General features: G+C 65.2%; 60 protein-coding genes, 2 tRNA genes and 1 pseudogene (2 of these 63 running past the window's edge). 41 read left to right on the forward strand and 22 right to left on the reverse strand.

What is annotated here, in order from left to right; genetic code table 11:
• From ATE67_RS09340 to mtgA, 4 genes are all read left to right on the forward strand, one after another.
• Positions 1–290 carry the final stretch of an RluA family pseudouridine synthase gene (locus ATE67_RS09340; RefSeq protein WP_058816488.1) on the forward strand. 667 nt of this gene lie to the left of the window's left edge, so 290 of the gene's 957 nt are visible here — the last part of the coding sequence; its start codon lies off the left edge, out of view; it ends in the stop codon at positions 288–290.
• A gap of 80 nt (positions 291–370) precedes the next feature.
• Positions 371–1,273, forward strand: a complete 903-nt coding sequence (gene rpoH, locus ATE67_RS09345; protein ID WP_058816489.1) for an RNA polymerase sigma factor RpoH — start codon at positions 371–373, stop codon at positions 1,271–1,273.
• Positions 1,274–1,372: 99 nt separating this feature from the next.
• Positions 1,373–1,756 (forward strand): cupredoxin domain-containing protein, encoded by a 384-nt coding sequence (locus ATE67_RS09350; protein WP_058816490.1) that lies wholly within the window; start codon positions 1,373–1,375, stop codon positions 1,754–1,756.
• Positions 1,757–1,822: 66 nt separating this feature from the next.
• Positions 1,823–2,530 (forward strand): monofunctional biosynthetic peptidoglycan transglycosylase, encoded by a 708-nt coding sequence (mtgA, locus tag ATE67_RS09355; RefSeq protein WP_058816491.1) that lies wholly within the window; start codon positions 1,823–1,825, stop codon positions 2,528–2,530.
• A gap of 184 nt (positions 2,531–2,714) precedes the next feature.
• Here mtgA and pth read toward each other — a convergent pair whose 3' ends face one another.
• Together pth and ATE67_RS09365 are read right to left on the reverse strand one after the other, a co-directional pair.
• Complete coding sequence (gene pth, locus ATE67_RS09360) at positions 2,715–3,284, reverse strand: aminoacyl-tRNA hydrolase (RefSeq protein WP_058816492.1); 570 nt, start codon at positions 3,282–3,284, stop codon at positions 2,715–2,717.
• Positions 3,285–3,350: 66 nt separating this feature from the next.
• The gene (locus tag ATE67_RS09365; RefSeq protein ID WP_058816493.1) at positions 3,351–3,980 is read right to left on the reverse strand and encodes a 50S ribosomal protein L25/general stress protein Ctc; all 630 of its coding nucleotides are present in this window, start codon (positions 3,978–3,980) and stop codon (positions 3,351–3,353) included.
• Between the two features lie 347 nt (positions 3,981–4,327).
• Between ATE67_RS09365 and ATE67_RS09370 the strand changes: the two genes are divergently transcribed.
• From ATE67_RS09370 to ATE67_RS09400, 7 genes are all read left to right on the forward strand, one after another.
• Positions 4,328–5,176, forward strand: a complete 849-nt coding sequence (locus ATE67_RS09370; protein ID WP_058816494.1) for a helix-turn-helix domain-containing protein — start codon at positions 4,328–4,330, stop codon at positions 5,174–5,176.
• Positions 5,177–5,329: 153 nt separating this feature from the next.
• Positions 5,330–6,265, forward strand: a complete 936-nt coding sequence (locus ATE67_RS09375; RefSeq protein ID WP_058816733.1) for a YbgF trimerization domain-containing protein — start codon at positions 5,330–5,332, stop codon at positions 6,263–6,265.
• On the forward strand, positions 6,219–7,217 hold the full coding sequence (tilS, locus tag ATE67_RS09380; protein WP_082660289.1) for a tRNA lysidine(34) synthetase TilS: 999 nt from the start codon (positions 6,219–6,221) through the stop codon (positions 7,215–7,217). Before ATE67_RS09375 ends, tilS begins: the two co-directional genes overlap by 47 nt.
• Positions 7,218–7,305: 88 nt before the next feature.
• Positions 7,306–9,249 (forward strand): ATP-dependent zinc metalloprotease FtsH, encoded by a 1,944-nt coding sequence (gene ftsH / locus ATE67_RS09385; RefSeq protein WP_058816495.1) that lies wholly within the window; start codon positions 7,306–7,308, stop codon positions 9,247–9,249.
• An 82-nt stretch (positions 9,250–9,331) separates the two neighbouring features.
• On the forward strand, positions 9,332–9,688 hold the full coding sequence (locus tag ATE67_RS09390; RefSeq protein ID WP_231728096.1) for a hypothetical protein: 357 nt from the start codon (positions 9,332–9,334) through the stop codon (positions 9,686–9,688).
• A gap of 31 nt (positions 9,689–9,719) precedes the next feature.
• On the forward strand, positions 9,720–10,196 hold the full coding sequence (locus ATE67_RS09395; protein ID WP_058816497.1) for a DUF11 domain-containing protein: 477 nt from the start codon (positions 9,720–9,722) through the stop codon (positions 10,194–10,196).
• Positions 10,197–10,215: 19 nt separating this feature from the next.
• On the forward strand, positions 10,216–10,821 hold the full coding sequence (locus tag ATE67_RS09400; RefSeq protein ID WP_058816498.1) for a DUF3800 domain-containing protein: 606 nt from the start codon (positions 10,216–10,218) through the stop codon (positions 10,819–10,821).
• A gap of 58 nt (positions 10,822–10,879) precedes the next feature.
• Here the strand turns inward: ATE67_RS09400 and rpoZ are convergent, their stop codons facing one another.
• Positions 10,880–11,224 (reverse strand): DNA-directed RNA polymerase subunit omega, encoded by a 345-nt coding sequence (rpoZ, locus tag ATE67_RS09405; RefSeq protein WP_058816499.1) that lies wholly within the window; start codon positions 11,222–11,224, stop codon positions 10,880–10,882.
• 76 nt (positions 11,225–11,300) lie between these two features.
• Between rpoZ and ATE67_RS09410 the strand changes: the two genes are divergently transcribed.
• Positions 11,301–12,554 (forward strand): phospholipase D-like domain-containing protein, encoded by a 1,254-nt coding sequence (locus ATE67_RS09410; protein ID WP_231728097.1) that lies wholly within the window; start codon positions 11,301–11,303, stop codon positions 12,552–12,554.
• Here ATE67_RS09410 and ATE67_RS09415 read toward each other — a convergent pair.
• On the reverse strand, positions 12,551–13,186 hold the full coding sequence (locus tag ATE67_RS09415) for a class I SAM-dependent methyltransferase (RefSeq protein WP_082660318.1): 636 nt from the start codon (positions 13,184–13,186) through the stop codon (positions 12,551–12,553). The two genes, ATE67_RS09410 and ATE67_RS09415, sit on opposite strands and share 4 nt — an antisense overlap.
• A gap of 150 nt (positions 13,187–13,336) precedes the next feature.
• Between ATE67_RS09415 and ATE67_RS09420 the strand changes: the two genes are divergently transcribed.
• Complete coding sequence (locus tag ATE67_RS09420; protein WP_058816500.1) at positions 13,337–14,638, forward strand: MFS transporter; 1,302 nt, start codon at positions 13,337–13,339, stop codon at positions 14,636–14,638.
• Here the strand turns inward: ATE67_RS09420 and ATE67_RS09425 are convergent.
• Complete coding sequence (locus ATE67_RS09425) at positions 14,635–16,965, reverse strand: CDC48 family AAA ATPase (protein ID WP_058816501.1); 2,331 nt, start codon at positions 16,963–16,965, stop codon at positions 14,635–14,637. The two genes, ATE67_RS09420 and ATE67_RS09425, sit on opposite strands and share 4 nt — an antisense overlap.
• 153 nt (positions 16,966–17,118) lie before the next feature.
• Here ATE67_RS09425 and ATE67_RS09430 point away from each other — a divergent pair, with 153 nt between their 5' ends.
• Entirely contained in the window at positions 17,119–17,997 is an 879-nt protein-coding gene (locus tag ATE67_RS09430; protein ID WP_058816502.1) for a LysR substrate-binding domain-containing protein, read from the forward strand.
• Positions 17,998–18,098: 101 nt separating this feature from the next.
• On the opposite strand, the gene ATE67_RS09435 is transcribed toward ATE67_RS09430, so the two are convergent.
• Positions 18,099–18,173: transfer RNA gene (locus ATE67_RS09435), tRNA-Thr, on the reverse strand.
• A 116-nt stretch (positions 18,174–18,289) separates the two neighbouring features.
• Here ATE67_RS09435 and ATE67_RS21995 point away from each other — a divergent pair.
• Positions 18,290–18,418 carry a hypothetical protein gene (locus ATE67_RS21995; RefSeq protein WP_269433445.1) on the forward strand — a complete coding sequence of 43 codons (129 nt, stop codon included), beginning with the start codon at positions 18,290–18,292 and terminating at the stop codon, positions 18,416–18,418.
• Here ATE67_RS21995 and ATE67_RS09440 read toward each other — a convergent pair.
• Both ATE67_RS09440 and ATE67_RS09445 read right to left on the reverse strand, forming a co-directional pair.
• Positions 18,408–18,722: a DUF1905 domain-containing protein gene (locus tag ATE67_RS09440; RefSeq protein ID WP_058816503.1), complete on the reverse strand. Its 315-nt coding sequence runs from the start codon at positions 18,720–18,722 to the stop codon at positions 18,408–18,410. The two genes, ATE67_RS21995 and ATE67_RS09440, sit on opposite strands and share 11 nt — an antisense overlap.
• Positions 18,723–19,658, reverse strand: a complete 936-nt coding sequence (locus tag ATE67_RS09445; RefSeq protein ID WP_058816504.1) for a peptidylprolyl isomerase — start codon at positions 19,656–19,658, stop codon at positions 18,723–18,725.
• Positions 19,659–19,732: 74 nt separating this feature from the next.
• Here ATE67_RS09445 and ATE67_RS09450 point away from each other — a divergent pair.
• A tRNA-Ser gene (locus ATE67_RS09450) sits at positions 19,733–19,823 on the forward strand.
• Between the two features lie 573 nt (positions 19,824–20,396).
• Here the strand turns inward: ATE67_RS09450 and ATE67_RS21830 are convergent.
• The 4 genes and pseudogenes from ATE67_RS21830 to ATE67_RS09470 all read right to left on the reverse strand — a co-directional run.
• Positions 20,397–21,422, reverse strand: a pseudogene (locus ATE67_RS21830) (recombinase family protein); the annotation flags it as partial.
• 18 nt (positions 21,423–21,440) lie between these two features.
• Positions 21,441–21,695: a hypothetical protein gene (locus ATE67_RS09460; protein WP_021691168.1), complete on the reverse strand. Its 255-nt coding sequence runs from the start codon at positions 21,693–21,695 to the stop codon at positions 21,441–21,443.
• Positions 21,696–21,810: 115 nt separating this feature from the next.
• Positions 21,811–22,104, reverse strand: coding sequence for a type II toxin-antitoxin system RelE/ParE family toxin (locus ATE67_RS09465; RefSeq protein ID WP_021691169.1), 294 nt, complete (start codon positions 22,102–22,104; stop codon positions 21,811–21,813).
• Positions 22,101–22,352, reverse strand: coding sequence for a CopG family ribbon-helix-helix protein (locus ATE67_RS09470; RefSeq protein WP_231728118.1), 252 nt, complete (start codon positions 22,350–22,352; stop codon positions 22,101–22,103). Before ATE67_RS09470 ends, ATE67_RS09465 begins: the two co-directional genes overlap by 4 nt.
• A gap of 481 nt (positions 22,353–22,833) precedes the next feature.
• On the opposite strand from ATE67_RS09470, the gene ATE67_RS09475 reads away from it, so the two are divergent.
• From ATE67_RS09475 to ATE67_RS22095, 6 genes are all read left to right on the forward strand, one after another.
• Positions 22,834–24,888 carry a ParB/RepB/Spo0J family partition protein gene (locus ATE67_RS09475; protein WP_021691171.1) on the forward strand — a complete coding sequence of 685 codons (2,055 nt, stop codon included), beginning with the start codon at positions 22,834–22,836 and terminating at the stop codon, positions 24,886–24,888.
• 668 nt (positions 24,889–25,556) lie between these two features.
• Complete coding sequence (locus ATE67_RS09480; protein ID WP_021691172.1) at positions 25,557–25,856, forward strand: DUF736 domain-containing protein; 300 nt, start codon at positions 25,557–25,559, stop codon at positions 25,854–25,856.
• Positions 25,857–26,143: 287 nt separating this feature from the next.
• Complete coding sequence (locus ATE67_RS09485; RefSeq protein WP_021691173.1) at positions 26,144–26,983, forward strand: DUF932 domain-containing protein; 840 nt, start codon at positions 26,144–26,146, stop codon at positions 26,981–26,983.
• Positions 26,984–27,499: 516 nt separating this feature from the next.
• Positions 27,500–27,772, forward strand: a complete 273-nt coding sequence (locus ATE67_RS09490) for a DNA -binding domain-containing protein (protein WP_021691174.1) — start codon at positions 27,500–27,502, stop codon at positions 27,770–27,772.
• Between the two features lie 147 nt (positions 27,773–27,919).
• The gene (locus ATE67_RS09495) at positions 27,920–28,141 is read left to right on the forward strand and encodes a transcriptional regulator domain-containing protein (RefSeq protein ID WP_021691175.1); all 222 of its coding nucleotides are present in this window, start codon (positions 27,920–27,922) and stop codon (positions 28,139–28,141) included.
• A 49-nt stretch (positions 28,142–28,190) separates the two neighbouring features.
• A complete protein-coding gene (locus tag ATE67_RS22095) occupies positions 28,191–28,703 on the forward strand; it encodes a DUF2285 domain-containing protein (protein WP_429860915.1) in 513 nt (170 codons plus the stop codon).
• Positions 28,704–28,809: 106 nt separating this feature from the next.
• On the opposite strand, the gene ATE67_RS09510 is transcribed toward ATE67_RS22095, so the two are convergent.
• The 3 genes from ATE67_RS09510 to ATE67_RS09520 are packed head-to-tail and all read right to left on the reverse strand — an operon-like array spanning position 28,810 to position 30,468.
• Positions 28,810–29,091 (reverse strand): hypothetical protein, encoded by a 282-nt coding sequence (locus ATE67_RS09510; protein ID WP_021691178.1) that lies wholly within the window; start codon positions 29,089–29,091, stop codon positions 28,810–28,812.
• A gap of 3 nt (positions 29,092–29,094) precedes the next feature.
• Entirely contained in the window at positions 29,095–30,084 is a 990-nt protein-coding gene (locus ATE67_RS09515; protein ID WP_021691179.1) for a caspase family protein, read from the reverse strand.
• Positions 30,085–30,096: 12 nt separating this feature from the next.
• A complete protein-coding gene (locus tag ATE67_RS09520) occupies positions 30,097–30,468 on the reverse strand; it encodes a TIR domain-containing protein (RefSeq protein WP_021691180.1) in 372 nt (123 codons plus the stop codon).
• A gap of 215 nt (positions 30,469–30,683) precedes the next feature.
• Between ATE67_RS09520 and ATE67_RS09525 the strand changes: the two genes are divergently transcribed.
• The 19 genes from ATE67_RS09525 (at position 30,684) to ATE67_RS09615 (ending at position 47,476) form a co-directional block, all read left to right on the forward strand.
• Positions 30,684–30,950, forward strand: coding sequence for a helix-turn-helix transcriptional regulator (locus tag ATE67_RS09525; protein ID WP_021691181.1), 267 nt, complete (start codon positions 30,684–30,686; stop codon positions 30,948–30,950).
• Positions 30,947–31,453 (forward strand): DUF2840 domain-containing protein, encoded by a 507-nt coding sequence (locus ATE67_RS09530; protein WP_021691182.1) that lies wholly within the window; start codon positions 30,947–30,949, stop codon positions 31,451–31,453. The genes ATE67_RS09525 and ATE67_RS09530 overlap by 4 nt, the downstream gene beginning before the upstream one ends.
• On the forward strand, positions 31,450–31,995 hold the full coding sequence (locus tag ATE67_RS09535) for a S26 family signal peptidase (RefSeq protein WP_021691183.1): 546 nt from the start codon (positions 31,450–31,452) through the stop codon (positions 31,993–31,995). The genes ATE67_RS09530 and ATE67_RS09535 overlap by 4 nt, the downstream gene beginning before the upstream one ends.
• A gap of 36 nt (positions 31,996–32,031) precedes the next feature.
• The gene (locus ATE67_RS09540) at positions 32,032–32,367 is read left to right on the forward strand and encodes a DUF736 domain-containing protein (protein ID WP_021691184.1); all 336 of its coding nucleotides are present in this window, start codon (positions 32,032–32,034) and stop codon (positions 32,365–32,367) included.
• A 187-nt stretch (positions 32,368–32,554) separates the two neighbouring features.
• Positions 32,555–33,283, forward strand: coding sequence for a lytic transglycosylase domain-containing protein (locus ATE67_RS09545; protein ID WP_021691185.1), 729 nt, complete (start codon positions 32,555–32,557; stop codon positions 33,281–33,283).
• A gap of 238 nt (positions 33,284–33,521) precedes the next feature.
• Positions 33,522–35,279: a relaxase/mobilization nuclease domain-containing protein gene (locus tag ATE67_RS09550; RefSeq protein ID WP_021691186.1), complete on the forward strand. Its 1,758-nt coding sequence runs from the start codon at positions 33,522–33,524 to the stop codon at positions 35,277–35,279.
• Positions 35,280–35,298: 19 nt separating this feature from the next.
• On the forward strand, positions 35,299–37,272 hold the full coding sequence (locus ATE67_RS09555) for a conjugal transfer protein TraG (RefSeq protein ID WP_021691187.1): 1,974 nt from the start codon (positions 35,299–35,301) through the stop codon (positions 37,270–37,272).
• A 9-nt stretch (positions 37,273–37,281) separates the two neighbouring features.
• Positions 37,282–37,710, forward strand: a complete 429-nt coding sequence (locus ATE67_RS09560; RefSeq protein WP_021691188.1) for a CopG family transcriptional regulator — start codon at positions 37,282–37,284, stop codon at positions 37,708–37,710.
• A 173-nt stretch (positions 37,711–37,883) separates the two neighbouring features.
• Entirely contained in the window at positions 37,884–38,870 is a 987-nt protein-coding gene (trbB, locus tag ATE67_RS09565; protein ID WP_040716716.1) for a P-type conjugative transfer ATPase TrbB, read from the forward strand.
• The gene (locus tag ATE67_RS09570; RefSeq protein ID WP_021691190.1) at positions 38,867–39,199 is read left to right on the forward strand and encodes a TrbC/VirB2 family protein; all 333 of its coding nucleotides are present in this window, start codon (positions 38,867–38,869) and stop codon (positions 39,197–39,199) included. Before trbB ends, ATE67_RS09570 begins: the two co-directional genes overlap by 4 nt.
• Positions 39,199–39,471 (forward strand): VirB3 family type IV secretion system protein, encoded by a 273-nt coding sequence (locus tag ATE67_RS09575; RefSeq protein ID WP_021691191.1) that lies wholly within the window; start codon positions 39,199–39,201, stop codon positions 39,469–39,471. Before ATE67_RS09570 ends, ATE67_RS09575 begins: the two co-directional genes overlap by 1 nt.
• Entirely contained in the window at positions 39,468–41,957 is a 2,490-nt protein-coding gene (gene trbE / locus ATE67_RS09580) for a conjugal transfer protein TrbE (RefSeq protein ID WP_040716717.1), read from the forward strand. The genes ATE67_RS09575 and trbE overlap by 4 nt, the downstream gene beginning before the upstream one ends.
• A complete protein-coding gene (trbJ, locus tag ATE67_RS09585; protein WP_021691193.1) occupies positions 41,954–42,712 on the forward strand; it encodes a P-type conjugative transfer protein TrbJ in 759 nt (252 codons plus the stop codon). Before trbE ends, trbJ begins: the two co-directional genes overlap by 4 nt.
• Before the next feature lie 5 nt (positions 42,713–42,717).
• Positions 42,718–43,020, forward strand: a complete 303-nt coding sequence (gene trbK-alt, locus ATE67_RS09590; protein WP_021691194.1) for a putative entry exclusion protein TrbK-alt — start codon at positions 42,718–42,720, stop codon at positions 43,018–43,020.
• Position 43,021: 1 nt separating this feature from the next.
• The gene (trbL, locus tag ATE67_RS09595; RefSeq protein ID WP_021691195.1) at positions 43,022–44,332 is read left to right on the forward strand and encodes a P-type conjugative transfer protein TrbL; all 1,311 of its coding nucleotides are present in this window, start codon (positions 43,022–43,024) and stop codon (positions 44,330–44,332) included.
• A gap of 3 nt (positions 44,333–44,335) precedes the next feature.
• On the forward strand, positions 44,336–45,019 hold the full coding sequence (trbF, locus tag ATE67_RS09600; RefSeq protein WP_021691196.1) for a conjugal transfer protein TrbF: 684 nt from the start codon (positions 44,336–44,338) through the stop codon (positions 45,017–45,019).
• A complete protein-coding gene (gene trbG / locus ATE67_RS09605) occupies positions 45,016–46,032 on the forward strand; it encodes a P-type conjugative transfer protein TrbG (RefSeq protein WP_021691197.1) in 1,017 nt (338 codons plus the stop codon). Before trbF ends, trbG begins: the two co-directional genes overlap by 4 nt.
• Positions 46,029–47,255 carry a TrbI/VirB10 family protein gene (locus ATE67_RS09610; protein ID WP_021691198.1) on the forward strand — a complete coding sequence of 409 codons (1,227 nt, stop codon included), beginning with the start codon at positions 46,029–46,031 and terminating at the stop codon, positions 47,253–47,255. Before trbG ends, ATE67_RS09610 begins: the two co-directional genes overlap by 4 nt.
• Complete coding sequence (locus ATE67_RS09615) at positions 47,252–47,476, forward strand: DUF2274 domain-containing protein (protein WP_021691199.1); 225 nt, start codon at positions 47,252–47,254, stop codon at positions 47,474–47,476. Before ATE67_RS09610 ends, ATE67_RS09615 begins: the two co-directional genes overlap by 4 nt.
• Positions 47,477–47,490: 14 nt before the next feature.
• Here the strand turns inward: ATE67_RS09615 and ATE67_RS09620 are convergent, their stop codons facing one another.
• The 7 genes from ATE67_RS09620 to ATE67_RS09640 form a co-directional block, all read right to left on the reverse strand.
• A complete protein-coding gene (locus ATE67_RS09620) occupies positions 47,491–47,799 on the reverse strand; it encodes a hypothetical protein (protein WP_021691200.1) in 309 nt (102 codons plus the stop codon).
• Between the two features lie 30 nt (positions 47,800–47,829).
• Positions 47,830–48,753, reverse strand: coding sequence for a LysR family transcriptional regulator (locus ATE67_RS20995; protein ID WP_021691201.1), 924 nt, complete (start codon positions 48,751–48,753; stop codon positions 47,830–47,832).
• A gap of 1 nt (position 48,754) precedes the next feature.
• A complete protein-coding gene (locus tag ATE67_RS09625; RefSeq protein WP_021691202.1) occupies positions 48,755–49,096 on the reverse strand; it encodes a DMT family transporter in 342 nt (113 codons plus the stop codon).
• Positions 49,097–49,166: 70 nt separating this feature from the next.
• The gene (locus ATE67_RS21000; RefSeq protein ID WP_021691203.1) at positions 49,167–50,567 is read right to left on the reverse strand and encodes an efflux transporter outer membrane subunit; all 1,401 of its coding nucleotides are present in this window, start codon (positions 50,565–50,567) and stop codon (positions 49,167–49,169) included.
• Complete coding sequence (locus ATE67_RS09630) at positions 50,564–53,632, reverse strand: efflux RND transporter permease subunit (RefSeq protein WP_021691204.1); 3,069 nt, start codon at positions 53,630–53,632, stop codon at positions 50,564–50,566. Before ATE67_RS09630 ends, ATE67_RS21000 begins: the two co-directional genes overlap by 4 nt.
• A gap of 14 nt (positions 53,633–53,646) precedes the next feature.
• Positions 53,647–54,765 carry an efflux RND transporter periplasmic adaptor subunit gene (locus ATE67_RS21005; protein ID WP_082660293.1) on the reverse strand — a complete coding sequence of 373 codons (1,119 nt, stop codon included), beginning with the start codon at positions 54,763–54,765 and terminating at the stop codon, positions 53,647–53,649.
• A gap of 17 nt (positions 54,766–54,782) precedes the next feature.
• Positions 54,783–55,327, reverse strand: the 3' portion of a protein-coding gene (locus ATE67_RS09640) for a TetR/AcrR family transcriptional regulator (RefSeq protein ID WP_021691207.1). Its footprint extends 79 nt past the window's final position; 545 of the gene's 624 nt are visible here — the last part of the coding sequence; the start codon falls outside the window, past its right edge; its stop codon occupies positions 54,783–54,785.

Raw genomic sequence — 55,327 nt, forward strand, 5'->3', positions numbered from 1 at the left:
CGATCGAGCCGCTCAACGGCGCGACGCTGGTCGAATGCCGGCTCGAAACCGGGCGGACGCATCAGGTCCGCGTCCATATGGCGCATATCGGCCATCCGCTGGTCGGCGACCCGGTCTATGGCCGCGCCAAAAAGCCGCTGGCGGACACATTAAAAGCGCGTAATTTCGTACGTCAGGCGTTGCACGCGGCCCATTTGGGCTTTATTCATCCGGTGACCGGTAACAGCATCGCGCTCGACAGCGAACTCCCCCAGGACATGCGGGAACTGATCGATGAACTGCGCGTTTAGGTTTCGAATGAAAATCTATTTCGACCGCGGGCGCCAACCGCGGCATAGTCTCCTCTTGAAAATAAGGGAAAACTCGAAAAATGGCTAACAGAAGCAATGTTCCGGCAGTGGTGCCCGCGCTCGGCGGTGAGGCGAGCCTGAACCGCTATTTGGCCGAGATCCGCAAATTCCCCCTGCTCACCCCCGAGCAGGAATATATGCTCGCCAAACGCTTTCAGGAGCATGGCGACAATGAAGCCGCCGCGCAGCTCGTCACCAGCCACCTCCGCCTCGTCGCGAAGATCGCTATGGGCTATCGCGGCTATGGCCTGCCCGTCAGCGAGTTGATCAGCGAAGGCAATATCGGCCTGATGCAGGGCGTGAAGAAATTCGACCCCGAACGCGGCTTCCGCCTCGCGACCTATGCGATGTGGTGGATCCGCGCCTCGATCCAGGAATTCATCCTGCGCTCGTGGAGCCTCGTGAAAATGGGGACCACCGCGGCGCAGAAGAAACTGTTCTTCAACCTGCGCCGGATGAAGAACAACCTCGAAGCCTTCGAGGACGGCGATCTCAGCCCCGAGCATGTCGCGAAGATCGCCACCGATCTGGGCGTCACCGAGGACGAGGTGGTCAGCATGAACCGCCGCATGGCGATGGGCGGCGACACCTCGCTGAACGTCCCGATGGGCGAGGATGGCGACAGCCAGTGGCAGGACCTGCTCGGCGACGAGGGGCCGCTGCAGGACGAACGCGTGGCCGAGGCGCAGGAGCGCGACGTGCGCCATTCGCTGCTCAGCGAGGCGCTGGAAACGCTGAACGAGCGCGAACGCCACATCCTGACCGAACGGCGTTTGACCGACGATCCGAAGACGCTCGAGGATCTGAGCCAGATTTACGACGTCAGCCGCGAACGTGTGCGCCAGATCGAGGTGCGCGCTTTCGAGAAGTTGCAGAAGGCGATGCTCAAGCTGGCGGGCGACCGGCGGCTGGTCGGCGCCTGACGCGATTCCGCGCGAAGCGGGACTTGGGGCCTGCTCGCGGCGGATAAATCAGGGGCGGACCTCTGCCGGGATTTTACGCGCGCAAAAGGAGTCTGTGCCATGCGTTTCCTGCCCCTCGCGATCGCGGCCTTTGCCCTCTCCGTCCCTGTCACCGCCGCCGAATTGCCGGCGAAGGTGACGGTGACGATGGAGAATTTCAGCTACACGCCCGCGGCGCTCCGCCTCCACTCGGGGCATGCGGTGACGCTCCATTTCGTCAACGACGGATCGGGCGGTCATGATTTCACCGCGCCGGCCTTCTTCGCCGCCGCGACGATGGACGCCGCCAACCGCGCCCGTGTCGGCCCGAAGGGCCGTGTGTCGCTCGGCAAGGGCGAGAGTGCGGACGTGACGCTGATTCCGAAAGCCGGCACCTACAAGATGCATTGCTCGCACTTCGGCCATTCGGCGCTGGGCATGACGGGCGAGATCATCGTCGACTGAGGCCGTTTTTCCTTATTCGTCACCCTGCCCGCTTGTCACCTTCGCATCAGCGGCTAGTTTGCCCGCATGACAACCCGACCCCGCGCGACCAAGCGCAAGCTCCCCTGGTATCTGCGGCCGTTCAAATGGCTGCTGTGGTTCATCGCGATCTCGGTCGTGTGGGTGCTGATCTACGCGGTCGTGCCGCCGCCGGTAACGATCACCATGCTGACGGACGGCAACGGCATCACCAAGGATTGGACGAGCCTGTCCAACATCGACCGCAACATGGTGCGCGCCGCGATCGCCGCCGAGGACGGCAAATTCTGCAGTCACGACGGCTTCGACCGCGAAGCGATCGAACAGGCGATCGAGCGCAACGCGAAAGGCAAGCGGATGCGCGGCGGGTCGACGATCAGCCAGCAGACCGCGAAGAATGTCTTCCTGTGGCAGGGCAGCGGCTGGACGCGCTATATCCGCAAGGTGCCCGAGGTATGGTTCACCTTCCTGATCGAGAAAATCTGGGGGAAACGGCGGATCATGGAGGTGTACCTCAACGTCGCCGAAACGGGCCTCGGCACCTATGGGGTCGAGGCGGGGGCGCAGCGCTATTTCAAACACGGCGCCAGCAAACTGACCCCGCAGGAGGCGGCGCGCATCGCGGCGATCCTGCCGCTACCCAAGAAGCGCGAGGCCATCAGCCCGTCGGGCTTCACGCGGCGGTACGGGAACTCGATCCGGGCGCGGATCGGGGTGGTTGGCCGGGATGGATTGGACGGGTGCATTTACAAGTAGCGGCGGCTTTGGGGTGCGGGAGTGCACCTTGAACCTCATCATGCTGAACCTGTTTCAGCATCCATGGACTAAGCCAGAGTTCGACGCGGTGACGAAGGAAACGGCGGGCCATGAATCCCGAACAAGTTCGGGCTGACGATGCTGGGAATGTCGTGGTCCGATCGAAATCGGGCGACGTCCCGCCTCAGCCGTTCAATCGCAGCGCCAGGTCGTTCTGAAACCGCACGTCGTCGCCATCGGCCAGCCATTTCGACTCGGCAGCGATTGCGCCGAGCAGGTCGGTTAGCGGTTCGATCTCGCTCTTGTGATAATTGCCGAGGACATGGCCGGTGACGCGGTCCTTGTGCCCCGGATGGCCGATGCCGATGCGCACGCGGCGGAAATCCTCGCCGATGTGCTGGATCATGCTGCGGATGCCGTTGTGGCCCGCGGCGCCGCCGCCCCGCTTCACCTTCACCTGCATCGGGACGAGGTCGAGCTCGTCGTAGAAGACGGTGACGTCCTGCGGCGTCAGCTTGTAGAAATCGAGCGCCGCGCGCACGCTGCGGCCGCTTTCGTTCATGAAGGTGCCGGGTTTGAGCAGCAGGATGCGCTGCGATCCGATGCGACCTTCCTGGACCCATCCCTGGAATTTCTTCGCCGGAGGCGGGAAACCGTGGATGTCGGCAATGACGTCGGCGGCCATGAAGCCGACATTGTGACGGTGCATCGCATATTGGGGCCCGGGATTGCCGAGGCCGACCCAGAGCTGCATGGCGGTGCCTTTCCCGGGTCCAGGTGGAACGCCCCTCTCCGCATGGAGAGGGGCGGCCCGAAATGCTTAGGCTTCGCCTTCGGCGGCTTCGCCCTCGTCCTTCGTCGTGTCGCCGTCGCTCGACTTGAGCGCCGACGGGGCGACGATGGTGGCGATGGTGAAGTCGCGATCGGTGATCGCGCTTTCGACGCCCTTGGGCAGGGTGACGGCGCTGATATGGATCGAATCGCCCACATCGAAACCGGTGACGTCAATCGCGATCTCGTCGGGGATCTTGTCCGCGTCGCAGACGAGTTCCAGATCGTGACGGACGATGTTCAGCACGCCGCCGCGCTTCAGGCCCGGCGAGGCGTCTTCGTTTGCGAACACGACGGGCACTGCGACATGGACCTTGGCGTCCTTGGTAATGCGCAGGAAATCGGCGTGGATCGGACGATCCTTCACGGGATGGAAGGCGACGTCCTTGGGCAGGGTGCGGATCTGCTTGCCGCCGACTTCGATCATCACGACCGAGTTCATGAAGTGACCCGTCATCAGCTGCTTCATCAGCAGCTTCTCTTCGACGTGGATCATCAGGGGTTCTTCCTTGCCGCCATAGACGACGGCGGGGACACGGCCTTCACGACGCAGACCACGCGAGGCTCCCTTGCCTCCGCGTTCGCGCGTCTCGGCCGTCAGCGTCAGCTGATCGCTCATTATTTTTCTCCGAGTACGGTTACACAGTTCCGCCACGCCTCCAGGGATGACCATGGACGGAAGCGCGGGCGCATAGCGGGGAAGCGGCGGAAATGCAAGCACGGAGGGCGGCGGGTTGGTGTCGATCGGACCGCGACATGCAGGACGGGCCTTGAGGGGCGCCTCCGCACCGCAAAGCCGACTTCTGCCCGGTAAGGACGGTTGCCGATCGATGCCCCGTCCAACGATCCCAAATCCGCATCTTTTCAACCGGCCGTTCGCCGAACTTCATTTGACTTTCGCGCGTCGTCAATGCGATGAACGCTGCGACACGGCTTATGGGTCACGCGGCCGGCACGGAGACACTGATGGCAGACGAGGAAACCGCCCCGCAGCAGGGTGAGTTGGCGATCACGCGCACCGGCGACAAGCTGCGGCTGGCGCGCGAGGCCGCGGGTCTGTCGTTGGCCGATATCGCGACGCGGACGCGCATTACCCAAAGACACCTTGAAGCGATTGAGAAGTCCGACTTTTCCGGACTTCCGGGCCGCACATATGTCACCGGCTTCGCGCGCGCCTACGCCCGCGCCGTCGATGTGCCGGAGGCCGAGGTCGCGGCCTCGGTGCGCCGCGAACTCGAAGAGGATGCCTATGGCAGCCGCCCACTGTACGAAGCCTATGAGCCGACCGATCCCGCTCGCCTGCCGACCGCGCGCCTGACCTGGACGCTGGTCATCGTCGCGCTGCTGCTCGTCTCGGCCTATGGCGTCTGGCGTTTCCTGTCGGTCGAACCCGACGAAGCGCTGATCGCGGCCCAGAATCAGGCGGCCGAAGCGTCGGAAGCCCCCGCAGCCGCGACGCCCGCCGCAAAGGCCGGCCCCGCGGTCGCCGCTGACGCCCCCGTCGTGCTGACCGGCATTTCGGAGGTTTGGATCGGCTTCGACGACGCCGCCGGCAAGACCGAAAACTGGCGCACCCTCGATCCGGGCGAAACATATCAGGTGCCGGCCGACTATATCGAGAAGTTCACGCTGCGCACAAGCATCCCGCAGGCCCTGAAGGTCACCGTCGGCGGCCGCGACGTGGGGTCGATCGGCCCTGCCGACACGCTGACCAAAGGCGTCTCGCTGAAACCCGCCGACCTGATCGCGCGCGCCGAGGGCAACGCCGGAACGACGCCGGGAGCGGCAACGCCGGCACCCAAGACCAAGGGCTGATCGCCTCGTTCCGGCGACGGCAAGCGGCGGCGCGCCGAAATGGGTTTGCGCGCGCGCCCTTTGCGGCGTTATGAAGGCCGGCACAAAATTGGTTAATATGCGGGGGCCTATCGGCACATGATGAAGCAAGTCACCCTTTTGGGCGCGGCTGCGATGGCAATCGCCGCCGCCGCGCCGGTTCAGGCGCAGGACGCCACCGTCGCCAAGCGCGTCGATCGCCTCGAAAAGGAAATGCGCGCGGTTCAGCGTCAGGTCTTTCCTGGCGGCGCCCCGGCCTTTTTCGAAGGCGAAATCGCCCCCGACAACACCCCCGGCGAACGCGTGGGCAGCAGCAGCGCGCCGGTCGCCGACCTGACCGCGCGCGTCGATGCGCTGGAATCGCAGTTGCAGACGCTGACCGGCCAGACCGAGCAGAACGCCTATCAGCTGCGCGAGCTCGAGAAGCAGTTCGCGGCTTATAAGGCCGAAATCGACAAGCGCCTCGCGCCGCCTGCGGTCGATCCCGTCGCCACCCCGGCAAGCCTGCCGGCCGTCGCGACGACGAAGCCCGCCCCGACGCCGACGCCGACGCCGACGCCAACGCCCGCTGTGGCGGCAGCATCGACGACGAAAAAGCCGACGACGACCCCGGCGGCGGCCGCCGGCAAGCCCGACGCAGCCCGGCTGGCGCTCGTCAAGAAGGTCGAGATCCCGTCGAGCGGCAACGAACAGCAAGACGCCTATGACTATGGCTTCCGCCTTTGGTCGGCCAAACTCTATCCCGAGGCGCAGACCCAGCTGAAACAGGTCGTCACCAAATGGCCGAAGAGCAATCAGGCGAGCTATGCGCAGAATCTTCTCGGCCGCGCCTATCTCGACGAGGGCAAGCCCAGCCTCGCGGCGGTCGCCTTCTACAATAATTACAAGGATCGCCCCAGCGGCCCGCGGGCGCCGCAGAGCCTGATGTATATGGGCGTCGCGCTCGACAAGCTCGGCCGCAAGGCCGACGCCTGCAAGGCGTTCCGCGAACTCGAAGAAGTCTATGGTGACAAGGCCCCACAGGATGTCCGCGCCGATGCAGCCGCCGCCAAAACAAAAGCAGGTTGTTGATACCGACGCCGTAGAACGGCTGGGGCGCGATCTCGCCGCCCTGGCCGGCGCGGACTGGCAGCGGCGCCATTATGGCGTCGCGGTGTCGGGCGGGCCCGACAGCATGGCATTGCTATGGTTGATGGCGACGCTGCTGCCCGGGCAGGTGCGCGCGGCGACGGTCGACCATGGTCTGCGCAAGGGCTCCGACGAGGAAGCGCGCATGGTGGCGAGCTATTGCGCGCGCGAGCATATTCCGCACGTCATCCTGACGCCGCCGACGCCGATCAAGGGATCGCAGCAGGCCGCGGCGCGCGCCGAGCGATATCGGCTGCTCGAGGCCTGGCGGCAGGAGGGCGAGCTTGCCCATATCCTGACCGCGCATCACGCCGACGACCAGCTCGAAACGATCGTGATGCGCCTCAACCGCAGCAGCGGCGTCGGCGGGCTCGCGGCGATCCGGGCAAAGAATCGCGCGATCCTGCGTCCGCTCCTGTCCTGGCGCCGGGACGATCTCGTCAAGCTCGCGCTCGACCGCGATCTCCCCTTTGTCGACGATCCCTCGAACGACGATCATCGTTTCGACCGTGCCCGGCTGCGGCACGCGCTCCAGTCGCAGACGATCCTCGACGTCGAGGCGGCGGCGAAATCGGCGGGCTGGCTTGCCGAGGCCGACGATGCGATCGATTGGGCGGTCGAGCGGCTGATCGCCGCGTGGCCCGACGCTTCGGACATCGCGGTGATCCGCGACGAAGGCTATCCCCCTGAAATCTTTCGCCGAGTGGTCGCGCAGCGCCTCTCCGCCAACGACGGCCAGCTCCGCATCCGCGGCGTCTCGCTCGACGGGGTGATCGCGGCGATGAAGGGCGGCCGCCGCGCGATGGTGGGCGCGCTGCTGATCGACGCGGTGCCGGGCCTCGAGGGCACGATCTGGCGCATTTCGCCCGCGCCGCGCCGAAAAGCGGCAAAATAGGACAATCTGGCTCATTGTCATTTAACCCAAATATCCTACATTGTCGGGATTGATCCGCGCGATATGCGCGAAATTTGGAAAGATTCCGATGCAGGACGACAAGGAACCGCAGGGCAACCCCTGGATGAAGAGCGTGATGATCTGGAGCGGCATCCTGCTCGCCATGCTCCTCGTCGCCTCGATGTTCGGCGGCGCGGCCCAGCCGACCGGGAATCCCCTCGCCTATTCGGAATTCCGCCAGAAGGTCGAGGAAGGCGCCGTAAAGGACGTCGTTCTTTCCGAGGACCGCGTCACCGGCACCCTGTCGAACGGCGACAAATTCTCGGCAAACGTGGTCCGCGACCCCGATCTGCTCAAGATGCTCAACGACAACGGCGTCAAATATGACGGCAAGCCGACGGAAACGGGCAATATTTGGCTCTATCTGCTGATCCAGTCGCTGCCTTTCCTCTTGATCCTCGGCATCGCCTTCTTCGTTTTCCGTCAGGTCCAGAAAAACAACGGCTCGGGCGCGATGGGATTTGGCAAGTCGCGCGCCAAGATGCTGACCGAAAAGCAGGGCCGCGTGACCTTCGACGATGTCGCGGGCATCGACGAGGCGCGCGAGGAGCTCGAAGAGATCGTCGAGTTCCTGAAGGATCCCACGAAATTCTCGAAGCTCGGCGGTCAGATTCCGAAGGGTGCGCTGCTCGTCGGTTCGCCGGGTACAGGTAAGACCCTGCTCGCCCGCGCGATCGCGGGAGAGGCGGGCGTGCCCTTCTTCACCATTTCGGGTTCGGATTTCGTCGAGATGTTCGTCGGTGTCGGCGCGTCTCGCGTCCGCGACATGTTCGAGCAGGCCAAGCGCAATGCGCCCTGCATCGTCTTCATCGACGAAATCGACGCCGTCGGCCGCCATCGCGGCGCGGGTCTCGGCAACGGCAATGACGAGCGCGAGCAGACGCTGAACCAGTTGCTCGTCGAGATGGACGGCTTCGAGGCGAACGAAGGCATCATCATCGTCGCCGCGACCAACCGCCCCGACGTTCTCGACCCCGCGCTGCTGCGTCCGGGCCGCTTCGACCGCCAGGTCGTCGTACCGCGCCCCGACATCGAGGGCCGCCAGAAGATCCTCGAGGTTCACACCCGCAAGAAGCCCCTCGCCCCCGACGTCGACCTGCGCCGGATCGCGCGCGGCACGCCCGGCTTCTCGGGCGCCGATCTTGCTAACCTCTGCAACGAAGCGGCGCTGCTTGCAGCCCGCAAGGGCAAGCGCCTGATCGCCTCGAACGAGTTCGAGGAAGCCAAGGACAAGGTCATGATGGGCGCCGAGCGCCGGTCGATGGTGATGACCGAGGACGAGAAGAAGGCGACCGCCTATCATGAAGCCGGCCATGCGCTCGTGTCGCTGCACGTCGAGCATAATGATCCGCTCCACAAGGTCACGATCATCCCGCGTGGCCGCGCGCTGGGCGTCACCTGGAACCTACCCGAACGCGACCGCTATTCGCAGAATATGAAACAGATGAAGGCGCGCCTCGCACTCTGCTTCGGCGGCCGCATTGCCGAGCAGCTGATCTATGGCAATGACGAGCTGAACACCGGCGCGTCGAACGACATCCAGCAGGCAACCGACATGGCCCGCGCCATGGTGATGGAATATGGCATGTCCGAAAAGCTCGGCTGGCTGCGCTACCGCGACAATCAGGACGAGGTGTTCCTCGGCCACAGCGTATCGCGCGCGCAGAACATGTCCGAAGAGACCGCGAAGCTGATCGACGCCGAAGTCCGCCGCCTCGTCGAGGAAGGCGAGAAGGTCGCGCGCAAAGTGCTGACCGACAATATCGACGAGTTGCATCTGCTCGCCGGTGCGCTGCTCGAATATGAGACGCTGTCCGGCGAGGAGGCGAAGCGCGCAATCAAGGGCGAAGACATCGGCCGCGACAATGATCAGGACAAGTCGGGCACCCACGCATCGGGCCACGCCGGCTCGCTGCCCCAGATCAAGCGCAAGCCGCGCCCGTTCGGCGACGTCAATCCGCAAGGTGCCTGACGCAGGATTCACGCGCCGTTCACCCGTTCGGCGCGATTTCCATCGCATGCGGCACCAGCGCAGCCGATTTCTGCCAGCAATCATGGCATTAGGCGCCGGCGTCATGCTGTGCGGCATGGCGCCCGGCGATATGAGCGTCGCCGCCTTCCTCGCGCGCGCGACGTCGCTCGAACGGCTCGGCCCCCTCGCGCTCGCGACGCCCGACGCCCAGCTTTTGAAGGGTGAGGTCATCGCCGCCGGCAAACGCTACAAGGCGCGGATCGACGCCGAGCGCAAGGCGGGCCGCAAGACGACCAGCTGCCCGCCGGAAAGCGGCACGCTGACCCCCGAACAATGGATGGCGCATCTGCGCAGCTATCCGGCCGAGCGGCGCAGGTCGATTTCGGTCTATTCGGCATTCGACGGCTTGATGCGCAAACGATACCCTTGCCCGGCGTAGGACCGCCCCGTCAGGATCAAAGGAGATGGCCATGATGACACAGCTTCGCGCCGCTGCCCTGGCCCTTTCGCTGCTTGTCGTGACACAGTCCGCGTCGGCGCAGAGCGCGCTGACTTCGACCGTCGAGGTCGAACGATCCACGCCGGCAGCCGACGGCAAGCCGCCGATCACAAGCTATTCCCCGAGCGATGTTGTCGTCCCGGGCGACCGCCTCCGTTTCACCCTGACGTTCAGGAACGATGGCGCCGAGCCTGCGACGGGCGTTGCGATCAAGAATCCGATTCAGGACGGACTGATTTTCGATGGCACGCCCGATCTTGCCGGCTTCGATGTCTCCACCGACCAGGGCGCGAGCTTTGCTCCGCTGGCAACGCTGACCGTGCCGGTCGAAGGCGCAGATCGTCGCGCGGCGACCAACGCCGACGTGACGAATGTCCGCTGGGTGTGGAGCGATGCGATCGCGCCGGGACAAACCCGCACGGTCACTTTTTTCGCCAAGGTGAAATGATGCGCCCGGACGCGTGCCGATGACGATCTATTGCGACGAATCGGGCGGGCTCAACGCGGGGGCGATGACCTTCGCGGCCGCGATGCTCACGCCCGAGGCTGCTGCCGCCATCCACGCCCGCTTTCGGTCGGTCACCGGCCTGCGCGGCGAATTGAAAGGCAGCCGGATCAGCGTGACCGAGCGCGCCTATTTGCTCGAACTGTTCGACCGCGCCGGCGGCCGCGCCTGGGTTGCCGTCGCAACGCGCGACCGGCTTGCGCCGTCAGCCGATGGCAAAGCCGTCAGCGACCTGGCGCTCTATGCCGCCCTGCTCGATCTGGCCGTCAGCAGCTGGCTGCCCGAGACCGGCGGCGTCTGCACTGATGTGGTCATCGACGACGGCCGTTACGACCCCGCCATTCTCGGCCATGTCCGTGAGAGCATCCAGGCAGGTCTTGCCGGATGGGGCCGCGCTTCGCTTGCCGACAGCCGCCGGTCCGACGGCGTGCAGATCGCCGACGTCATCGCGAACAGCCTGTTCAATATCGAAATCGGCTCGCCCCGCGCGCACCGCATTGGTACGATCCTCGATCCGCTGCTCAAGTCGCGCGCCATTCGCATCGCGGAGCTAACGCGGCTGCCTTGATGCAGAAAGGGCCGCGGTCTCCCGCGGCCCCTCCCCGATGATCGATTGTCGAGGCGACTTATTCGAAGTCGCCACCGCCGCCAGCCGGGCTGCGCGGCGGCGCAGCAGCGGTGAGACGCAGTGCTTCGGCCGAGCGCGCGATCGAGCTGATTTCATCGGGCGTATCGTCATCGTCGACGACGACCTTTTGCAGCGTACCGACGAGCGCGTCCTGCAAATCTTTCGGGTGGACGGTCTGCTCGGCGATTTCGCGGAGCGCCACGACCGGGTTCTTGTCGCGGTCGCGATCGATGGTTAACTCCGAACCGCCCGAGATTTCGCGGGCGCGGTGCGCGGACATCAGGACCAGGTCGAAGCGGTTGGAAACTTTGTCGACGCAATCTTCGACGGTAACGCGGGCCATGTGAATTCCTTGTAGATAGGAGAGGCCAGCCAAAGGCATGGCGGCAAGCGCTGCGCGCTAGCAGGCGGCCGGGCGAATGTCAATCAAACCCCTGCCCTTGCAGGTCTCGCTAGCGACGGCCTATGATCGACGTATGACCGACGTCGACGTCCCCGCCGCCGAAACCGAGACCATCAAGGCGGAGGTTGCCGGGCACCGGCTGGAGGTCATCGTCGACGGCGACGAACGGCTCGATCGCGTCCTCGCGCTGCTTGCCGGCGCAATTCGCAGCATCGACCTGATCATGTACATCTTTGAGGACGATGCCGCCGGCCGCCGCGTCCTCGATGCGATGACGGCAGCCGCCAGGCGCGGCGTGCGCGTGCGCGCGGTGATCGACAGCTTCGGATCGGGCGACATTGCCGATGCCGTCTTCGATCCGCTGCGCGCTGAGGGCGGCACGGTGACCTTTTTCTCGCGGCGCTGGCGGTCGACCTACCTGATCCGCAATCACCAGAAGCTGTTGCTGATCGACGAAAGCATCGCGGTCACCGGCGGCTTCAACATCGCGGCGCCCTATCTGAGCCGGCAAGACGCGCATTGCTGGTTCGACCTCGCCTTTCTTGTCCGCGGCCCCTCGGTGGCGCGGATGATCGAATGGTTCGAGGAGATCCACGATTACACGCTCAACGACGACGGCAAGGTGCTGACGCTGCGCCGCCTGATCCGCGAATGGCCGGTTGATACCGGCCCGGTCTCGTGGCTGGTCGGCGGCCCGACGCAGCGCCTGTCGCCCTGGGCGCGCGCCGTCCGCACCGATCTGGAGCATGCGCGCCAACTCGACATGGCGATCGCCTATTTCTCACCCGGCCAGGGCATGCTGCGGCGGCTGGGCCGCGTGGCGCGGCGCGGCCGCGCGCGCTTCGTTATGGCCGGCAAGTCGGACAACGCCGCAACGATCGGCGCCTCGCGGCTGCTTTATGGCTATCTGCTACGCAAAGGGGCGACGATCTGGGAGTATCAGCCATGCAGGCTGCATATGAAACTGATCGTCATCGACGAAATCGTCTACATCGGCACCGCCAATTTCGACATGCGCAGCCTGTTCGTGAACGTCGAGTTGATGGTGCGGATCGCCGATGCGCCCTTTGCCGCGACAATGCGCGATTTCATCGCGCGGATGGCGCCCGATTGCGAGATGGTGACGAAAACGTCGCACAAGGCGCGCGCCAACTGGCTCACCCGGCTGCGCTGGACGCTCGCCTGGTTCGTTGTCGGCCTTGCTGATTACACCGTCACCCGGCGATTGAACTTCGGGCTCGGCGAAGTCGATCCCGAAACCGAGATCTAGTCCTTCCAACCCCAAAAGAGGAAGCAAGGCGGGACGTTGACCCATTCGAACGCGTTGTCGATGCGGTTGAAATGCACCGCGAGGAAATCGCGCGCCCGGGCGCGGAACTGATAGACCAGGAATGCGCCGCCAGGGCGCAGCACCCGGTGCGTCGCGGCGGCGATCGCCGGGCCGACGCCCGCGGGCAGCGTCGAGAAGGGTAACCCCGAAAGCACATAATCCGCATGATCGAAGCCGTGCGCGCGGACAATCTCTTCGACGTCGGACGCCGATCCATGCACCGCGATAAAGCGGCTGTCGCGAATATCCTTGCGAAGATAGTCGATGAAGTCGGGGTTGGTATCGATCGCAATCAGCGTCGCGTCGCCAGCCATATTCTCCAGAATCGGGCGGCAGAAAGTGCCGACGCCCGGGCCATATTCGACGAACAGCTTGGTATTTTTCCAGTCGACCGGGCGCAGCATGTGGCGGATCAGCGTCGGCGACGACGGCACGATCGATCCCACCATCACCGGATGCTTGATGAAGCCTTTTACGAACATACCCCAAGGTCCGAAAAAGCGCTTCAGCTTCTCGCGGGCCTTGCGGATCGGCGAGATGGTCGGTTGGGCCTGGGCCCGCGGATTGGTCATGATGGCTTTCGCGTTGTTGCGGTTGGCCGAATGCGTGGCAAAATCGGCGCGCCCGCGCAAGGAAAGAGTCAGTCTTGACACTGGACAGAAGCCCGCTCGCGTGTAGGGAAGCGCGGGTCGGCGGCCAGCTTCAGGGTTAAAGCGAAGGAAATGGCGAAACCATCGAATTCCATTGCCGCCGATCGGATGGCCGTGCTGTTCGCGATCATGCTCGTCGCCGCAGCGGGCAATACCGCGATGCAGTCTATCCTGCCCGCAATCGGCGCCAAGCTTCACATTCCCGATGTTTGGGTCAGCCTGGCCTTCAGCTGGTCGGCGCTGCTCTGGGTGCTCACCGCGCCGCACTGGGCGCGCAAGTCGGACAAGCATGGGCGGAAGGCGTTGATGGCGCTCGGCGTCGTCGGCTTCTTTACGTCGATGGCGCTGTGTGGGCTGACGCTGTGGGCGGGGCTGGAGGGGCTGCTCGGCGCGGGCTTCACCTTCATCGTCTTCGCGATATTCCGCAGCCTTTACGGCGGCCTCGGGTCGGCGTCGCCGCCCGCGGTGCAGGCCTATGTCGCCTCGCGCACCGATCCCGAGCATCGAACGCAGGCGCTGTCGCTGGTGTCCTCGTCCTTTGGCCTCGGTACGGTGATCGGTCCCGCGATCGCGCCCTTCTTCATCCTGCCGATCGTCGGTCTTGCCGGTCCCTTGCTCGTTTTCGCGCTGATCGGGCTGGCAGTGCTCGTGATGTTGCGCTGGCGCCTGCCGAACGATACGCCGCGCTTCGCGGCGCGCGGCGCCATCGCCTCCTACCCGCTTTCGGCCGGTCCCGCCGAGCCGACCGGCGAGGAGGAGAATGATCCCGATGCGCCCGACCAGGAACCGCTGAGCTGGCGCGACAGCCGGGTTCGCCCCTGGCTGCTCGCGGGCTTCTTCGGCGGGCAGGCGCAGGCGATGATGCTCGGCGTCATCGGCTTTCTGATCCTCGACCGGCTCCACCTGCGCCTCCGGCCCGACGAAGGCGCCGCGATCACCGGCATCGTGCTGATGGGCGGCGCGTTCGCGACGCTGCTGGCGCAATGGGGGCTGATTCCGCTATTGAAGCTGACGCCGCGCTCCACCGTGCTCGCCGGATCGATCCTTGCCATCCTAGGCATCCTAATGACCGGCCTCGCACAGGATTTGCACGCGATCGTCATCGGCTTCGCGACCGGCTCCTTGGGCTTCGGCCTGTTTCGTCCCGGCTTTGCGGCAGGCGCATCGCTATCGGTGCCGCGCCGCGATCAGGGCGCGGTGGCGGGCATGACGGCCTCGATCAACGGCTCGGCGTATATTGTTTCGCCCGCGATCGGCGTGTTGCTCTACAACTGGCACCCAATGCTTGCCTACGGCCTGATGGCCGGCTTTTGCGCCTGGCTGGTGGCGTGGGGCTGGCGCGCGCTGCGGCAGGACCAGCCCCGCTCGGCCTAGTCTTTCGTCTCGTCGTCGTGCTTGCGCTCGCGGACGGGTTTGAGCATGCCCGGCGCGAAGAAGCCGATCGGATCGACGCTCATTGCGGCCTGCTTGATCTCGCCCTGGATCTTTTCATAGTCCTTTTCCATCGCTTCGGTGACCGAGGCGCGGGTGTCCTTCAGCGCAGTCTCGAAATCGTCCATCGTCACCGTATCGCTGGCGATCGACCGCTTGAGCGCAGCAAGCCCTGCGCGGCGGGTCAGATCCTCGAGATCGGCGCCGGTGAAGCGATCGCTCCGCTCGGCAAGCACTTTCAGGTCGACGTCGCTGCCGAGCGGCATCTTGCCCGTCTGGATTTCGAGGATGCGCTGCCGCCCCTCGGCATTGGGAACCGACACATAGATCAGCTCGTCGAGCCGCCCGGGCCGCAGCAGGGCGGGATCGATCAAATTCGGGCGGTTGGTCGCGCCGATGACGACCACCGACTGCATCTCCTCGATCCCGTCCATTTCGGCGAGGATCGTGTTGACGACGCGTTCGGTCACCTGCGGCTCGCCCGACGTGCCGCTGCCACGCGCGGGGACCAGGCTGTCGAGCTCGTCGATGAAGATGATCGTCGGCGCGACCGCCCGGGCCCGCGCGAACAGCCGTGCAATCTGTTGCTCGCTTTCGCCATACCATTTGGAGAGCAGGTCGGACGATTTGATCGAGATGAAATTGGCGTCGGATTCGCGCGCCGCCGCCTTTGCTAGCAAGGTCTTGCCGGTCCCGGGCGGGCCATAGAGCAGAAAGCCCTTGGCGGGGCGGATCCCCAACCGCCGGAAAGCCTCAGGGTTCTTCAGCGGCAGCTCGATTCCCTCGATCAGCTTGTCGCGCGCCGGGTCGAGGCCGCCGATGTCGCTCCAGCGCGTTTTCGGCGCCTGCACCATGACTTCGCGCATCGCCGAAGGCTGCACACGCTTCAGGGCATTGTTGAAATCCTCGCGGGTCACCCGCAATTCCTCGAGCACCTCGGGCGGGATGGTCCCCTCCGCAAGGTCGAGTTTCGGCATGATCCGCCGCACCGCCTCGATCGCCGCCTCGCGGGTCAAAGCCGCCATGTCGGCGCCGACAAAGCCAAAGGTCGTGCGCGCCAGTTCGGCCAGATCGACATCGTCGGACAGCGGCATACCGCGCGTGTGGATACCCAGGATTTCGCGCCGCCCGGTCTCGTCGGGCACGCCGATCACGATCTCGCGGTCGAAACGGCCCGGACGACGCAGCGCTTCGTCGATCGCATCGGGGCGGTTGGTGGCGGCGATCACGACCAGATTGGTGCGCGGCTCAAGGCCATCCATCAGGGTCAGCAGCTGTGCGACGAGGCGCTTCTCGGCTTCGCCCTGCACTTGGCCCCGCTTCGGCGCGATCGAATCGATCTCGTCGATGAACAGGATCGACGGCGCCGCCTTTGCGGCCTGTTCGAACACGTCGCGCAGCCGCTTTTCGGACTCGCCATAGGCGCTGCCCATGATCTCCGGTCCGTTGATCAGAAAGAATTGCGCGTCGCTTTCGTTCGCGACCGCGCGCGCGAGCCGCGTCTTGCCCGTTCCCGGCGGTCCATGCAGCAGAACGCCGCGCGGCGGATCGACGCCAAGCCGCTGGAACAGCTCGGGATAGCGCAGCGGCAGCTCGACCATCTCGCGCAGCTGGTCGATCGTTTCCCCCAGTCCGCCAAGATCGTCGTAGGTGACGTCGGTGCGGCGCGCGTCCTGTGGCTCCTGATATTCGGGGAGCAGCTCGACTTCGGTATTTTCGTCGATCGTCACGACGCCCTTGGGATTCGCAGAGACGACGAGCAGGCGCACCTCGGCGAGCGCATAGGCCGGCGCATTGAGCATCTGGCGAAGCTGCGGCGGCATGTCGCCCGAGGGCAGCCGCTGCTGCCCCGCGGTCGCGACCGTGTCGCCGGCGACGAGCGGGCGGCCGAAGAAACTGCGCTTCAGCGCGTTGGCCGAGCCCTGCAGCCGCAGATTTTCCTGCGCGGGCGCGAACACGACGCGAGTGGCCGGGCGCGTCTCGACGCGGCTGAGCACGACCATGTCGCCCGCCCCCGCCCCGGCATTGGCGCGTTGCAGCCCGTCGAGGCGGATAACCTCCAGCCCCTCGTCTTCGGCATAGGGGCCGACGACCCGCGACGCGGTCTCGCGCTTGCCGCTGATCTGGATCACATCGCCTTCAGTCACGCCAAGCGCGGCCATCGCCGAGCGCGGAATGCGGGCAATGCCGCCGCCGCTCTCTTCAGCGCGGGCATTGGCCACCTGCAGTTTGACCGTTCTTTCTTTTAGCGCTGCATCGGCCAACGTCATTCTCCCGCAAAAAGGTCAGAATGCGGTAGATAGGATGGTCGTTCCGGATTTTCGACCCCTGCGAGGGCCACCAAATGATCGCCTCTATACCGCACTGCACAAATTTTCTGGAATGTCAGCAAGCGCCATGCCATCATCGCCGTCAAGACGATCATGGCACGCCTTCCTCCCCTCAGCAGCATGGAGGCCTTTCTGGAGGTCGCCCGCCACGGCACCGTCAAGGCGGCCGCGAGCGAGCTTGGCCTGTCGATGCCCGCGCTGTCGCGCAGGATCCAGACGCTCGAACATGCTGTCGGCCGCCCGCTCTTCGATCGCCACCATCACGGCCTGCGCCTGACCGAATCGGGCCGGGCGCTGCAGGAACAATTGTCGCCGATCCTCGACGAGCTTCGCGGCGTCATCGGGCGCATCGGCGGGCCGGACGCGTCGCTGCGCCTTCATCTCAACGTCCTGCCGCTCTTCGCCCAGCAGCGGCTGTTTCCGCGCCTGCCCGAACTGCGGCGCGAGCATCCCGAACTGCACATCGACATCGACACCATGTCGCATGCCGAAGCGCGCCTGGGCGAAGGCATCGACGCGGCGATCGCACTCGCACGCTCGATCGATCCCGCGCTCTACGCGGCGCGCCTCGACCAGGATCATGTCTTCCCGATCGCTGCGCGAACCCTCACCGACGACGGCCGCGCGATCGCGGTCCCGGAACAGCTCCAGCGGCTTCCGATCCTGCTGCATCGGGAAATGCCCGAGACCTTCACCGAGTGGAAAAAGGCGATCGGCATGCCTTATCTCGAACCCGCAGGGATCGATTTCTTCGATTCGGGCCCGCTGATGCTCGAAGCGGCCGCGCAGGGCATCGGTGTCGCCTTCATGCACGGTCATCATTTCGACGACGCGCACGACCCGCGGCTCATCCGCCTCTTCGATTTCGATGTCGAAAGCCCGTACAGCTATTGGTTCGTCTGCCGCCCGCGCGCGCTGCGTCAGCCGGCGGTCAAGCTGTTCCACGACTGGTTGCTGGGCGCGAAGATCTGAGCCGGGCGGTCGCGCGGACTGAATCCGCGCTTTTCGGGGGCTGCCGCTGCGCTCCGCACGCCGTGGCACTCAGACATCATGTCTTCGCTTTGGGTGGGAAATGGTGCTGCTGGACAGGATTGAACTGTCGACCTCGTCATTACCAATGACGCGCTCTACCACTGAGCTACAGCAGCAACCGGGGCGCCCGCAAACGCATGTTCGCCGGGCAGGCGCGGCCTATGGCGGGGCGACCTTCGCCTGTCAAGGTCGCAGGCTTGACGGGGCGCGAATTTCGCGAGATTGGGCACCGGTGAGCAAGCCTCCCTCCCCCGCCGACCTCGAACGCGAGCGACGCCTCGCCGAGGCGCTGCGTGAAAATCTGCGCAAGCGGAAGGCGCAAGCGCGCGAGCCAAAGACCGACACCCCGGTCAAAGTCTGACGGTCACCGTCACGGCATCGCCCTCGGATATCCCTTCGGCCTTGCGCACCGCGGCCTTGACCGGGAGCAGCCAGCCGTCGCTTTCGCGATGCGGAAAGACCGAAGTGCTCCAGCTCGTATCGCCGATCGTCGCGCGCACCTTCGCCGATCCGAAGCCCTTGCGCCCGTCGAGCCATTGGCCGCCGATGGCGGCGAGCCGGATCCCGTCGGCGACTTCTCCCGAAATGGTGACGAAGAACCATGCCGCAGGCGCGGTCGCCGACTGCCAGCGCCAGAGCGGCGTCGTGACGGTGAAATCCTCCACTTACTTCGCGGCGACGGGGCGAATGGGTACGGGAATGTTGCAGATGTCGGCGCCGCCGGCCGGACGAATGAAGAAGGGGTCGCGGCGGTTGGCACGCGCGTCTGCATAGCGTCCGAAGCTGTTGCTGTCGGTCGAGAGATATTCGAATTTCGGCTGCTTCGCGACGGGCAGCTCGCTCGCCAGCCGGATCGACCTGATCGGGATGCGTTCGGCTTTGCTCTCATAGAATCCCAGCGCGCCAGTTCCGCGCGGCAGGCTCGACAAATGCTCGATCCCGCTGATCACCCGGCCGACGAGCGCTATATTGCGATCGAGGTGCCGCGGCGCGTGACCGATCACGGTATAAAGCTCGGCGCCGGACCCGGTGTCCGGCGACATGTTACGGCCGACGCCGACCATGCCGTAGCAGTGCAGCGGCCAACGGCGCACCGAATCGGGAGTACCTTCGGCCGCCACGGGCCATCCCTTTTCGAAAGAAGCATAGCGGCTGACGTCGCCGTTCGGGATCAGCAGCTTTGCAAAGCGCTGCCAGCCCGGCGCATCTCCCACTGTCACATAATCGTTCTCGGATATCGTCGCTAAGCCTTCGGGCAGCGGCTTCTTTTCGGTCGCATCGCCCCACTGGGCGACATAATTGTCCTGCACCCGGTTGACGCTCGTCCCGTCCCACCAATGCGCGGCGGCGAGCTTGCGGATGTTGGCGATCCAGCCCTGGCTGAAAGGCGCGGGCATCAGCTGGATGACGACGCGGCGCGGCTTGCCCTTTGCATCGGGCGCAAGGTCCATGACGAGCAGGGCCGACGGCGCGATCGCGACCCAGTCGGCCGCGGGCGCCGCCGCCGCGATTTCGCCGGGCGACGGGATCGGAGCGGGCTCCTGGGCATGGACGGGAAGAAAAAGCGACGCCGCAGCCGCGGCCAGGAGCAGATGTTTCATGGGCGTCTGTCTGCCACGCCCAATCGGCTTGCGAAAGCCCTGCCAAGCGATTAGGGCGCCCGTTCCAAGCATGCGGAGCGGTGGCCGAGTGGTCGAAGGCGCTCGCCTGGAAAGTGAGTATGGGTCAAAAGCCCATCGAGGGTTCGAATCCCTCCCGCTCCGCCACTTCGGAACAACGATGGGCACTCCGCCCGCCGCCGTGGCTACGCCATTGGCGGCCAGCACGCGGAGCAGGTTGCTCTTCGATCCCATGATGCGGACCTCGCCGCGATCGACCTCGACCCGCTGCGCCAAGGCGCGAAGATGGTCGCGGCGATAGCCGCCGCCTTCCGTGCGGATGCGCCGCCGCGCCGTTGACGCGAACTTTCGCAACGTGGCCGGCGTGATGGCCTGCTGCGTCGAGTTGAGCAGGAGGGCCGAGGCCCGCTCGGCATCCGCCCGCGCCTGATCGCGAGTCGCCTTCAAGGCGACGATGCGATCCCTGAGCGCCGGATCGTCCAAATCGGCGACGCCGCTTTCGATCGCGTCGTAGAGCCGTTTCAGGCGCAGCTCGGTCTCGGCGGATCGCCGGTTCAATTCCGCGATATGCTCGCGGCGCCGGTCGCTGCGCTCCTGTCGACGATCCAGAACCTCGGCTAGTACATCCTCCAGCCGGTCGGGATCGAGCAGCCGGTCGGCCAGATAGTTTGCGACCAGATCGTCCAGCCGCTCCATCGAAACCGTCATGCCCTCGCAGGCGGTCGCGCCCTGCCGCGCCTTCATCGAACAGGTGTAATAGCGATAGCGCCCACCCTTCCCGGTGCGAATCGTCATCGCGCCGCCGCACTTCCCGCAATGGATCAGGCCCGTCAGCAGCGTCGGGCCACCGACGACCTGCGGATGGGCGACCTTCGGGTTGCGCGCCTTGAAATGTGCCTGCACCGCATCGAACGTGGCCTGGTCGATGATCGCCGGAACCTCGACCGCGATCACTTCCTCGGAGGGCTTCAATTCCTTGCTCTTGCCGCGCTTGTTGAACTCGTGGCGGCCGATATAGGTCGGCCGGGTCAGCATCCGATGAACCGTGCCGATGCCCCAGCGGCCGCCGTCGCGCGTGAAGATACGGCGCTCGTTGAGATGCTTGGTGATCGACTTCACGCCCATCGGGCCGGATGTGCCGTCGCCTTCCAGCGCCAGCTTGAACGCCAGCCGCACCGTGTCGGCGTGGATCGGGTCGATCTCCAGCTTCTTCTTCATCTTCGCGCCGCGTTGCTCGGCATCGACCACGCGATATCCGATCGGCGGCAGCGAGCCGTTCCAGAAGCCTTGCCGGGCATTTTCCTTGAGCGCGCGAAGGACGTGCTTCGCATTCTCCTTCGACTGATATTCGTCGAACAGCGCCATGATCTGACGCATCATGACGTGCATCGGATCGTCGCCCATTTCCTGCGTGATCGACAACAGCTTGACGCCGTTCTTGGCGAGCTTGCGAACGTAGAACTCCAGTTCGAAGTGATCGCGGAAGAAGCGCGAGAAGCTGTGGACCACCACTACGTCGAACGACGCGGGCTTGCTGGTCCCGGCCTCGATCATGCGCTGGAACTCGGGCCGCCGGTCGTTCGTCGCCGATGCGCCGGCCTCGACGAAGGTATCGACCAGCTCCAGTCCCCGCGACAGGCAATAGGCTTCGCCCTGCTTGCGCTGATCGGGGATCGACACGTCATGCTCGGCCTGCCGCGCCGTTGAAACGCGCAGGTAAAGGGCGGCGCGCAGCGGCACGGTCATGGTAGCGAACTCCTCACATCATTGGCACGGCCCGAACAGCTCGTCGAAAACGTCGCCGAACCATGCCTCGAACACATCCACTTCCGCACTCGTGACCGGCACGCGCTCGGGCCAGTCGTCGGTGACGGTCCAGGTCGAAAGATCGTCCTTCGGGCTTTTCCCCGCGCAAGGACGGAGGCTGCCGACCGGCAGCGTGGCATAGTCGAACAGGTCGTCCGGGCATTCGGCCCGGCGACGATGGGGGCGACGATGGACTTTGCGGGCAAGGGCCATCCCGACAGGCTGCTTCGCGCTCGCGCCTCATGCAAAGCCTCTGTCGCGGCGAAGCGCAGATAGGGGCGAAGGGCGGCGCGCTGCATCGTAGCGTTCGATGCGGCCGGCCTCATCGTCAGTCGTCCGACTCGAAGCTGCGCTCCTCGCGGCAATGCCACAGGCGCAGGATGAAGATCGTCGCATCCGCAATCTCGTAGCGCAGCTCGTAATTGCCGACGATGATGCGCCGAACCTCGCGCGGCTCGTAGGCGTCCAGCTTCTCGCCGATCCGGGGATAGTCGAGCAGCCGATCCGGCGCGCGCGAGAGCTGCTGCACGACCCGCGCCGCCGCCTCCGGGGCAACCGGACGCAGATGCTCGTGCAGCCGCACCAAATCCGAGGACGCCTTGCCGGTCCACTTGATCCTCATGCCGAAGGCGGCGGCAGCGGGGTGTCAGTGCCGAGGCTGTCCGCCCAAGCGCGCACGGCCTGATGGTCGATCACGCGCCCGGCATCGACATCTTCCATTGCTTCGAGCGTCATGCGGTGACGCTCCTCCTCCTGATCAACCCAGGCGGCGAGCGCCTGTTTCATCACCCAGCCACGCGAGCGTTCGAGCCGCGAGGCCATTGCTTCAACCTTCTCCGCGAGGTGCAGCGGGACGTGTGCGGTCAACACTTTTGTCTCAGTCGCCATGTTCATCACCTGCTATCAACCCGATTAAAATATAATCGAAATAGGCTGGAAAAGCAAGGTCAGCAGAATGGCTTGGCGCCTCCCTACGGGACCGCCGCTCTATCTCCGCTGCGCTCCGACCGAGCCCCTGACGGGTCTCGTCCCTGCCGGGTGACGATCAGCATGGCGGGGTGGCGCTGCTGCGCCGTTCGGCAATCCGCTGCGCGGATTGTTGTCTTTCCGATCTGCGGAGATCGAGCCAGGGCTGCGCCAGCCCGATCGCATCTGGTCGTTTCTCTCCCCGTCGATGGGGTGGGCGACGCTTCCCTTTAGGCCCGCCGCGCCGGGCCGCAACGCGCTGTTGGCGCGTCCTCCACTGCGTTCCGGTCCTGCGGATGCTGCCCGGCTCCGCCAGCGGGCCAACGGCAAGCTTCTTCGCCGCCCACCCCATTCCGGGGTGAGTGTGGTTTTTAGGAGAAGTGTGATGAACGCTGTTACCGAAATCCTAGCCGCCGAGCCTGTGTCGGGCGTCGAGATTTTCGTGCCGCTCGCCAAGCTCAAGAAGTCCCCGCGCAATGCCCGCAAGGTGCCGCATGGGGAAGCCGCTATCGAGGCGCTGGCCGCTTCGATCCAGCACAAGGGGCTGATCCAGAACCTTGTCGTAGAGCCGGAAACCAAGGAGGACGGGACGCCGACCGGCAACTATCTCGTTACCGCTGGTGAAGGCCGCAGGCTGGCGATGTTGCTGCGCGCCAAGCGCAAGCAGATCAAGAAGTCGGAAGTCGTGCGCTGCTGGCTCGATACCGCCAACGATCCGTCCGAAATCAGTCTGGACGAGAACGTGACCCGGACCCCTATGCACCCCGCCGACCAGTTCGAGCGGTTCCGCGAACTGTCCGAAAGCAAGGGCTATGGCGTGGAAGAAATCGGCGCGCGGTTTGGCGTGTCGGCTGGCGTGGTGAAGCAGCGGCTTCGCCTTGGCGCTGTCTCGCCCAAGCTGTTGCAGGTCTATCGGGAGGACGGTCTTACGCTGGATCAGCTTATGGCCTTCGCTATCACCGAGGACCATGACCGGCAGGAGCAGGTTTTCGCCAACCTGCATCACAACCGCGAACCGTGGATCATCCGGCGCGACATGACCGCAAGCAATGTCGTGGCAGAGGACCGGCGCGCGATATTCGTCGGAGCCGAAGCTTACGCGGAAGCGGGCGGCAACATCATCCGCGACCTGTTCAGCGAGGATCGTGGCGGGTTCTTCGAGGATGCGGGTTTGCTCGATACGCTCGCCGTCGAGAAATTGCGCGAAGTTGCCGAGCGCGTTCAGGCCGAGGGCTGGAAATGGGCCGAGGCGCATATCGACTATCCCCACGCCCACGGGATGCGGCGCTTCTATCCGCAGACCGTCGCCCTGTCCGACGAGGAGGAGGCGCGGGTCGATGAGGCATGGGCCGAGTACGACCAGATCGTCGACGGCTATGACTCGCTGGATGAAATGCCCGAGGATTTGGCGGCGAAAGCCCGTGCGCTGGACGCCGAAATGGACGCCCTGTCCGCCAAGCGTTCCGCCTACGACCCCAATGTGATCGCCAATGGCGGTGCGTTCGTCGTACTTCAACATGACGGCACGGTCAGGGTCGAGCGCGGTTTCGTGCGGGCCGAGGACGAGGCGTTGGCGGACCCCCAGCCGGAGCCGGAAGAAGGCGATGCGACCGAGCCGCAGATGGGCGACGACGAGCAGCCGGAGGACGGCGACGAGGACGTGCAGGATGCCGACGAGGACGAAGACCCGGGCAAGCCGATTTCCGACAGCCTCACCCGTGACCTGTCCGCCTATCGGACGCTGGCGCTTCGCGTGGCGCTGGCCGAGCAGCCCGATATGGCCCTGATCGCGCTGACCCACACGCTGACCGCGCAACTTTTCTACAGCTATGCGGAGGCCGGTTGCCTTGAGGTTCGTCCGACCGTGACCCCCTTGGGGAGCCATGCGGACGGGATCGAGGACACGCCATTGGCGGCACGGGCGAGCGAGCAGCACGAGGCATGGGCCGAGCGGATGCCGCGCGACGTGGCGGACCTGTGGGGCTTCATCGTCGGGCTGGACGAGGCGAAGCGGATTGCGTTGCTGGCGCATTGCGCGGCTCGCACCGTCAACGCTCTGCGGTTGCCGTGGGACCGCAAGCCCCGGTCGCTGCAAACGGCGGACAGGCTGGCGGACGCGCTGGCGCTGGACGTGGCGAAGGACTGGACGCCGACCGTGGACAGCTACCTTGGCCGCGTCACCAAGGCGCATATCGTGGACGCTGTGACCGAAGGCGTGTCCGAGGACGCCGCTCGCCGCATCGCGGACATGAAGAAGCCGGACATGGCGCAAGCCGCCGAGCAGCTTCTTTCCGGGACCGGCTGGCTTCCTGCCGTGCTGCGGACGCCCGAACCGGAGGGAGCGGACCCCGCGCCTGCGGAGCCGGAGGACGCGGATAGCGTGGAGCAGCCGCCCGAAGTGGAGGACAGCGAAGCATCCTTTGCTGTCGCCGCCGAATAGCGGCACGGGGCCGGGACCGCGCGAGCGGTCCCGGCTTCTTTTTGTGACCGGCGAAAAATCGCGGCCGCGCCCGTTGGGGCGCGGCCGCTTTCCCATTGCACAGGCGCCCCGCTCCGAGGACGCGGGGCGGCGTGCTGATAGCGGATCGACCGTTGCATTTCTGGAGGTGGGTTCGTCGAGTAAAGTTGCAGACCCACGCGGCGGGACCGCTCGGCGACTATGATGCGGGCGATGAGCGACGGTCTATGCCAGCCTCGCGCGGGATCTCGGCGAACACATAGGGAGCGTCAGCGGCGTTCGCTCTCCTGTAGTCTTTGCGAAGGATTACTTGCGAGGTGAGCCTGGCGCGGTCCAGCAAAGAAGCGAATGCCCTCCGACTGACGATGCCCATCATAGCCACGGCGTAGAATTTCCGGCTCGGCGACAACCGCGCGGCCTCTCGATTGGCTTGATCTAACCGGGGCCGGCTTCGCCTTGATCGGCCTGGCGCAACGGCGCCGCGCGGCTTTTTTCCGCCGCCTTCGGCTTTGCATCGCGAAACAAAAAAGCCGCGCGTCGCCATCCTCCGCTGTGCTTCGGCCGCAAGCGGTGCGCGTCCGATCATCCCCGCTTCACCGATCGCCATCGAGGCCGCGGCGGTCGTGGCCCGAAGCAAAAGGAACTTCGACATGGCCACCATCGGCACCTTCACCCAGGCGGGCAACGGCTCCTTCAGCGGAACCATCAAGACGCTCACCCTCAACGCAAAGGCCACCCTCCGTCCGATCGAGAAGGAGAGCGATAAGGCCCCCGATTTTCGTCTCGTGGTCGGCACGGTCGAGTGCGGCGCGGGATGGAAGAAGACCAGCCGCGAGAACCGCGACTACATCTCGGTCAAGCTGGACGATCCGACCTTCGCGGCTCCGATCTACGCCACTCTGGTCGAAACCGAGACCCCCGGCGAATACGCTCTCATCTGGTCGCGCTGACCTCGACACGGCGCCCCGCTCCCTCTGAGCGGGGCGCCTTCGTGTGTTGGTTCGCCAGTTCATAATATGGACGGGCCATCGGCCCGGCATGTTGTGAGGTGCTTGGGGCGCCGCCCCCAGCGCCCTTCGGAGCGGCTTCCGCCCAGCTTCCTTCACGCGCGAGCGCGTTCCGTGCAGCCGGTTCCCCGCGAAGCCGCCCACTCCGGTTGCACCCCCGGTCTCGCCGACGGGCAGGGTTTCAGCGCGGCGTTCCGCTGCGCGGAAACCCAAGCCCAAGGAGTTCAGCCATGTGTCATCAGCTTGCCACCCGGTTCGGCCGCAACGCCCATCAGATCAGCGGCCGTGAGGCGCTCGACAACGAGGCGCTGTATCGGCACGTGCCGTCCATCTTCGCCCGCGAGGCGCACGACAGCCGTTCGGAGCGCTATGTCTATGTTCCGACCATCGACATCGTGGAGGGGCTGCGCCGGGAAGGATGGTTCCCTTTCTTCGCGGTTCAGTCGGTTCCGCGCGACGGCAGCCGCCACGGCCACGCCAAGCACATGCTGCGCCTGCGCCGGGACGACGGTATCGGCAAGCCCGAGGCGGCCGAAGTCATCATCGTCAACAGCCATGACGGGACCAGCGCCTATCAGATGTTCGCCGGGATGCTGCGGTTCGTCTGCACCAATAGCATGATCGCGGGCGAGCGGTTCGAGGAGGTCCGCGTGCCGCACAAGGGCAACATCCAGCACGATATAATCGAGGGTGTTTACACCGTGGCGGAGGACTTCCCCCGGCTGATCGACGCCAGCGAGACCATGAAGGAGGTTCGGCTTTCCGAGGAAGAGCGCCGCTTACTCGGCGAGGTCAGCCTGGTCGCGCGCTACGGAGAGGACGAAAGCCCGTTGCGGCCCGAGCAGATCATCGAGCCGCGCCGCCGCGAGGACATGGGTGACAGCCTGTGGACCACGTTCAACGTCATTCAGGAGAATGTCGTTCGGGGCGGATTACAGGGCCGCAAGCGCAATGCCGAGGGCCGTATCCGCCGCAGCCAGACCCGCGCCATCAACGGCATCGACCAGAACGTGACGCTCAATCGCGCGCTTTGGACACTGGCCGAAGGGATGCAGCGCCTCAAAGCCTAACTATCGCCGCCGCAGGGCCGAGCTCGGCCCTGCGGCTTCGCCATTTCCGCGCCGATCCGCTGCGGCGGATCGGCGGCGGCCGCGCGTCCCCAAGGTCCGCGCGGCCGCAAAGGTTCGCTCGCCGGGCTGCCGCCCGGCTCGCTTTGGGTAGTCATTTCGGCAGTGCTGTTCTATGAAGTCCTCGGGCCGCTACGCGGCGGCCTGGGGTGTGGAAACCCCGGATTAACCGGTTCGGCGCCGGCCGTGACGGCGTCGCGATCCTTGACCATGCGGTCGGGGAGCCTGCGACGTATGTCCAGGTGCCTCGGTGCTAAAGGTCGTAGGAACCGAGTTAATCCGGTTTTCCAACTCCCCGATCACGGGTTCAGGAGCTGTTTGCGGGGGCGCACCGCAAATCAGCAGCCCTGTGAATTGTCGAGGCATTGCAGATTCCGCGCGCAGTCATGCAGAACGAGCGCATCGAAAATGCTCCGACATTGGCTTATTGGTTAACGCGGGCGGGAAGTCGGGGGCATCATGGTCAAGATGGGATTCGATGAATGCGCGCCTGATTCGCAGCAGCTCACCAGCTATGACGAGGGTCATTTGGCGGACTATCTGCGCTTGTTAGATGCTAACGCAGATGGAACCGATTGGCGCGAGGCAGCGGGACTGATTTTCGGCATCGACGCCGCCGTGGAGCCGGATCGTGCGAAGACGATGCATGACACTCATCTAGCTCGCGCGCGGTGGATAACAGAGGTGGGATATGCTCATCTGCTCGGCTGTCAGCCCCCGCTAAACCGTTAAAATTGAACTCCAATTTGGATCGAGTTCGGTTGTTATGGTCCCGCCCGCGCGACATGGTTGTGCGCGATCTTCGCTCTATCCTGTAGGTAAGGCGGCGACGATGTTGCGTTCTCCGAAATCCGCGCAGAGCGCGGCGGGGAGGATGCAATGCCGACGCCACCTGGGCGTCGCCAGCGGCGCGCCGGCGGACTGTCCGACGCCCTCGGGCGCGCCGATTTAGCAGCTGAGTTCCTACGCCGAAACCGCACCTATCGCGCCGAACACACGCAGATGCAGCAGCGCATCGCGAGCGGCGCCGTCGCGAAGAACGCCGCCGAGACGGCGTTCGCGCGGCGCTGGGGGTTGTCCTTTCGCCACGGCGCCGGATGAGCTTTTAGAGTCGGTCATCTGGCGCCCGGAGCTGACCGCCGTCACGGTCATTCTCGACGCCGCGCCGGAGGGATTTGAGACCGCCGCCCCGGTCCCTCCGCGCGCGCTGGGCGCGCTGCTCGCCGACCTGGCCGGGATCGACGGCCGCCATGTCGTCGTCGCCGACGCGGCCGGCGAGCATCGGCTGTGGCTGCGCGATCCTGCACCGGGCAAGCCGCTCGCCGCGATCATTCCGCTCGACAAGGACTTCATCACCCGGATCGCGAGCCTGCTGCGCTTTCACCGGCGTCTGCTCGGCCGGACAGCCGGGCCGCTGCCGCGCGGCTGGCCGCTGACGGCCTATCGGCTCGCACGGCTCGACCTGATGCTCCGCGCGATAGACCTCCGTCAGAACGGCGCAACCTACCGCGAAATCGCGACAGCGCTGGGACGCGATGACGCTGCCCGTCTTTCCGCGAGCGACTGGAAAATGTCGGCCTCGCGGTCATTCGTCGTGCGCCTGGTCCGCGACGGCATCGCCATGATGAATGGCGACTATCGCAAGCTGCTCCGCATTCGTTGATCGTCCTAAACGGCCCCTCGAAATTGGATTATAGGACTTTCACGCAATATAAGGTCGCGCAGTTTCCGGCGCGGCGGCGTTGCGGCAGCAAAGTAACGACCTAACATCAAGAACGAGCATTGAGAGCGGTGGCTATTAGGGGCAGGTAGCGACTAACTTGATCGCGGTCGCTTTGCTTCTCTTTGGCGCTGAGATCATGGTAGTCCGTCGCCGCTTGCCGATCCCATCGTTCCACCAGTTCGGCAGGCAAGACGAGCGAGCCGTCTGCTTGCCTGACGCCCTTTGAATGCATGTATCGCTGCCAATGTGACCAGCGCTCATGCTCGATCGCAGCCAGTTCGTCCATGAGACCGTACAAGACGGCATCGACGTCGATCGGATCGCCCATCGGTTAGATGAGCCCGTCAGCGACAAGCTGCCGATAATGCTGTCCGAGAACCGTCAACTCGCAGGACTTGCTGTTCATCGCTGCGTGCCACATGTGGGCTTCCCCGACCGGACGAACCAAATTTACCTTCACATAGCGCTGTAACACCGCAAAGACCGCGTTCTTTTGGGGGTCTGGTGGCGGTAGATTTGGGTCAGCCTTCTGTTCCTCCGTGCGTTCCGGCTCGTAGCTGGGATCTAGGGGAAAATCATAGTCCGGGCGGGGGAAATATGTCGCCAGCACTTGCAAATCCGCAAGCGGGATCGGTGCTGCAGCCTTACGCAATGACACGAAGGTCTTCACATTGGTCTTGAACATAGGGCGTTGTGCCCAAGGGCCAAGAGATTGATCGATATGCGCATAGACGCTGCCGGGCGTTACGTCGCCAAGTAGATTTGCAGCCGCACCGCCGAGTGCATCGACGAATAGGCTCGTGAAGACACCGGCCCCACCTCCGGGAACTTCCATCGCATATTGCTCTGCGGTTGAAGCCGTCAGAATGGTCATGCCTTCCTTCACTTCGGCAATCATCTGCTCCGGCCGCGTGCCTGCAACGCCACTGTGGCAACTATCGAGAATGACGATCTTGTTCTTTGCGGGAGACTTCCCTGCGAGAGTCATCAACTCGGAGAGCGAGAGACCATCGTCGCCAGACTTGCATTCCGTGCCACACAGAAAACCGCCAGTATCTTCAATGTAGCCATGACCGGCAAAATAGAAGAGCGCGATTTCCGAATCGTCAGCAAATAGTTCTCTAACCGCGTCCTTGAGCCGCCCCTTTTCGACTCGATCCGTCGCGCTGGTTCCAGTCAGCAACATCGGCGTGGCGAAATTGACAGTGCCGTCGGCATGCCGTTCGAGCACGCTTTTCACCGAGTGAGCGTCATTTACGCAACCACTCAGGCCGCCAATGTGGTCGTAGTGGTCGATACCGACAATGAGAGCCTTACGCACAAATGCACCTCATCAAAGCGAGTCGATGAAGCCGCTGATATTCGTGTCGCTCCAGACGTACGTGGTCACGCCCGCCAGACTGGTCCGGTCATTGGAGTAGGCGTAGATGCCTCGAATAGGCTTACCCTCTTCCTGAGCGCACTGAATCTCCCATTTTTGGCCGCTCGAAGTCAGCGAGTTTTTGCTTACGAGGACGATCACACCGTCTGAACGACGGATGCGAGTGCGCACCTTCGTCTTCCAATCATTGTCGTAAGCCTGCTTCACCGACATGTCGATGAACTCATACGGAGCGCGGGGATGAAGCGACTGCCCCTTCAAGAAATCCCGCTGGCGTTCGTCTTCGATTGCGAACGCGATGAACACCACTTTCTTGTCAGCCATCTCTGCCCCCAAGTGATTCTGGATAAGCCAGTAAACCTGTGATTGCATATAGCGGCTGGGACGCAAGGAAGACATAGTTCATTCCGCTTCCGGCTGAGGCCGATCGCCCTCGCGGGGTGGTCGCGTCCGTGCAGCCGCACATCTTCATACCCCACCCGGCCGCCTCAGTTCTGACAATTACGCCTCCTGCCGCCACCGCCCGCAGGAGCAGTCACTTGTCCGATACGCCTCCCAATCTGCCGCCCCGCTTCCTGCGCACGCCGGAAGCCGCGCGGTTTCTCGGCCTCTCCGGCCGGACCCTCGAAAAGCACCGCTATTTCGGGACCGGCCCTGCCTACCGCCGGATCGGCGGGCGGGTGGTCTATTCGGTCGATGACCTGCGCGCCTGGGCCGACATCGGCATCAAGCACTCGACCTCCGATCCGGGGCAGGACGACCTCATGCCGCGTGCGGATTCGGCCATCGCTCGGAGCCGGCGATGACCGTCCCACCGTCGCCCATGCGCCACCGCCAGCCGTCCGATGACGGCATGACCCGCGTTGAACTGACCTGGATCGAGAAGCGGATCGAGCACTGGATCAGGTTCGGCCGCGTCGCGGTGGACGAAATCGTTGATCGCCGCCGCCGCATCGTCCAGTTCCGTCCCGGCGCGATCTTCGCGTTCGTCCGATGGGCGGCGAACGACTACGGCACGGTCAGCTCGCGCATTGACATCGTGCGCGCGGTCGGCGCGAACGAGCCGTTCACGACGCTCCCGTTCGTGCGGCCGGGCGGCGACATCCTGCTCAAGATCGAAGGCTGGCCCAAGGTCAGCCAAGTGCTCGCCGCGATCGACGCTACCGAGGCGGCCGGCGTCGATCCATGCGACGCCGCGCCCGATCACTGGCGGCATGTCGCCAACCGGATCGCGGCCGGACAGCAGCCGCGCCCCTACACGATTGAGCGTCATCGCGCCTGGCTTAAGCGCCGGGAGATCGAAGGATGACGCGCCGTGGATGGGCCATTGCGACAGCATCCGCCGCGTCGCTGTTCGCCGCGTCGTTCCTCGCCGTGGCGGTGTTCGACCCGTTCCCGCGCGTCGTCTGGAACGCCAGCGCCAGCGCGCCGATCGGACTATACCGGATCGAGCCGCTGCCCGATCCGCCGCACGGTGCATTGGTCGCCGTGAAGCCGCCACCAGCGCTGGCGCGATGGCTGGCGGAGCGCGGCTATCTCGGCGAGCGTGTGCCGCTGTTGAAGCATGTCGCGGCGCGGCCGGGACAGATCGTGTGCCGCATCGACGCGGTGGTAAGCGTCGATGGGCGGCCCGTCGTCGTCGCCCAGCAGCGTGACGGCCGGGGCCGCACGCTGCCGGTCTGGCAAGGCTGCCGCACGCTGCGCGCCGGTGAGCTGCTGATGCTCAACCCCGACCACGCCGACAGCATGGACGGCCGCTATTTCGGGCCGCTGCCGGCCTCGACGGTGCTCGGCCGCGCCACGCCGATCCTCACCCGCAACACGCCCGACGCGCCGCTCACCTGGCGCTGACCCGCTTTCCCGCCCGCCAACCCAAAGGAGATTCCCATGCAGATCGGCAGCTTCTTCCGCACCGCCAAAGGCTACGAAGGCATCATCGAGACGGCGACGCTCGACATCCGTATCTCGATCGTTCCGGCCGAGCAGAGCGACGCCGACAAGGCGCCGGACTGGCGCGTCCATCGCGGCGATGACGGCGAAGGCCCGGAGATCGGCGCCGGCTGGAATGAGACCGGCGAACGCGCCGGGGATTACGTCTCGCTGCGCATCGACGACCCCGCCTTCGCGCAGCCGCTTCGCGCCGCGCTGTTCCAGAGCACCGCCGACAAGTCGGCTTGGTCGCTGCGCTGGAACCGTCAGCCGAAGTCGCGCGAGCAGGATTGATCCGGTGCGCTTCCCCATAATCCCTTTGTTCGCGGGAAAACCGTCTCATCCCTCCGTCCCGCTCGGTCGCAGGCCGGCCGGCGCGCGCAGCGAAGGTCAAGGGCGGCCAAAGGCCGGCGCTCCGCGCGCACCCTTGAGCGTAGCGAGCACGCTGGCAGGCTGGCGGCGGAGTGGAGTGGGATCGGCAGTGGCGCCTGCCGTCATGCTGCTGTCCGGCGGCGTCGCGTCTGTCCCGGCGGTGGCGCAGGAAGTGCCGGCGGCGCGATCGGCGGCCGTCCATCCCTATGCCGGTCATGTCGCCGGGGCCGCGCGGCGGTTCGGCATCCCGGAAGCGTGGATATGGGCGGTGATGCGCGTCGAGAGCGGCGGCAATGCCCGCGCCGTATCGCGCGCCGGGGCGATGGGCTTGATGCAGATCATGCCCGCGACCTGGGCGGGGCTTCGCACCCGCTACGGCCTCGGCTCCGATCCGTTCGACGTGCGCGATAACATCATGGCGGGCGCGGCCTATCTGCGCGAGATGCACGACCGCTACGGCAACGCCAGCGCTATGCTGGCGGCCTATAATGCGGGACCGGGCCGCTACGACGACTTCGTGTCGCGCGGCCGTCCGCTGCCGCCCGAGACGGTCGGCTATCTGGCCCAGCTCGCGCCGATCACGGGCGCATCGAGCGCGGTGGAGGCGGCGACCACTGCTACGCCTGATCCGTTCGCATGGCGTCGTGCAGCGCTGTTCGTCCGCACCGCTAGCGCCGCTTCGGAAGCTGTCGTCGGGCAGTCGGACGGAGAAGAAGCCGCGTCCGAGCTGCCAACCGACCGGCCGACATCTGGCGGCGTTCGCGCTGCCGATCCGTCCGCCAATGAGCCGCGCGAAACGCTGTTCGTGTCCCGCGCCCGCGCGGGCCGACCGCAATGATCGGCCTGTCGCCCCCCTCATCCGTCCGAAGCAGTAAGGGGGCTGGGGAGGAGGAAAACGGCAGGGACAGACGAGGGCAAGATATAAGCCGCACCCCGTGTCGTCGAAAAGCCAAGGCTTTTCCGTGGCTTCACGCGGGGGCGTCGGTCGGCACGCGTGCCGCGCGGAAGGAAAAAGGCAGCAATATCAATGCGCCGAACGGCACCAAGGGCCGTTTTCGGCGGAAAGCGCCCCGGCCGTGAGCGAGGACAGCGAGTTCTGCGTCCGGCCGGGCAAGGCCAAGCGTAGCAAGGCGCAGGGGCGCAATGCGCGCGGTCTGGTGGCTGAGGTGCTGCGCGTCGCGGCGATCCACAGCAGCGGCAGGCGCACCGGGGGCGGGCCGCGCCGTGGCGGCCAGTCGAGTTTCGGCCGGGGCCGCACGGCGTTCGCGCGCAGTCGCCTGTTCGGCTCGGGCCGGCGAGTGATGGTCAAGATGCTGCCCGTCACCACGCGCAGTCGAGGCGGGCGGCGCATGGCGCCGCTGTCCGCGCACGTCGCCTATCTAAAGCGCGAGGGCGTGACCCGCGATGGCTCGCCGACCCGGATGTTCGACGCGGCCGGCGACAACGCAGACGATCGCGCCTTCACTGACCGTTGCAAGGACGATCGTCATCACTTCCGCATCATTGTATCGCCAGAGGATGCGGCCGAGCTGACGGACCTGCGCGAATACACGCGCGACCTCATGCGCCAAATGGAGACGGACCTGGGCACGCGGCTCGATTGGGTCGCGGTCGATCATTGGAACACCGACAATCCGCACGTCCATCTGCTTGTGCGCGGGCAGACCGACCAGGGTGCCGATCTCGTCATCTCCCGCGACTACATCAGCCACAATCTCCGGTCGCGCGCGCAAGACTTGGCTTTCGCCGAGCTGGGGCCGAAACCCGAACATGAGGTGCAGCGCGCGCTCGACCGCGAGGTGACGGCAGAACGCTGGACCCGGCTCGATGCCGAGATCCAGCGTTCTGCCGACGAGCTGGGCGTGATCGACCTGCGCGCCGAGCGGCCCGGCCCGGACGATCCGCGCCTCCGCCGGTTGATGGTCGGCAGGTTGCAGCATCTGGAAACGATGGGCCTCACTGCCGAGGGCGAGCCCGGCCAATGGGCCGTCGCCGAGGGCGCGCAGGCGAAGCTCCGCGAGTTGGGCGCGCGCGGCGACATCATCCGCACGATCGGCGCGGCGCTCAAGGACCGCGGGCAGGACCGGTCGCTCGACAGCTACGCGGTCCTCAGCGGCGCGCCCGACAAGCCGATCGCCGGCCGGTTGATCGACAAGGGGTTGCACGACGAGCTGACCGGCACGGCCTATGCGGTGATCGACGGCACAGACGGCCGCACGCATCATGTTCGGCTCCCCGGCATCGAGGCGCTAGAGCATAGCCCGGCGATCGGCGGTATCGTCGAGCTGCGCGCAATCGGCAAGCCCGGTGAGCCGAAACCGACCCTGATCCTTGCCACGCGGTCGGACCTCGACCTCACCGCGCAGATCAAGGCGCCCGGCGCGACGTGGCTCGACCATCGGCTGATCGAGCGCGGCGCGAGCGTCGCGGACAGAGGGTTCGGCGCCGAGGCGCGCCGCGCGATGGACGCGCGCACCGATCATCTTGTCCGCGAAGGACTGGCGCGCCGCTACGGCGAGCGGACCGTGTTCGAGCGCGGACTGATCGACACGCTGCGCCGCCGCGAGCTGGACGCCGTTGGCGCGAAGATCGCCAGCGAAACCGGGCTGGCCTATCGGCCGACGCAGGCCGGCGAGAAGATCGCCGGTGTCGTGCGGCAGCGTCTCGTGCTCGCCTCCGGCCGCTTCGCCATGATCGACGACGGTCTCGGCTTCCGCCTCGTGCCCTGGGCCAGCGCCCTCGAACAGCAGCTTGGCCGACAAGTCGCGGGCGTGATCCGCGATGGCGGCGGCCTCGACCTCGCGCTGGGCCGCAAACGCGGCCTCGGTCTGTAACCCCGAAAAGGAGTCCTCAATGTCCGCCACCAAGATTCTTTGGGGCCAGGTCTTCGCCGTCTTCCTGATCGTGCTCGCCGGGGTGTGGGGTGCGACGCAGTGGACGGCCGCCGCGCTCGCCTATCAGCCCGAGCTGGGGCCGCCCTGGTTCGCTGCGTTCGGCTGGCGCGTCTATCCGCCCCCGGCCTTCTTCTGGTGGTGGTTCTCGTTCGACGCCTATGCGCCCGCGATCTTCCAGACCGGCGCCTTCATCGCCGCGTCGGGCGGCTTCGTGTCGATCGCGGTCGCGATCGGCATGTCGGTGTGGCGGGCGCGCGAATTAAAGAACGCCGAGACCTATGGCTCGGCTCGCTGGGCGACCGAGCGGGAGGTGCGCGCAGCCGGGTTGCTAGGGCCGAACGGCGTGGTGCTTGGCAAGCTCGCCGCCGATTATCTGCGCCACGACGGTCCCGAGCATGTGCTGTGCTTCGCGCCCACGCGCAGCGGCAAGGGCGTCGGCCTTGTCGTGCCGTCACTGCTGACCTGGCCGGCCTCGGCGATCGTGCATGACATTAAGGGGGAGAACTGGACGCTGACCGCCGGCTTTCGATCGCGCCACGGCCGGGTGCTGCTGTTCGATCCGACCAACGCGGCGTCCGCTGCCTACAACCCGCTGCTGGAGGTGCGGCGCGGCCAGTGGGAGGTGCGCGACGTGCAGAATGTCGCCGACGTGCTGGTCGATCCCGAAGGCAGCCTCGAGCGTCGGAACCACTGGGAGAAGACCTCGCACTCGCTGCTGGTCGGCGCGATCCTCCATGTCCTCTATGCCGAGCCGGACAAGACCTTGGCGGGCGTCGCCGGGTTCCTGTCCGATCCCGGTCGCACGATCGAGCAGACTCTGGCCGCGATGATGGCGACGCCGCACCTGGGCAAAGCCGGCGTGCATCCTGTCGTTGCTTCCGCCGCGCGCGAGCTGCTGAACAAGTCCGACAACGAGCGATCGGGCGTGCTCAGCACGGCGATGTCGTTCCTTGGCCTGTATCGCGATCCCGTCGTCGCGCAGGTCACGCGCGCTTGCCAATGGCGCATATCGGATCTGGTCGAGGGCGATCGGCCGGCAACGCTCTATCTGGTCGTGCCGCCCAGCGACATATCCCGCACCAAGCCGCTGATCCGCCTCATCCTCAACCAGATCGGGCGCCGGCTGACCGAGGAGCTGACCCCGAAGGGCAACCGGCATCGGGTGTTGCTGATGCTCGACGAGTTTCCCGCGCTCGGCCGGCTCGACTTCTTCGAATCCGCCCTGGCGTTCATGGCCGGCTATGGACTCAAGGCGTTCCTCATCGCGCAGTCTCTCAACCAGATCGAAAAGGCTTACGGCCCGAACAACGCGATCCTCGACAACTGCCATGTCCGCGTGAGCTTCGCCACGAACGACGAGCGGACCGCCAAGCGTGTGTCGGACGCCCTCGGCACCGCGACCGAGATGCGGGCGATGAAGAACTATGCCGGGCACCGGCTGTCGCCGTGGCTGGGGCACTTGATGGTGTCGCGGTCGGAGACCGCCCGCCAGCTCCTCACGCCGGGTGAGGTGATGCAGCTCCCGCCCGACGACGAGATCGTGATGGTGGCGGGCGTCCACCCGATCCGCGCGAAGAAGGCGCGCTACTATCAGGACCGGCGGCTGTCCGAGCGGATCATGGCGGCGCCGGCGTCCGTGGCTGCCACGATCCGTCCCGACGATTGGACCGGGCGGCAGGCGGCCGCCGATCCAAAGCAGGTCGCGCGGATTGTCCGCGATGCGGAAGACGCGGCCAATGCCGGTCTGCGCCGGGAGCCCGAACTGCCCGAGCATGTCGCCATCGCGCCCGAAACGGCAGCACCGCCAGCCCAGGAGTTCGCCATCGTCGATGACGAACGGGACGACGCGGCGCGGCAGGCGGCCGTGCGGCGCCGGATGCAGGGACTTGCGCGGCAAGCGTCGCTCGACCCCGGCGACGGCATCGAGCTGTAGGAGGCGATCATGCGGACCCGGCTCAACGTCTATTTCCCGCCCGCGCTCGCCAAACAGGTTGACGAGCTGGCGATCCGGCGACGCATATCACGCTCGGCGATCGTGGAGGCGGCGGTGGCGTCCTACCTGTCGCCGGACGGCACCGACCGGATGGAGGCGGCGTTCGCGCGCCGGCTCGATCGCCTGTCGCGGCAGGTGCAGCGGCTGGAGCGCAATACCGGACTGAGCACCGAGGCACTGAGCCTGTTCGTCCGTTTCTGGCTGTCCGTGACCCCGCCGCTGCCCGACGAAGATCAGGCAGCGGCGCAGGTCAAAGGTCGTAAACGCTACGAGGGTTTTATCGAGACGCTTGGTCGGCGCTTCGCCAGCGGCAAGACCCTCATGGACGAAATACCGGAGGATGTCTGGCCGCGGTCAACATCGCCCGAGTCGGAGTAGCAGAAGCGCGCCGACCTTGATGTAGTCTGCAAGAGACTTCGCCTCCGGCACCGTATCTACCGCCCCCTCTACTACGCCGATAACTAGCTGTTGCGACGCGAGCATTGCTGCGTCTCTTGATGTGCCCCTGACGCCGGGCGGCGGTTCGCCCGGCCCAATCGAGGGGCCAGTCGTTGACCGTCCAGCCAATCCGATCCGAGGCGAAATCACGCGGCGCGCGGATGCTGCGCACGGCGCTGGGACCGTCGATCACAGCCTGGCTCGACGACCCCGCCGTCATCGAGGTGATGCTGAACCCGGACGGCCGACTTTGGCTCGATCGGCTCGGCGAGGGGATTAGCGATACCGGCGAGATGCTGTCCGCCGCAGACGGCGAACGCATCGTCCGGCTGGTCGCGCACCATGTCGGTGTCGAGGGTCATGCTCGCAGCCCCCGCGTCTCGGCCGAACTGCCCGAGGGGGGCGAACGGTTCGAGGGATTGCTGCCACCCGTCGTCGCGGCGCCGGCCTTCGCTATACGCAAGCCCGCCGTCGCCGTATTCACGCTCGACGATTACGCACGCGCCGGGATCATGTCGGCAGTTGAGGCCGAGGCGTTGCGCCACGGCGTCGAGACCCGCGCCAATATTCTCGTCGCTGGTGGGACCGGCGCGGGCAAGACAACGCTGGTCAACGCGCTGCTCGCCGAGGTGGCAAAGACCGCCGATCGCATCGTCCTGATCGAAGACACGCGCGAACTGCAATGCGCCGCGCCCAACCTCGTCGCCATGCGCACCAAGGATGGCGTGGTGTCTCTCGCCGAGCTGGTCCGCTCATCACTGCGCCTGCGTCCCGACCGCATCCCGATCGGCGAGGTGCGCGGTGCCGAGGCGCTCGACCTCATCAAGGCGTGGGGCACCGGCCATCCCGGCGGGGTCGGCACGATCCACGCCGGCACCGGGCTAGGCGCGCTGCGCCGCATGGAGCAGCTCATCCAGGAGGCCGTCGTCACGGTCCCGCGCGCGCTGATCGCCGAGACGATCGACCTGATCGCCGTGCTGGTGCGCGACGCGCACGGGCGTCGGCTGACCGAGCTGGCCCGCGTTGAAGGGCTCGATCCCACGACCGGCGATTACCGCCTCGCATCCCTTTCCACCACCCAATCGGGAGACCTGCCATGATCCATGCCATTCGGCATGGCGCACGCCGCGCCATGCTTACCACCACCGCCGGCGTGGTCGCGCTGACCTTCGCCGTTCCGGCCCGTGCCGGTGGATCGTCGATGCCCTGGGAAGCGCCGCTCCAGTCGATCCTCGAAAGCATCGAGGGGCCGGTGGCGAAGATCGTGGCGGTCATCATCATCATCGTGACCGGCCTGACTTTGGCGTTCGGCGACACCAGCGGCGGGTTCCGCCGGCTGATCCAGATCGTGTTCGGCCTGTCGATCGCGTTCGCAGCCAGCTCCTTCTTCCTGAGCTTCTTCAGCTTCGGCGGCGGGGCGCTGGTCTGATGCTCGACGTGGCCGAACCGATCGCGGGTTTCCATGCTCCCGTTCACCGGGCGCTGACCGAGCCGATACTGCTCGGCGGTGCCCCGCGGGCGCTCGCCATCGTCAACGGAACGCTGGCGGGCGCGATCGGCCTCGGCCTGCGGCTGTGGATCGCAGGCCTGGTCATCTGGGCCATCGGCCACGGGCTGTCCGTCTGGGCCGCCCGCCGCGACCCGCAATTCGTGGACGTGGCCCGCCGCCACCTCCGCTTGCCTGTTTGGATGCGGCCATGATGAGCTTGCGCGAATATCGTAGCAAAGCTGCAAACCTGCCAGACTTCCTGCCCTGGGCCGCGCTGGTCGGCGAAGGGGTCGTGTTGAACAAGGACGGCTCGTTCCAGCGCACTGCGAGGTTTCGCGGCCCCGATCTCGACAGCGCGACGCCGGCCGAGCTGGTCGCCACGACTGCGCGATTGAACAATTCGCTGCGTCGGCTTGGCTCAGGCTGGGCGATCTTCGTTGAGGCGCAGCGCACGCCTGCGCTCGACTATCCGGAAGGCCACTTTCCCGATCCTGTGTCGTCGCTGGTCGAGTTCGAGCGCCGCGAACAATTCCGCGAGGAAGGCGCACACTTCGAGAGCCGCTATTTCCTGACGCTGCTGTGGATGCCGCCCGCAGAGGAAGCGGCGCGCGCCGAAGGCTGGCTTTACGAGGGCCGGGCCACGACCGGCGTCGATCCGTGGGAACTGCTCAAGGGCTTTACCGATCGCAGCGACCGCGTCCTCAATCTGGTCGAGGGATTCGTGCCCGAGGTCCGCTGGCTCAATGACGCCGAGACGCTGACCTACCTGCACAGCACGGTCTCGACCCGCCGCCAGCGCGTGCGCGTGCCGGAAACGCCGATGCACCTCGACGCCCTCTTGGCGGACGAGCCGCTGACCGGCGGGCTGGAACCGCGCCTGGGCGACCATCACCTCCGCACGCTCACCATCGTCGGCTTTCCGAGCGTGACGTTCCCCGGCTTGCTCGACGAGCTGAACCGGCTCGCCTTCGAGTATCGCTGGGCGACGCGGGCGATCATGCTCGACAAGACCGACGCGACCAAGCTGCTGAGCCGCATCCGCCGCCAGTGGTTCGCCAAGCGCAAGAGCGTCGTGGCGATCTTGAAGGAGGTGATGACCAACGAGGCGTCGGTCCTGATGGACAGCGACGCCTCGAACAAGGCCGCCGACGCCGACACCGCCCTGCAGGAACTGGGTGCCGATTATGCCGGCATGGCCTACGTCACCGCCACGGTGACGGTGTGGGACCGCGATCCCGCCATCGCCGCCGAGAAGCTGCGGCTGGTCGAGAAGGTCATCCAGGGCCGCGACTTCACCGTCATTCCCGAGGGCATGAACGCGATCGAGGCGTGGCTGGGAAGCCTGCCCGGCCACATCTACGCCAATGTCCGCCAGCCCCCGATCTCCACCATCAATCTCGCCCACCTGATCCCCCTGTCAGCAGTATGGGCGGGGCCGGAACGGGACGAGCATTTCGGTGCGCCCCCCTTGCTCTATGGCAAGACCGAAGGCTCGACTCCGTTCCGGTTTTCCCTTCACGTCGGCGACGTCGGCCACACGCTGATCGTCGGCCCGACCGGCGCCGGCAAGTCGGTGCTGCTCGCGCTGATGGCGATGCAGTTCCGCCGCTACGAGAACGGCCAGGTCTTCGCCTTCGACTTCGGCGGCAGCATCCGCGCCGCCGCGATCGGCATGGGCGGCGATTGGCAGGACTTGGGCGGGATGCTCGCCGACGAGGCGGGTGACGGCGTGCAGCTCCAGCCTCTCGCCCGGATCGACGATCCGTCCGAGCGTGCGTGGGCGGCGGAATGGCTCGCGGCGATCCTCGTCTCCGAAGGCGTCGCGGTCGATCCGCAGGCGAAAGAGCATTTGTGGTCGGCGCTCGGGTCGCTTGCCAGTGCGCCCGCGCCGGAACGCACGCTGACCGGGCTGGCCGTGCTGCTCCAGAGCCAGCAGCTCAAGCAGGCGCTCGCTTCCTATTGCCTCGGCGGGCCGTGGGGTCGGCTGCTCGACGCAGAGGTCGAGCGTCTCGGCGAGGCGTCTGTCCAGGTGTTCGAGACCGAGGGCTTGGTTGGCGCCGGATCGGCCGCCGCTGTCCTGTCCTATCTGTTCCACCGGATCGAAGGCCGGCTGAACGGCTCGCCGACGCTCATCATCATCGACGAGGGTTGGCTAGTTCTCGACAGCCCGCAGTTCGCCGCGCAACTCCGCGAATGGCTGAAAACGCTGCGCAAGAAGAACGCCAGCGTTGTGTTCGCCACGCAGAGCCTCGCCGATATTGAAACCTCGAACATCGCGCCGGCCATCATCGAAAGCTGCCCGACGCGCATCTTCCTGCCGAACGAGCGCGCGGCCGAGCCGCAGATCGCTGCCATCTACGAGCGGTTCGGGCTCAACGCCCGACAGATCGAAATCCTCAGCCGGGCGACGCCCAAGCGCGACTATTACTGCCAGTCGCGGCGCGGCAACCGGCTGTTTGAGCTGGGGCTTGGCGAGGTCGCGCTGGCCTTCGCCGCCGCTTCTTCCAAGACCGATCAGCTCCGCATCACCGAACTCGTCGAGACACACGGTCGCGAGCACTTCGCCGCCGAGTGGTTGCGCCATCGCGGCTTGGCCTGGGCGGTCGATCTCCTTCCCGACCCCCAACCTGATCCGCTGGCCGGTCGCCGGGAAGATGCCGGCCAGCTTCCCCTTGCCTTGAAGGACATGACCCCATGAAGCCCAATATCCTGCGCCGCGCCATGCTGGCCGGCGCCATCGCCACGTCGAGCATGATCGGCATCACCGCCGCCACGCCGGCGCACGCTCAGTTCGGCGGGATCGTCTATGACCCGACCAATTACGCGCAGAACGTGCTGACGGCCGCGCGGTCGCTCCAGCAGATCAACAACCAGATCCAGCAAATCCAGCAGCAGGCGACCAGCCTCATCAACGAGGCGCGCAATCTGGCGTCGCTGCCGTTCAACTCGCTCCAGCAGTTGCAGCAGCAGGTGCAGCGCACCCAGCAGCTTCTCGGCGAAGCCCAGCGCATCGCCTACGACGTGCAGAACGTCCAACAGGTCTTCAACGGCCGCTACAAGGGCGCGGCGCTCACCGGCACCCACGCGCAGATGGTCGCTAACGCCAATGCGCGCTGGGAGGATAGCGTCGGCGCGTTCGAGGATGCGCTGCGTGTGCAGGCTGGCGTCGTCGGCAATATCGACGGCGCGCGGACGACGATGGACGGCGTGGTCACGTCTAGTCAGTCGGCGACCGGCGCGCTCCAAGCCGCGCAGGCGGGCAACCAGCTTCTCGCGCTGCAATCGCAGCAGCTCGCGGACCTGACGGCGCTGCTCGCCGCGCAGGGCCGGGCGCAGGCGCTGGATTCGGCGCGCAACGCGGCCGTTGAAGCCGAGAGCCGCGAACGTCTGCGCCGCTTCCTGACGCGGTCCACCGGCTATCAGCCGGGCAACGCCCGCATGTTCCACGACTAACGCCCGTGGACAGCAAGCTCCTCGCGCGCATCGGCGCGGTCATCTTCGTCGCCATCGCCATCACCATGACGGCGATCGAGATGAGCCGTGCGCCAGAGCCACCGCGCGCGGGGCCGGCGGCCGTCGCCGAGACATCGGCGACGGACCCGCTGCTGATCGAGCTGCGCCGCTGCCAGTCGATCGGCGCGGCCGGGGCGAGTGACCCGGATTGCCTGCGTGCCTGGGCCGAGAACCGTCGCCGGTTCCTCGCGCCCGGTGCGCTTCCCGCTGCCCGCATCGCCGATGGCGCGACCCCACAGGAGAACTGACATGGGCGGCACCGGCGTCGTCGATCGCTTTCTGGATGTCTTCACCCGCTACATCGACAGTGGGTTCGGCCTGCTCGGCGGCGAAGTGGCGTTCATCGCCACCACCCTGATCGTCATCGACGTGACCCTGGCCGCCCTGTTCTGGACGTGGGGAGAGGGCGACGACATCATTGCGCGCCTTGTCAAGAAGACGCTGTTCGTCGGCGTCTTCGCCTACATCATCGGCAACTGGAACAGCCTGGCACGCATCGTCTTCGAGAGTTTCGCCGGGCTCGGCCTCAAAGCGTCGGGCACCGGCTTTACGGCGGCCGAACTGCTCCAGCCGGGCCGCGTCGCGCAGGTTGGCTTGGAAGCGGGCCAGCCTATTCTCGAATCCATCTCCGACCTTATGGGCTGGGTCGCGTTCTTCGAGAACTTCATCCAGATCGCGGTGCTGCTGATCGCCTGGCTGCTGGTCATCCTCGCCTTCTTCATTCTGGCGATCCAGCTTTTCGTGACGCTGATCGAGTTCAAGCTGGCGACGCTCGCCGGATTCGTGCTCATCCCGTTCGGCCTGTTTGGCAAGACCGCGTTCATGGCCGAGCGCGTGCTGGGGCTGGTGATCTCGTCAGGCATTAAGGTGCTGGTGCTCGCCGTCATCGTCGGCATCGGTTCGACCCTGTTCGACGAGTTCCGCGCCGGCTTCGGCGGCGCGCAGCCCAGCATCGAGGACGCGCTGGCCGTCGCGCTCGCCTCGCTGTGCCTTCTCGGCCTTGGCATCTTCGGCCCGTCGATCGCCAATGGCATTGTCTCCGGCGGCCCGGCGCTTGGCGCAGGGGCCGCAGCGGGGACCGTGCTCGCGGCCGGCGGTGCGCTGGCCGGTGGCGCCGCTGCGGCCCGGCTCGGCGTCGGCGCTGCGGTGGGCGCGGCCGGTGGCGCCGCGCGAGGCGCCGCCTTCACGTCCGGGGCCGCAAACAGCGCCTATGCGCTTGGTTCGGCTGGCAAGTCCGGCGCGGCCGCAGTCGCTGGCGGCGCAGGCGGCGTCGGACAAGCCGCCGTCGGCGCAGCCATGTCGCCGCTGCGCAAGGCGGCAGCCTCGCTCAAGGATAGCTACCGTTCCGGCGGACGTGCCGCCGTCACCGCGACCGGCGGGACCATTTCGGGCGGCAGCTCCACGCCGTCGCCGGACGCACCGGCCGGCGCGCCCGCCTGGGCGTCCGCGATGAAGAACCGCCAGACCATGACCCACGGCGCGACCATCGCTGCCCACACGCTGCGCTCCGGCGATGGCGGCGGCAGCGGCGCGTCCGTCGACACCAGCCAGAAGGATTGACCCATGTTCAAGCGACCGAGCATCCGCTACGGCCAGACGCCCGCGCCGACCACCCCTTATCAGCGCGCGGCGCAGGCATGGGACGACCGCATGGGCTCGGCGCGCGTGCAGGCGAAGAACTGGCGGCTCGCCTTCTTCGGGACGCTGTCCCTCTCAGGCGTTCTGGCCGGCGGTCTGGTCTGGCAATCGACGCGCGGCCATATCGTCCCCTGGGTCGTGCAGGTCGATCGGCTCGGCGAGGCCCAAGCGGTCGCGCCGGCCGAGGCCGGCTACCGTCCCACCGACCCGCAGGTCGCGTTCCATCTCGCCCGCTTCATCGAGCAGGTCCGCGCGATACCGGCCGATCCGGTCATCGTCCGTCAGAACTGGCTTCGAGCATACGATTTCACCACCGATCGCGGCGCGCTCGCGCTCAACGATTACGCGAGGGCCAACGACCCGTTCGCCAATGTCGGTCGGGGGCAGGTCGCGGTGGAAGTGTCGAGCGTCATCCGCGCCTCACCCGACAGCTTCCGCGTCGCCTGGATCGAGCGCCATTATCAGGACGGCAGCCTTGCCGCCACCGAACGCTGGTCGGCGATCCTCACCATCGTCGTGCAGCCGCCGCGCACCCCCGACGCCCTGCGCAAGAATCCGCTCGGCGTCTTCGTCAACGCCCTCAATTGGTCGAAGGAGCTGTCGCAATGACCGGCATACTCATCCGCCGCGTGGCCACGGCCGCGCTCTTCGTCTCCGCATCCGCGCTCGCCGGCTGCGCCACCACGTCGGCCAGGCCGCCCGTGATCGCGTTGGACGATCCGCCCCCGGCGATCGCCGCGACGCCCGCGGCCGAGCCGCCCCGCGCGGTCGAGATCGTCACGATCCCCGAGCCGTTGCCGCTCCCCGGTCAATTGAAGCCGGTGACGGAGCGCGCGCGACCGCCGGAGCCCGCCGATCCGCGCCGCCGTGTCGGCGACGCCAACGATGCCGCGCGCGTCCAGCCGGTGCGCGACGGCTTCCTCAACGCCATCCAGCAATACCCGTGGACCGAAGGCGCGCTCTATCAGGTCTATACCGCGCCCGGTCAGGTGACAGACATCGCCTTGCAGCAAGGCGAGCAGCTTGTCGGGCCGGGGCCGGTCGCGGCGGGCGACACGGTGCGGTGGATCATCGGCGATACGGTGAGCGGCAGCGGAGCAGCTGCCCGCGTGCATATCTTGGTAAAGCCCACCCGACCCGACCTCGCCACCAACCTCATTATCAATACGGATCGGCGCACCTACCATCTGGAGCTGCGCGCCACCCCCGTGACCTACATGGCGTCAGTGTCCTGGACCTATCCGCACGACCAGCTCATCGCCTTGCAAGGCCGCAACGCGGCTGCTGCTGCGGCTGCACCGGTAGCGACCGGCGTGGACGTGGCGGCGCTCAACTTCCGCTATCGCATCGACGGCGATAGAGCGCCGTGGCGTCCGGCCCGCGCGTTCGACGACGGAAGGCAGGTCTTCATCGAGTTTCCCGCCGGGATCTCGCAGGGCGAGATGCCACCGCTTTTCGTGACCGGCGTGGCCGGCGACGCCGAGCTGGTCAATTACCGCGTGCAAAGCCGCTACATGGTGGTCGATCGCCTGTTCGCTGCCGCCGAGCTGCGCCTGGGCGACCGGCGCACCGAGCAGCGTGTCCGCATCGTGCGGGACGATGGACGGAGGGGGCGGCCGTGACCGACAGCCACGATCCGTCCGTCGAGGATCGGCCCGCCGCACAGTCGGCCCGCCCTGATCCGGCGGCGTTCCAGCTTCGCGGCGATCCGCCCCGCGTCATGCGGCTTTCCCGTAAAGCGCTCGCCGTCGTCGGCGTCGCCGCCGGCCTCGGCATAGGTGGTTCGCTGATCTATGCGCTACGACCGCCGAGCGATCGGGCCGCGCAGGAACTCTACAACACCGATAGCCGCGCCACGGCCGAGACTATCACGTCGGGGCCCCGCGACTATGCCCAAGCGCCCCGGCTCGGCCCGCCGCTGCCCGGCGACCTCGGCCGACCGATCGTATCGGCACAGCAGCGCGGCGAGGATGTCACCGTGCCGCCGGTCGGCGCGCAGCCAGGTCCGCCCGATCCGCGCGCTCAGGCGGCGGAGGCGGCTCGGCAGCGTGCCGCTCAGGAGCGCGACGCGGCCCGCACCAGCTCGGTCTTCCTCGGCGGCAGCGGAAGCGCCGCATCACCGGACACCCCGGTTACGCCGGTTCTCGCAGCGCCGACTCCAGCGCCTGCGGCGACGGGCGATGCGTCGGCGCAAAGCGATCAAGCGGGAAGGCGCACCTTCATGGCGCAGGCGCCGAACCAGCGCACGGTCAGTGTCGAGAGGCTGACCACGCCGTCATCACCCAACATCGTGCAGGCCGGCAGCTTGATACCGGCTGCCCTCATCACCGGCATCCGCTCCGACCTTCCCGGCCAGATCACCGCGCAGGTAACGGCCAACGTCTATGACAGCCCTACGGGGCGCATCCTCCTCATCCCGCAGGGCGCGCGGCTGATTGGCGAGTATGACAGTGAGGTCGCCGCGGGTCAGACACGCGTGCTGCTGGCCTGGGACCGGCTCATCCTGCCGGACGGACGTTCGATCGTTCTCGAGCGCCAGCCCGGCACCGATGGCGCAGGGTTTGCGGGCCTACAGGACCGCGTCAACCAGCATTGGGGCAATCTCCTGAAGGCGGCGGCCGTTTCGACGCTTTTGGGGGTCGGTGCTGAGCTGGGCGCAGACAGCGAGGACGACCTGACCCGCGCACTGCGACGCGGCTCGCAGGACACCATCAACCAGACCGGCCAGCAGATCGTGCGTCGGCAGCTCAATGTGCCGCCCACGCTCACCATCCGGCCGGGGCATCCGCTGCGCGTGGTGCTGACCCGCGACTTGGTGCTCGAACCCATCGGAGTAACGCGATGACGAAGTTGAAGCTCGGGCCGCTGGCCGACGATCGCCCCGTCAAGCTCACGGTGGAGTTGCCTGCCGCTGTTCACCGCGATCTCACGGCCTACGCCGCCGCGCTTGCGGCCGAGACCGGCGGGGATGCTATCGTTCCTGAGAAGCTCGTCTCGCCAATGCTGGCGAAGTTCATGGCGAGCGACCGAGGATTCTCGCGGCGACGGGATACCTCGAAGAGCTGACCGCCTCGCTGCCATCAGTTACCCAGGAAGCGTCGGCGGCGATCCTGAGCATCCACCTTGATGATCGCTTCTTCGGCCGTGGCGCATTCGCCGCCACGGACCGAGCCGTCACGACATCCGGCCACCAACTGTCGAGCCTCGTCGATATGAGCGACGAAATACTGTGTGCCGCGTGCGTCGTCCGATGCCTTGGCCACCGCTGCCCCGGTGGCGGTAATCCTCGCTTGAGGGATCGGCGCAATCAGCGGTCGTAAGGCAAAGCCTCCCGCAAAACCGATGGCCAAGTTGACTAACACGATAATGATTGTCTTGCTGTGAGACATAGTAGATATCTCCAGAAAATTCTGTGTAAATTACTGTATTTTTGTCGAGAAATCAAAGGTTAGCGCGTAGCGACTCTTGATGAATCCGAGGAAACGGTGAATAGTCGGATTGATATTGTCTTCGCACCAATAGGCGGAAAAGCCAGTTAGTGCCGGCCCTTGTTCCCCGTGTATTGGCCGATACACAACATCAGGGTACAGTGCGCCGGTCGAACCTTCGCAAACGATGCTCACGCCAGAGCTAACGCCTAGCATGCTCAACACAGTCTCTCGGCTCGACCGCAATACTCGAATATCGGGCTTACTGCCGGACAACGCCAGACGGCCAAGCAGCATATCGCGAATAGCTGGGCCAGGGTCGGTGATTGGTAATAGGAAGCGCTCTTCCCGAAGATCAGTCCAGTGCACGACATCTTGGTTCGCGAGTGGATGCGACTCGGGTAATGCAACGAGCATTCGCTCGCTCCACACCGGTTCGCAGCGAAATCCGTTCTGCCCCGCAACGCCCATCAAGATTGCGATGTCAATTTCTCCAGTATTCAGTCCGGCCAGAAGTAGACTTCTGTCGGATTCAACGCACTCCACATCAACATCCGGGTGAGTTTCGATCCAATTCAATATCGTTGCACGCAAATTGCCGGCAGAAACGGAACTGTTGTGTCCGATCATCAGGCCACCAGCACGGCCCTGACCTGCTGCACGCATCATTTTTACCAACTTATCGGCTGTGTCTACCATCGGCTTAGCGCTGCGGATGAAGGTGCTTCCAGCCAGCGTTGTTGTGACACCTGAACGCGAGCGCTCAAAAATAGACATGCCGATAGAGTGTTCCAGCTTCAGGATAGCCCGGCTCAGAGTCGATTGCTCGACATCTAGGGCACGTGCCGCACGATAGAAGGAACCGTGATCTGCTGCCGCGATAGCGTAGCGAAGTTGCCGGATATTGAACGGCAAATTAATGCCCGGACGAGGTTGAGAAGACCTGCATAACGACCACGCCTGAAACGATCAGGCCGATGCCAATGATCGCGGCCACATCCAAAGCCTGGCGGAGCACAACAACCCCCACGATGGCAGTGAGAACGATGCCGCATCCAGCCCAAATTGCATATGTTATGCCAAGAGGGATAACGCGGAGCGCTTGCGTCAAACAGTAAAATGACATCCCAAAGAATAATGCCATCAAAAGTGTCGGAATTGGCCGAGTAAACTGCTCAGATTTTGCCATGAAAGTCGAGCCGGTCACTTCGCATATAATAGCAGCCGTCAACGCAGCATAGGGAAAGAAAGGATGCATTTTTAGTTCCCTTATTAAATGACGTCGTTGAATGATGGTTCATTGCACCACGGGATTTTGATTATTGAACTTAAGGGCGGATGTCGCGCCAGCCTGCTCCCAACGCGAGCTGCGCGGCTATCCAGCCTTGCGTTTTCTGAACTCGCCGGGCCAAGGCGGTCGACTTTGCATCCAGTGCTTCGACTTGCGCGCCCAACCGTGCACGAGCAGAAATCTGACCCGCATTTTCCCGAACTGTCGCCAATTCAGCGCTTTGCTCGGCAGAGCGCGCGGCAATTTCTGCCTCATTGGCGGCCCACCGACTTGAGTTCCAAGCCTCCAAGGCGCTATCGGACTCTTCGAGTGCGGCCAGAACCACGGCCTGCCACTGTGCAAGCGCGGCTTCCGATCTAGCATCAGCAGATTTCACCCGGCGTAGTAGCCGGGGCATATCAAACAAACCCCAGATCAGGCTCGGCCCAACCGCAAATCCTACGGCGCCATCATCGCCGAGCCGGTCAGGCCGAGCTGAAAGCGCGATATTTCCGGCTAGCGAAATACGTGGATAGAGATCTGTGACCGCAATACGCGCTTGTGCCACAGTGCCAGCAAGCCGCTGCTCGGCTGCGCCGACATCGGGTCGTCGGCGCAGCATGGCTGCCGGATCGCCGGCATCAAGCACGCTGGGAGCGATGGGTAGACTGCCTGGCGCCAGATTGGGGTCAGGCACGCGCCCGCCAAGGATCGACAGACGTCGTGCGCTATTGCGGCGTGAAGCGACAAGGTCAGGTAACTGACCTCGCGCCAGGGCAAGCGCACTAGTTGCCGCCTCGCGATCTATGCGTGAAGCGGCACCGAGCGCTTCCGCTTTATCGACACTCAGTGAAATTGCCTCCAGCGCGGCGATGCGCTTCTGCACCAGCAGCTCTTGCTCGGCAGCGTAGCGATTCTCCACATAAGCGCGGACAACCGACGCCGCTACCGCAGCCTCTGTCTGCCGGCGCAGCCATAGAGCTTCACCTTCCTGAGCGCGTGCTGCTGCGAGGTTCGCGGAGATGCGTCCAAACAGATCGACTTCCCACCCGAGCGTGACTCCGACATTTGCCAGATTCTGGTCCGGATAGCGATCAGGCGCCCCCGGAAATGGGGGCTGGGCTAATCCCGCAACGCGCCTGCTGGAGACGCCAGCTTCAACCGATCCACCTGGCAGAGCGCTGGCCTTCGCTTCGCCAACCAGTGCCTGAGCCGCTTTGAGGTTTGCGGCAGCGGCGGCGAGATCGGCATTGCGCGCCAACGCATCGCTGACCAATGTATCGAGCACCGGGTCATTAAATGCCCGCCACCAGTCCAGAACGACCGGCTGGGCACTCTGTCCTTCTGCAATCACCGTCCAGGTCGGCATCACCGGGGGAACTGGTGTTCGCTCAGAGAGACTGACACAACCGCTTAGCGCGAGCGCAGCCGAAGCGAGTAAGACAACTTGCGATCTCATGACAAAGCCTCCTGAGGCGGGGCAGAACGGGTTCGCAAAGCCGGCAGGCGGTGGAACAACAGCGAATAGAGCGCCGGGATCAGGACCAAAGTGATAAGCGTGCCGAGCGCCAGGCCTCCGATCATCGCGGCTGCCATCGGTCGCCAAAGATCGCCGCCGAAGGCGAACAGCGGCAGAAGACCGACAATGCAGGTAAGCTTGGTCATGATGATCGGGCGCAAACGGACCTCCGCTGCACGGACGATGGCATCGACATGACCGGCACCGTTGGCCCGCTCCTCGACTACTCGTTCGAGCAGTAGAACCGCATTGTTGACGATGATTCCAGCCAGCGCCAGCAGACCGAGCGTGGCGGTGTAGTTCATCTCCTGACGGGCGAGGAACAGACCCAAGGTCGCCCCAATGATGACGAATGGGATCGAGGCCATGACGATCATCGTCTTCCTGACGCTACCAAACTGCCACAGGAACAGTCCGGCCATGCCGAAGAGTGCTATCGGCAAATACTGGATCAGGCCGCCATTGGCTTCGGCAGATTCTTCGATCTCACCCCCCGGGATCACCGAATGCCCGGCTGGCAGGTCGAGGCTGGCGACCGCGTCGGCGACCTTGCTGGTCAGTGCCTGGGCCGTCAGAGTGGGGTGGCGCGCACTAACCATAATCGTGGGGTATTGATTGCGGCGATTTAAAACGCTGTCCTGATCGGCCAGGCGCACTGTCGCGATATCGCCAAGCGTAACGCCCGGCTTGACCAGCGTCGCCGAGATTGCGTCGGGCGAAAGGCGCAGCGTCGCATCGGCGCGCAATACGACCGGGGTCGTGAGTTCGCCACGGGTCAATGTGGTGACCGTTACCCCCGAGTAAGCCGCTTGCAGGGCACGCGCCGTGTCGGCCGGCGTGACGCTGGCGGCTTCCGCGCGTGCGCGATCGATATCTACGACAAGGCGCGGGATCACCGTTTCAGCATCATCTCGGACGTCGAGCGTCCCCGGCACTGTACGCAGTGCCGATTTGAGCTTCTCGGCAGCCTTGCTCAATGTGTCGCGATCGGGCCCTGTAAGAATGAACACCGCCTTGCCGGCTTCCGACATCCCCAGGGAAAAGCGCTTGGGCTCGATACGCGCCTGCGGAAAACGGGTGGTGAGATCGTCGCGCAGTTCGCGCACGACAGCATCGCTATCAGCGCCCTTGGCAAGATTGACGACGGCGTAGGCGCGGTTGCCAGCCGGCAGAGGCGGGTTGAGGCCAAGAATGAACCGCGGTCCACCGTCGCCGACATAAACCACGTTGCTGACGACTTCCGGATGCGCCTTCCGATCGCTTATCCTTGCCGAGATTTCCTGAGCCACCCTCAGGCTTTCCCGAGTGGCGCCTCCGGGGGCGATCTCAATCGGAATCTGTACCTGGGCACGGTCAGACGGACCCAGCAGCCCTTGAGGCAGGAGGCCATTGAGGACGGTCGCCCCTGCGAGGAGCGCAACCATTGCGACAGCTACAGTTGCTGGACGGCCGACAATGATTAGTACTTTGCGCCCGTACCAGCGCCTGAGCCGCCCGATCCAGTCGTCCTTCTCATGCTCCTCGTGAGGGGCTTTGATGTACATCTTGCAGAGTAGTGCCACGACCGTCAGGGCGAGAAACAACGACAGGAGTAATGTGACGCCGAGAACAATAGCGAGGCTGCGCATGTATTCGGCAGTTTCACTCGACCCGGCCACCAGCGGGGTAAAGGCCAGGATGATAGCCAGAGACGAAACCAGCAGCGGCGCGGCCATAGTCTTGCCCGCATGGATAGCAGCGGATTCGGCGGCTTCGCCATCTCCAATACGTCGCTGATAATCCTCGACTACCACGATGGCATTGTCGACGAAGATACCAAGCGCGATGATGATGGCGGCGATTGAGATCTGGTGCAGTTCGATCCCAAGCACGCTCATCACCAGAAGAGTGCCGAGGACCGTTAGCGGCACAATCACACTGGTGACCAATCCAGCACGCCAACCGAGAAACACGACGACGACACCCATGACGATGACGACCGTCTCCGCGAAAATCTTGCCGACCTTCTGCAGATTGTGGCCCACGACCTCCGCCTGATCGGTGATCGGGGAAAGGGTCATCCCGATCGGGAGGTCTGCTTGTGCGGAGGCGACTCCCGCGCGGAGCGCGTCAGCGAAATCGACGACGTTCAGGCCCGTGCGCATCGAGACGCCGAGTACGATCGCCGGTTTGCCGTCGAAAACGGCAGCAGCCGTCGGAGGGTCCTGGGGGCGTTGTTCGATCTTGGCGATCGTGGAAAGCGGGACGGAACCTCCGCCTGGAAGGGCGACGGGTACAGCCCCGACCGCAGAGGCTGTCTTGAGCTGACCGGAGGCATCAAGCATCAGAGTGCGTCCGGACACATCGAGCTCGCCGGCCGACACCACCATGTTCCGATCACCGATCGCCTTGGCGACGGCTTCCAGGCTGATGCCAGCCGCAGCGAGGCGCGCTGGCAATATTTCAATGTAAATTTGTTCTTCACGCACACCGTGAAGCGAGACCTGCTCAACGCCGGTCACGCCTTGCAACCGCAATCGTGCCGCGCGCGCAGCTTCCTGTAGCTGACCCTGGCTGTAACTTTCGCCAGTAAGCGCAAGGGTCATAACTGATACCCGGCCCCAGGAATCGTTGAGGACTGGGCCGATCGTGCCTGCCGGGAAGAGCGCTGCGGCCTCCTGGCTTCGAGCGCGCAAGGTCTGCCAGACCTGGTTTACGCGCTGAGGACTGACATTGCTGTGAAGCGCAATGGTCATGATCACCACGCCAGGGCGCAGAGTCGTTTCCATTTTTTTGACTTCGGCAACGGTTCGCACACGCTCTTCGAGCGGCTTGGCCACTAGGCTCTCCAGACGCTCAGGTGTTGCGCCCGGAAGATAGGCTTCAATTGTGGCAGCCCGAAACGGGACGGTCGGCTCCTCGGTGGCGGGGAATCCGATCAGGATCACCAAGCCTGCGATGAGCAAGGCGACGGCGCCGGTCAGAGTGAAGCGTGACCGCTTCATGGCGATTTCAGTGAGGGACATGATGCCTACCGCGTTCAAGGCGTGAAGGTGAGCGGGCGAACACGTTCGCCAGCCTTGATGAGTTCAGCGCCAGTGGCAATGACGCGCTGGCCAGGAGATAACCGTCCCCGCACCAGCGCGCCCGCAGAGGAGACGCTGATGATCTGAACCGGTTCTGCCGTCGTTCGACCGTCCTGACCGACAACGACAACCCGGCGGGCACCGGAGCGGTCAGCGATGACGGCCGACAAAGGCAGCATCAAATCGCCGTTGGTGGCTCCTCCGGCTGGCAAGCGAACTTCGACGGCCGCTCCGGGTGCTGCGGTGCCTGAAACGATGGTGAACCGCGCTGTCTGTGCATCCACACCGGCAGATCGCGGAGAAAGGCCGGACAATCGAGCTTGCCCGCCCGAACCACCGATATTGAAACGCACGATCGTTCCGATGCGTAGCTGTTCGGCCGTCGCGCTGGAGACCGAAGCAACGATCTCGCGTTCACCCGCACCTTCCAGCGAGAACACGGGGGCCCCAGCCGGAAGTATGGCGCCAAGCTCGCCTTGACGAGCCGTAATCACCCCGGCCACGGGCGCGCGTAATTGGGTTTTTGCCAAGGCACGGGCATTCAGCGCAGCTTGGTCGGAGGTAGCCCGCTGCTGTGCTTCCGCACGGCTGACGTTTGTCCTTGCGGCATCAAGATCCTGCCGCGCCGCCGCGCCAGCCTCAACAAGCCCTTCAAGACGTTTTGCCTCACGGCGGGCAGCATCCAGATCAACATTCGCGGCCTGCATCTGCGCTCGGGACTGGGACGCCTGAAGTCGGAATGGCTCCGCGTCGAATTCTGCAAGAATTTGACCCTGCGCGACCCTATCGCCGATGTTTGCTCTTAGCCGAACAAGCCGCCCAGGATTCTCGGGGGCAATATCATAAGACCCCAATGATCGGACGATGCCAGTGATCTGGGTGTCGCTTGAACTAGCTTGCTGCACCGTCGCCGTGAGAGCCGTCCTGAGCGGCGCAGGTTCTGGCTGGGATGATCCACACCCGGCGAGTTGCCCTGATGCCAGCACAACTGACCCTATCATCAGCCAGCGGCGAACTGATATAACTGAGGCCTTACTAATATATGGCACGCAATCTATGGCCGTGTTTGACATGTGTTAGTCCTTAGAAATCAGATTGGTACGGCGGCGCGGCGCATCATATCGACGCAAGCAGTCACTAACTGAGCGCGAGCGTAACCGGGTAAACAAATGCGCCCGAACAGCCCATCCATTATACAGTTAAATGCGATCGTTAGCTCATACGGATCGACTGAACTTGCGATCTGGCCTTTTGCTTGTGCCAAAGTGACGGCTCGAACCATCGCCGTGGTAAAACGCTGGTCGCAGGAGATCGCAATCTCAGCAATTTCCGGTTTGCGGCTCGCTTCAGCTATAATTTCTAGCCGAAGGCGCGACATGGCTTGCTGCCGTTCGTCCTGCATAGCCAAGAGGAGTATGCTTTCAGCACCATCAAAAAAGTTCTCACTGGCCATCAGAACTTCGATGAGGCCAACGCTTTCGGCGAGATCTAACTCGATCAGAGCTAGAATGAGATCGTCTTTGCTCGGAAAATACTGATAGAGGCCGGCAACACTTATCTCGGCTTCAGCACTGATCTCCGCGGCGGTCGTAAGGTGAAACCCTTTCCGCGCAAAGCATCGATGCGCAGCCTCCA

The sequence above is a fragment of the Sphingopyxis sp. H050 genome (assembly GCF_001468265.1).
Taxonomy (GTDB): Bacteria; Pseudomonadota; Alphaproteobacteria; order Sphingomonadales; family Sphingomonadaceae; genus Sphingopyxis.

Excerpts from the sequence above, each read along its gene's own strand:
- ATE67_RS09475 (WP_021691171.1), top strand. The coding sequence starts at position 22,834 with ATGAACGCTGTTACCGAAATCCTAGCCGCCGAGCCTGTGTCGGGCGTC.
- ATE67_RS09430 (WP_058816502.1), top strand. The coding sequence starts at position 17,119 with ATGGCACGCCTTCCTCCCCTCAGCAGCATGGAGGCCTTTCTGGAGGTC.
- ATE67_RS09625 (WP_021691202.1), bottom strand. The coding sequence starts at position 49,096 with ATGCATCCTTTCTTTCCCTATGCTGCGTTGACGGCTGCTATTATATGC.
- ATE67_RS09465 (WP_021691169.1), bottom strand. The coding sequence starts at position 22,104 with ATGAGGATCAAGTGGACCGGCAAGGCGTCCTCGGATTTGGTGCGGCTG.
- trbJ (WP_021691193.1), top strand. The coding sequence starts at position 41,954 with ATGAAGCCCAATATCCTGCGCCGCGCCATGCTGGCCGGCGCCATCGCC.
- ATE67_RS09510 (WP_021691178.1), bottom strand. The coding sequence starts at position 29,091 with ATGGGCGATCCGATCGACGTCGATGCCGTCTTGTACGGTCTCATGGAC.
- ATE67_RS09420 (WP_058816500.1), top strand. The coding sequence starts at position 13,337 with ATGGCGAAACCATCGAATTCCATTGCCGCCGATCGGATGGCCGTGCTG.
- trbE (WP_040716717.1), top strand. The coding sequence starts at position 39,468 with ATGATGAGCTTGCGCGAATATCGTAGCAAAGCTGCAAACCTGCCAGAC.
- ATE67_RS09375 (WP_058816733.1), top strand. The coding sequence starts at position 5,330 with ATGGCAATCGCCGCCGCCGCGCCGGTTCAGGCGCAGGACGCCACCGTC.
- ATE67_RS09410 (WP_231728097.1), top strand. The coding sequence starts at position 11,301 with ATGTCAATCAAACCCCTGCCCTTGCAGGTCTCGCTAGCGACGGCCTAT.
- rpoZ (WP_058816499.1), bottom strand. The coding sequence starts at position 11,224 with ATGGCCCGCGTTACCGTCGAAGATTGCGTCGACAAAGTTTCCAACCGC.
- ATE67_RS09535 (WP_021691183.1), top strand. The coding sequence starts at position 31,450 with ATGACGCGCCGTGGATGGGCCATTGCGACAGCATCCGCCGCGTCGCTG.
- ATE67_RS09425 (WP_058816501.1), bottom strand. The coding sequence starts at position 16,965 with ATGACGTTGGCCGATGCAGCGCTAAAAGAAAGAACGGTCAAACTGCAG.
- trbF (WP_021691196.1), top strand. The coding sequence starts at position 44,336 with ATGTTCAAGCGACCGAGCATCCGCTACGGCCAGACGCCCGCGCCGACC.
- ATE67_RS09570 (WP_021691190.1), top strand. The coding sequence starts at position 38,867 with ATGATCCATGCCATTCGGCATGGCGCACGCCGCGCCATGCTTACCACC.
- ATE67_RS09555 (WP_021691187.1), top strand. The coding sequence starts at position 35,299 with ATGTCCGCCACCAAGATTCTTTGGGGCCAGGTCTTCGCCGTCTTCCTG.
- ATE67_RS09445 (WP_058816504.1), bottom strand. The coding sequence starts at position 19,658 with ATGAAACATCTGCTCCTGGCCGCGGCTGCGGCGTCGCTTTTTCTTCCC.
- ATE67_RS09560 (WP_021691188.1), top strand. The coding sequence starts at position 37,282 with ATGCGGACCCGGCTCAACGTCTATTTCCCGCCCGCGCTCGCCAAACAG.
- ATE67_RS09615 (WP_021691199.1), top strand. The coding sequence starts at position 47,252 with ATGACGAAGTTGAAGCTCGGGCCGCTGGCCGACGATCGCCCCGTCAAG.
- ATE67_RS09400 (WP_058816498.1), top strand. The coding sequence starts at position 10,216 with ATGACGATCTATTGCGACGAATCGGGCGGGCTCAACGCGGGGGCGATG.
- trbL (WP_021691195.1), top strand. The coding sequence starts at position 43,022 with ATGGGCGGCACCGGCGTCGTCGATCGCTTTCTGGATGTCTTCACCCGC.
- ftsH (WP_058816495.1), top strand. The coding sequence starts at position 7,306 with ATGCAGGACGACAAGGAACCGCAGGGCAACCCCTGGATGAAGAGCGTG.
- ATE67_RS09490 (WP_021691174.1), top strand. The coding sequence starts at position 27,500 with ATGGTCAAGATGGGATTCGATGAATGCGCGCCTGATTCGCAGCAGCTC.
- ATE67_RS09520 (WP_021691180.1), bottom strand. The coding sequence starts at position 30,468 with ATGGCTGACAAGAAAGTGGTGTTCATCGCGTTCGCAATCGAAGACGAA.
- tilS (WP_082660289.1), top strand. The coding sequence starts at position 6,219 with ATGTCCGCGCCGATGCAGCCGCCGCCAAAACAAAAGCAGGTTGTTGAT.
- ATE67_RS09620 (WP_021691200.1), bottom strand. The coding sequence starts at position 47,799 with ATGTCTCACAGCAAGACAATCATTATCGTGTTAGTCAACTTGGCCATC.
- ATE67_RS09460 (WP_021691168.1), bottom strand. The coding sequence starts at position 21,695 with ATGGCCCTTGCCCGCAAAGTCCATCGTCGCCCCCATCGTCGCCGGGCC.
- ATE67_RS09415 (WP_082660318.1), bottom strand. The coding sequence starts at position 13,186 with ATGACCAATCCGCGGGCCCAGGCCCAACCGACCATCTCGCCGATCCGC.
- ATE67_RS09530 (WP_021691182.1), top strand. The coding sequence starts at position 30,947 with ATGACCGTCCCACCGTCGCCCATGCGCCACCGCCAGCCGTCCGATGAC.
- ATE67_RS09365 (WP_058816493.1), bottom strand. The coding sequence starts at position 3,980 with ATGAGCGATCAGCTGACGCTGACGGCCGAGACGCGCGAACGCGGAGGC.
- ATE67_RS09495 (WP_021691175.1), top strand. The coding sequence starts at position 27,920 with ATGCCGACGCCACCTGGGCGTCGCCAGCGGCGCGCCGGCGGACTGTCC.
- ATE67_RS09370 (WP_058816494.1), top strand. The coding sequence starts at position 4,328 with ATGGCAGACGAGGAAACCGCCCCGCAGCAGGGTGAGTTGGCGATCACG.
- ATE67_RS09395 (WP_058816497.1), top strand. The coding sequence starts at position 9,720 with ATGATGACACAGCTTCGCGCCGCTGCCCTGGCCCTTTCGCTGCTTGTC.
- ATE67_RS09630 (WP_021691204.1), bottom strand. The coding sequence starts at position 53,632 with ATGTCCCTCACTGAAATCGCCATGAAGCGGTCACGCTTCACTCTGACC.
- ATE67_RS09540 (WP_021691184.1), top strand. The coding sequence starts at position 32,032 with ATGCAGATCGGCAGCTTCTTCCGCACCGCCAAAGGCTACGAAGGCATC.
- ATE67_RS09480 (WP_021691172.1), top strand. The coding sequence starts at position 25,557 with ATGGCCACCATCGGCACCTTCACCCAGGCGGGCAACGGCTCCTTCAGC.
- ATE67_RS21000 (WP_021691203.1), bottom strand. The coding sequence starts at position 50,567 with ATGAGATCGCAAGTTGTCTTACTCGCTTCGGCTGCGCTCGCGCTAAGC.
- ATE67_RS21005 (WP_082660293.1), bottom strand. The coding sequence starts at position 54,765 with ATGTCAAACACGGCCATAGATTGCGTGCCATATATTAGTAAGGCCTCA.
- ATE67_RS09485 (WP_021691173.1), top strand. The coding sequence starts at position 26,144 with ATGTGTCATCAGCTTGCCACCCGGTTCGGCCGCAACGCCCATCAGATC.
- ATE67_RS09350 (WP_058816490.1), top strand. The coding sequence starts at position 1,373 with ATGCGTTTCCTGCCCCTCGCGATCGCGGCCTTTGCCCTCTCCGTCCCT.
- trbG (WP_021691197.1), top strand. The coding sequence starts at position 45,016 with ATGACCGGCATACTCATCCGCCGCGTGGCCACGGCCGCGCTCTTCGTC.
- mtgA (WP_058816491.1), top strand. The coding sequence starts at position 1,823 with ATGACAACCCGACCCCGCGCGACCAAGCGCAAGCTCCCCTGGTATCTG.
- ATE67_RS09390 (WP_231728096.1), top strand. The coding sequence starts at position 9,332 with ATGGCATTAGGCGCCGGCGTCATGCTGTGCGGCATGGCGCCCGGCGAT.
- pth (WP_058816492.1), bottom strand. The coding sequence starts at position 3,284 with ATGCAGCTCTGGGTCGGCCTCGGCAATCCCGGGCCCCAATATGCGATG.
- ATE67_RS09575 (WP_021691191.1), top strand. The coding sequence starts at position 39,199 with ATGCTCGACGTGGCCGAACCGATCGCGGGTTTCCATGCTCCCGTTCAC.
- rpoH (WP_058816489.1), top strand. The coding sequence starts at position 371 with ATGGCTAACAGAAGCAATGTTCCGGCAGTGGTGCCCGCGCTCGGCGGT.